This window comes from Opitutaceae bacterium (genome assembly GCA_041395105.1).
In the GTDB taxonomy this organism is placed as follows: Bacteria; Verrucomicrobiota; Verrucomicrobiia; order Opitutales; family Opitutaceae; genus B12-G4.
In genome coordinates, this window is the sequence record JAWLBB010000001.1 from 1,152,947 (window position 1) to 1,210,617 (window position 57,671).

General features: G+C 60.1%; 36 protein-coding genes and 2 tRNA genes (2 of these 38 running past the window's edge). 20 read left to right on the plus strand and 18 right to left on the minus strand.

Annotated features, from left to right (window positions below; genetic code table 11):
• The 5 genes from R3F07_04525 to R3F07_04545 all read left to right on the plus strand — a co-directional run.
• On the plus strand, positions 1-1,507 hold the 3' portion of the coding sequence (locus R3F07_04525) for a polysaccharide biosynthesis tyrosine autokinase (protein ID MEZ5275628.1). The gene continues 635 nt to the left of window position 1, outside the view; only the last 1,507 of its 2,142 coding nucleotides appear in the window; its start codon lies off the left edge, out of view; the stop codon is at positions 1,505-1,507.
• A gap of 298 nt (positions 1,508-1,805) precedes the next feature.
• Entirely contained in the window at positions 1,806-4,475 is a 2,670-nt protein-coding gene (locus tag R3F07_04530) for a hypothetical protein (protein MEZ5275629.1), read from the plus strand.
• Positions 4,476-5,099: 624 nt separating this feature from the next.
• Positions 5,100-19,466, plus strand: coding sequence for an amino acid adenylation domain-containing protein (locus tag R3F07_04535; protein MEZ5275630.1), 14,367 nt, complete (start codon positions 5,100-5,102; stop codon positions 19,464-19,466).
• A gap of 62 nt (positions 19,467-19,528) precedes the next feature.
• The gene (locus R3F07_04540; protein ID MEZ5275631.1) at positions 19,529-22,813 is read left to right on the plus strand and encodes an amino acid adenylation domain-containing protein; all 3,285 of its coding nucleotides are present in this window, start codon (positions 19,529-19,531) and stop codon (positions 22,811-22,813) included.
• Positions 22,814-23,052: 239 nt separating this feature from the next.
• A complete protein-coding gene (locus R3F07_04545) occupies positions 23,053-24,012 on the plus strand; it encodes an SDR family NAD(P)-dependent oxidoreductase (protein ID MEZ5275632.1) in 960 nt (319 codons plus the stop codon).
• Between the two features lie 173 nt (positions 24,013-24,185).
• Here R3F07_04545 and R3F07_04550 read toward each other — a convergent pair.
• Positions 24,186-24,259: transfer RNA gene (locus tag R3F07_04550), tRNA-Gln, on the minus strand.
• A 166-nt stretch (positions 24,260-24,425) separates the two neighbouring features.
• On the opposite strand from R3F07_04550, the gene tdh reads away from it, so the two are divergent.
• Together tdh and R3F07_04560 are read left to right on the plus strand one after the other, a co-directional pair.
• On the plus strand, positions 24,426-25,457 hold the full coding sequence (tdh, locus tag R3F07_04555) for an L-threonine 3-dehydrogenase (GenBank protein MEZ5275633.1): 1,032 nt from the start codon (positions 24,426-24,428) through the stop codon (positions 25,455-25,457).
• A gap of 397 nt (positions 25,458-25,854) precedes the next feature.
• Positions 25,855-27,348: a sulfatase gene (locus R3F07_04560; GenBank protein ID MEZ5275634.1), complete on the plus strand. Its 1,494-nt coding sequence runs from the start codon at positions 25,855-25,857 to the stop codon at positions 27,346-27,348.
• A 623-nt stretch (positions 27,349-27,971) separates the two neighbouring features.
• Here the strand turns inward: R3F07_04560 and R3F07_04565 are convergent.
• The 3 genes from R3F07_04565 to R3F07_04575 form a co-directional block, all read right to left on the minus strand.
• Positions 27,972-28,976, minus strand: coding sequence for a LacI family DNA-binding transcriptional regulator (locus R3F07_04565; GenBank protein MEZ5275635.1), 1,005 nt, complete (start codon positions 28,974-28,976; stop codon positions 27,972-27,974).
• Between the two features lie 88 nt (positions 28,977-29,064).
• A complete protein-coding gene (locus R3F07_04570; GenBank protein MEZ5275636.1) occupies positions 29,065-29,322 on the minus strand; it encodes a hypothetical protein in 258 nt (85 codons plus the stop codon).
• 314 nt (positions 29,323-29,636) lie between these two features.
• Positions 29,637-30,593: a dihydropteroate synthase gene (locus R3F07_04575; protein ID MEZ5275637.1), complete on the minus strand. Its 957-nt coding sequence runs from the start codon at positions 30,591-30,593 to the stop codon at positions 29,637-29,639.
• Positions 30,594-30,770: 177 nt separating this feature from the next.
• Between R3F07_04575 and R3F07_04580 the strand changes: the two genes are divergently transcribed.
• Positions 30,771-31,709: an AraC family transcriptional regulator gene (locus tag R3F07_04580; protein ID MEZ5275638.1), complete on the plus strand. Its 939-nt coding sequence runs from the start codon at positions 30,771-30,773 to the stop codon at positions 31,707-31,709.
• Here R3F07_04580 and R3F07_04585 read toward each other — a convergent pair.
• Positions 31,683-31,757, minus strand: a tRNA-Thr gene (locus tag R3F07_04585). The two genes, R3F07_04580 and R3F07_04585, sit on opposite strands and share 27 nt — an antisense overlap.
• Before the next feature lie 249 nt (positions 31,758-32,006).
• On the opposite strand from R3F07_04585, the gene R3F07_04590 reads away from it, so the two are divergent.
• Complete coding sequence (locus tag R3F07_04590; protein ID MEZ5275639.1) at positions 32,007-32,843, plus strand: glycosyltransferase family 2 protein; 837 nt, start codon at positions 32,007-32,009, stop codon at positions 32,841-32,843.
• Between the two features lie 72 nt (positions 32,844-32,915).
• Here R3F07_04590 and R3F07_04595 read toward each other — a convergent pair whose 3' ends face one another.
• Complete coding sequence (locus tag R3F07_04595; GenBank protein MEZ5275640.1) at positions 32,916-33,743, minus strand: MBL fold metallo-hydrolase; 828 nt, start codon at positions 33,741-33,743, stop codon at positions 32,916-32,918.
• Positions 33,744-33,937: 194 nt separating this feature from the next.
• Between R3F07_04595 and R3F07_04600 the strand changes: the two genes are divergently transcribed.
• Positions 33,938-34,804: a GNAT family N-acetyltransferase gene (locus R3F07_04600; GenBank protein ID MEZ5275641.1), complete on the plus strand. Its 867-nt coding sequence runs from the start codon at positions 33,938-33,940 to the stop codon at positions 34,802-34,804.
• A 283-nt stretch (positions 34,805-35,087) separates the two neighbouring features.
• Here the strand turns inward: R3F07_04600 and R3F07_04605 are convergent, their stop codons facing one another.
• The 6 genes from R3F07_04605 to R3F07_04630 form a co-directional block, all read right to left on the minus strand.
• On the minus strand, positions 35,088-35,651 hold the full coding sequence (locus R3F07_04605) for a hypothetical protein (GenBank protein MEZ5275642.1): 564 nt from the start codon (positions 35,649-35,651) through the stop codon (positions 35,088-35,090).
• Positions 35,651-36,295 (minus strand): dihydroxyacetone kinase subunit DhaL, encoded by a 645-nt coding sequence (dhaL, locus tag R3F07_04610; protein ID MEZ5275643.1) that lies wholly within the window; start codon positions 36,293-36,295, stop codon positions 35,651-35,653. Before dhaL ends, R3F07_04605 begins: the two co-directional genes overlap by 1 nt.
• A gap of 25 nt (positions 36,296-36,320) precedes the next feature.
• Positions 36,321-37,328, minus strand: a complete 1,008-nt coding sequence (locus R3F07_04615) for a dihydroxyacetone kinase subunit DhaK (protein MEZ5275644.1) — start codon at positions 37,326-37,328, stop codon at positions 36,321-36,323.
• A gap of 12 nt (positions 37,329-37,340) precedes the next feature.
• Complete coding sequence (locus R3F07_04620; GenBank protein MEZ5275645.1) at positions 37,341-37,811, minus strand: RpiB/LacA/LacB family sugar-phosphate isomerase; 471 nt, start codon at positions 37,809-37,811, stop codon at positions 37,341-37,343.
• Between the two features lie 11 nt (positions 37,812-37,822).
• A complete protein-coding gene (locus R3F07_04625; GenBank protein ID MEZ5275646.1) occupies positions 37,823-38,791 on the minus strand; it encodes a sugar phosphate isomerase/epimerase in 969 nt (322 codons plus the stop codon).
• 423 nt (positions 38,792-39,214) lie between these two features.
• Positions 39,215-40,006 (minus strand): DUF2071 domain-containing protein, encoded by a 792-nt coding sequence (locus R3F07_04630; protein MEZ5275647.1) that lies wholly within the window; start codon positions 40,004-40,006, stop codon positions 39,215-39,217.
• 168 nt (positions 40,007-40,174) lie between these two features.
• Here R3F07_04630 and rpsT point away from each other — a divergent pair, with 168 nt between their 5' ends.
• The 9 genes from rpsT to R3F07_04675 all read left to right on the plus strand — a co-directional run bounded on the left by rpsT (position 40,175) and on the right by R3F07_04675 (position 52,244).
• The gene (gene rpsT, locus R3F07_04635) at positions 40,175-40,432 is read left to right on the plus strand and encodes a 30S ribosomal protein S20 (GenBank protein MEZ5275648.1); all 258 of its coding nucleotides are present in this window, start codon (positions 40,175-40,177) and stop codon (positions 40,430-40,432) included.
• A 105-nt stretch (positions 40,433-40,537) separates the two neighbouring features.
• Entirely contained in the window at positions 40,538-41,344 is an 807-nt protein-coding gene (locus tag R3F07_04640) for a pseudouridine synthase (protein ID MEZ5275649.1), read from the plus strand.
• A 78-nt stretch (positions 41,345-41,422) separates the two neighbouring features.
• Entirely contained in the window at positions 41,423-44,335 is a 2,913-nt protein-coding gene (locus R3F07_04645) for a PD-(D/E)XK nuclease family protein (protein ID MEZ5275650.1), read from the plus strand.
• Positions 44,332-47,454: a UvrD-helicase domain-containing protein gene (locus R3F07_04650; protein ID MEZ5275651.1), complete on the plus strand. Its 3,123-nt coding sequence runs from the start codon at positions 44,332-44,334 to the stop codon at positions 47,452-47,454. Before R3F07_04645 ends, R3F07_04650 begins: the two co-directional genes overlap by 4 nt.
• A gap of 581 nt (positions 47,455-48,035) precedes the next feature.
• The gene (locus R3F07_04655) at positions 48,036-49,070 is read left to right on the plus strand and encodes a hypothetical protein (GenBank protein MEZ5275652.1); all 1,035 of its coding nucleotides are present in this window, start codon (positions 48,036-48,038) and stop codon (positions 49,068-49,070) included.
• Positions 49,057-49,671 (plus strand): hypothetical protein, encoded by a 615-nt coding sequence (locus R3F07_04660; protein ID MEZ5275653.1) that lies wholly within the window; start codon positions 49,057-49,059, stop codon positions 49,669-49,671. The genes R3F07_04655 and R3F07_04660 overlap by 14 nt, the downstream gene beginning before the upstream one ends.
• The gene (locus R3F07_04665) at positions 49,668-50,222 is read left to right on the plus strand and encodes a hypothetical protein (GenBank protein ID MEZ5275654.1); all 555 of its coding nucleotides are present in this window, start codon (positions 49,668-49,670) and stop codon (positions 50,220-50,222) included. Before R3F07_04660 ends, R3F07_04665 begins: the two co-directional genes overlap by 4 nt.
• On the plus strand, positions 50,219-50,704 hold the full coding sequence (locus tag R3F07_04670; GenBank protein ID MEZ5275655.1) for a hypothetical protein: 486 nt from the start codon (positions 50,219-50,221) through the stop codon (positions 50,702-50,704). Before R3F07_04665 ends, R3F07_04670 begins: the two co-directional genes overlap by 4 nt.
• 220 nt (positions 50,705-50,924) lie before the next feature.
• Positions 50,925-52,244 (plus strand): secretin N-terminal domain-containing protein, encoded by a 1,320-nt coding sequence (locus R3F07_04675; protein ID MEZ5275656.1) that lies wholly within the window; start codon positions 50,925-50,927, stop codon positions 52,242-52,244.
• 109 nt (positions 52,245-52,353) lie between these two features.
• Here the strand turns inward: R3F07_04675 and R3F07_04680 are convergent, their stop codons facing one another.
• The 5 genes from R3F07_04680 to R3F07_04700 all read right to left on the minus strand — a co-directional run bounded on the left by R3F07_04680 (position 52,354) and on the right by R3F07_04700 (position 56,337).
• Positions 52,354-52,773 (minus strand): secondary thiamine-phosphate synthase enzyme YjbQ, encoded by a 420-nt coding sequence (locus R3F07_04680; protein MEZ5275657.1) that lies wholly within the window; start codon positions 52,771-52,773, stop codon positions 52,354-52,356.
• A gap of 126 nt (positions 52,774-52,899) precedes the next feature.
• The gene (locus R3F07_04685; GenBank protein MEZ5275658.1) at positions 52,900-53,976 is read right to left on the minus strand and encodes a PDZ domain-containing protein; all 1,077 of its coding nucleotides are present in this window, start codon (positions 53,974-53,976) and stop codon (positions 52,900-52,902) included.
• A gap of 9 nt (positions 53,977-53,985) precedes the next feature.
• Positions 53,986-54,609: a hypothetical protein gene (locus R3F07_04690; protein ID MEZ5275659.1), complete on the minus strand. Its 624-nt coding sequence runs from the start codon at positions 54,607-54,609 to the stop codon at positions 53,986-53,988.
• A 5-nt stretch (positions 54,610-54,614) separates the two neighbouring features.
• The gene (locus R3F07_04695) at positions 54,615-55,244 is read right to left on the minus strand and encodes a sigma-70 family RNA polymerase sigma factor (protein MEZ5275660.1); all 630 of its coding nucleotides are present in this window, start codon (positions 55,242-55,244) and stop codon (positions 54,615-54,617) included.
• Positions 55,245-55,308: 64 nt separating this feature from the next.
• Positions 55,309-56,337 (minus strand): polyprenyl synthetase family protein, encoded by a 1,029-nt coding sequence (locus tag R3F07_04700; protein MEZ5275661.1) that lies wholly within the window; start codon positions 56,335-56,337, stop codon positions 55,309-55,311.
• Positions 56,338-56,549: 212 nt separating this feature from the next.
• Here R3F07_04700 and R3F07_04705 point away from each other — a divergent pair, with 212 nt between their 5' ends.
• On the plus strand, positions 56,550-57,164 hold the full coding sequence (locus R3F07_04705) for a CPBP family intramembrane glutamic endopeptidase (GenBank protein ID MEZ5275662.1): 615 nt from the start codon (positions 56,550-56,552) through the stop codon (positions 57,162-57,164).
• A 17-nt stretch (positions 57,165-57,181) separates the two neighbouring features.
• Here the strand turns inward: R3F07_04705 and R3F07_04710 are convergent, their stop codons facing one another.
• A protein-coding gene (locus tag R3F07_04710) for a KpsF/GutQ family sugar-phosphate isomerase (GenBank protein MEZ5275663.1) crosses the window boundary here: on the minus strand, positions 57,182-57,671 show its 3' portion. The gene runs 500 nt beyond the window's last position; the window shows 490 of its 990 coding nt (coding positions 501-990); the start codon falls outside the window, past its right edge; the stop codon is at positions 57,182-57,184.

Below are 57,671 nucleotides of genomic sequence, written 5' to 3' on the forward strand. Positions count from 1 at the left end.
GGAGTACCGGGAGCGGCTCAACGTGGTTTCACTTGAGGAAAACCAGAACATCGTGGTCCAGAATTTGAACCAGCTGAATAGCGCCTTGAGCGCAGCACGGATCAATCTTCTTCAGGCCGAAACGGAATTGAGCGGGGTTGAGGCGGCTTTGGCCGCCGGGCGGACCCCTCTGGAGATCCCGGCCATCACCCGGATCAGCAACGCGGAGACCCTCGAGGAGCAGATTCTGCAGCTTCGCGCGGATCGGGAGGTGCTCTCAGTAAAGTATCTGGATCGTCATCCCCAGATGATTCAGAATGAGGCTCAGATCAAAGTTCTGGAGGAGAGACTGCAGGCTTCCGTAAATCAGGCTTTAGAATCCCTGAAGACAACCCGAGACCAGGCCGCGGCGACCGTGGACCAGCTTGAGCAACGGCTTGCTGCGGCCGAGAAGGAATCTCTGGATCTGGACCGCCTGTCGGTGGACTTCAACGCTCTCCAGCGTAACCTCGAGAATGATCGATCCACCTTCAATCAGTTGCTCAACCGATTGAACGAGACTCTGGTCTCCAGCCAGCTAAGCACGACCAATGTGCGGATTGTGGATCGGGCCGGGGTTCCTTTTGTCCCATTCGCTCCGGATCGGAAGAAGATCTACATGATCACCGCAGTTCTGTTCCTGGGTCTGTTCGGCGGGCTTCCCATCGGATTGGGATTGATCAATGACAAGTTGAAGTCCCGACACGAGGTCGAGACCTACCTGAAACAGGATCTGATCGGTGAGATTCCGCGCATCTCGACAATCACACGTGACAAGGTCCCACTAATCGTCCTTGAAGGAACGGAGGATCTGGAGGTCGAGTATTTCAATATCCTCTACAGTCAGGTGGAGCTCGTATCCAAGTTGCCCAAGCCGAAGGTTATGCTGGTGACAAGCAGCATGCCGGAGGAAGGCAAGTCCTTCGTCGCGAGCAATCTGGCTGCGGCCTACAGTGCGCACGGTCTGAAGACCGTCCTGATCGACTGCGATTTCCGGCGCCCCAGTCATCACCGCTACCATGGCCTAGCCAACGATTTTGGAGTCGTTCATTGGTACGAGAATCTCGGGAAGGAACAGATTCCGGTTGAGCCTCTTGATGATCAGGAACTGGGTCTGGTGCGACTTGGTGAGAATCTCAGTCTCCTTCGGTCCGGGGGATCCAGCCGTCGGCCCACATCGATGATTCAGGATGAAGCTTTTGCGAACCTGATCAGGAGTCTGAAGCAGCAGTATGACATGGTGATCATTGATTCTCCTCCGGGGATGGTTTTCCCGGATGCCCTGCTGATGGCTCAATTGGCAGATGAGATACTTCTGGTTTGCCGATTCAACAAGGTCAGCAAACTCAAGGTTAAGGTCTTCCTGGACCGACTCCGCAATACGGAAACCCCACTGCTTGGGGTGGTCTTCAACGGTGCGCCTTCTGCCGGCACCAGTGGCACCAGTTACTACGATTACAAGGCCTACAAGGAATACGAGCACAGGTAGCCTGCGACACTCTCTCGCTTCTTGACTCACGAGCCCAGCCCTGATCCGGCTGGGTTCTTTTGTTTGTCGGATCGTGGGGAGAATACCCAAGGGCCCGCCGGTTTCCCTTCAGCCTAGGGTGGATTTCTGACAGGGGTGCCTTACCCATGGCCGACCGTGTGAAATCGGGCTGATTGATCGGCAGTATTCCGGTCAATCAGGCCGCAGTTCTTCGCGGTCTAGATCATCAGGATCTGATAAGAGAATTCCCGATACGAGGTGTTTTCATTCGTCGGTTTCGGCGACGATGGTGCACCTCGTGAAGAAGGTACCGACTGTTGTCTCGCTCTATGGTGTTTGGCTGGTTGCCAGTGTCGGCATGGTCGGTTGGGTGTCAGCTGTTGCCGAGGCGCAGGACCGCTACATCGAGGTCATCAAGGGCAACATCTTCGTTCACCCGGGAGCGACCGATCAGACTCGGCAATGGGTCCAGCGTTCGTCTCAAGCCGGATTCAATTCCATATCGATTGGCTCTCTTGAGAACCCGCCGAGCGGCACCGAGGCGACTCAGGGTTCTGAGTCAGGGCTGTTCACCTTGGCGGAGACTACCGCTATCGACATGCTGGTCTCCGCGGATCGCAACCCGGAGCGTTTTGCAGGTCTCAATCCGCTTGCGGTCAAGGCTATCCTGTTGACGGGGGCCCGTTTGAGCCAGGATGGTCCGGGCGTGTCTGACCGTATGGACAAATTGGATGGAGATCGGGGAAGCGGGCTGATCAGTCGCCACCGTAGCCTCGAACTCTTTTCCGCGGGTCGCAAAACGCCGGGTTCCAATGCGGAACGACCCATGGGCTGGGATCGGGCGATTGTCTATTCCGGTCACCCCAATCGCTATGGATTCGAAGTGGGTGAGGGCGCCGCCGGCGATTTCTCGGCTGCTCTGGCCCTCAATCCGGAACTGACCCCGTCCGGATCTTTTTCCGTGGCGGGTATTCCCCAGGCCCGACTTCGCCTTCGCCGTCAGACGGAGGATGGTGCGCCAGGTGAGATCATCCTTTCAAGCAAGGGTGGCAATCTGACCGAGTACCTCCATTTGGGATCCCTGTCCACAGGACACTACGTCCTGGAAGTCGAATCATCGGCTGACGGTCTGGTCTACGGGCTGGCTTGGCATTCGCAGGTCCATGGAATGGTGCCTCCGAAGGGAAACCATGACCCGGTGTTCATTTTCCGGAGGGGATCGTCCGATGACGAAATCGAATTGGGGACGCGTGTGGAATTCTCCGGGGTGGCCTACGGAGCCCTGACCGATGCCGTGAAAATCGAGTTCTTTGCGGGATCGACGAAAATCGGGGAGACCAACCGGCCGGAGTTTGATTTCTCGTGGATCGCCAATCAATACGGTGTCTCTTCCATTTATGCGGTGGTTACGGACCGCTACGGGAACCAGGTCTTCTCCTCCGGTGCCAATGTGGGGGTCAGGATCCCGGAATCTCCTCCCGCGGCGGTAAGCGGACCGATCCTGCCGGCGAATCTCAGCGGCATCTATTGGGGCACAGTCAGTTCGGGTGGGGTAAAGGGTTGGATTGCCCTGAGCGTTCTTCCATCGGGTAGTGCGACCTGCCTTGGCTACTTCGGAGGTCAGAAACTCGCTTTTGTTGGCCGTGATGGGGTGGTCGAATCGGATGGCCAGTTGTCTTTTCCCTCAATCGATGAAATCGGAGGTTCCTCGGTGGGCGTTGGAAGTCTGATCCCTGACGGTAGCTTGCGAGGTGCGATCAGCAAGGGAGTGGCCACAGTGTCATCTGCGGATGGCAAACTGGCGATTTCGGTAACACGGTCAACGTCGAGTGGAACCCTGCTCGAATTGCAGGGGCTGGTTGAGCTGGGTGTTCTCAATCGCGATGGTGGGCGGGTCTTTCTGGTCAGTGATCGTTCAGGGAAGACCAAAGGAATCGTCAGCGCGGACGGATCCCTGGTTGAGGTGAATACGATCATCAGGAATACCGGCACTCTCAGCCTGGATCTGGGCGATGGAAAGAGCCTGATGCTTGAACTTGGCGCGGCCTCTGGACAGGTGAGCGGAATCCTGAGCTCTGCAGGTCAACCTGATGAAGAACTGTTGGGGATACGTGACTCAATCGAGAGTCGAAAGAAGATCGCCAATATCTCGACCCGGGGCCTGATCGGGAAGGGCAATGGGATGTTGATCGCGGGATTTGTGGTCGACGGAGACTCACCCAAACAGGTCCTCATTCGTGCGGTCGGACCGTCCATGGCGAGTCTGGGTGTGGAAGGTATGGCGGGGGATCCGAAACTGATTGTTCGGAAAACCCTGGAGGGCGTTAACTCGATCGTCGCGATCAACGAGGACTGGGATGCCTCGTCGAACCTGTTTGGAGACATCGGGGAAAAAGTCGGGGCGTTTCCGCTTCTTCCTGGCAAAACCGACGCCGCCATCATCCTTACCCTGGAACCAGGCGTCTACACCGCTGAAATGTCGGATCCCGGCCGAGGTGGATTGAGTCTGATCGAGGTTTATGACGTCGAGAGCGAAGAGTCTCCGTCAAGTGACAGAATCGTGAATATCTCCACACGCGGCAAAGTCCACGGCGGAAAGGTCGCTCTGGTGGGTGGATTCGTGGTCGAAGGCAATGCGCCGAAATTGATGCTTGTCCGCGGAGTTGGACCTTCTTTGGCGAATCTCGGGATCTCGGGATACCTCTCAGATGCAAACCTTACGATTGATCTCCAGGAAAACGGCCAGAGCATCCCGATCCAGGAGAATGACGACTGGGGCAAAGCGACGAATCCGGCCCTGATCCGGTCGGCTTCCGAGAAGGTCGGAGCATTTCCATTGAATGCCGACGGCAAGGACGCCGCCATCCTGGTTCTTCTCAAACCTGGAGCCTATACCGCCAGATTGGGGGCCGTCGGGACGAAATCCGGAACTGCACTCCTGGAAGTCTACGAAGTCGGCGGTAATTAGCCGATCTGGTCCTTACTGGTGGTGACTTGAACAGATCTTCCCGGAGCCACGGGTTGAGGTGGGGACGCAGAGAGTCAGATGAGGGTGAACAGCTTTCCCATGCGGTAGCGGTCGTGCAGGCTTGTCACGGCGTAGTCGCACGGAGCCGGAAGCACGACAGTTGCTCCCTTCTTCGGCGAAAAACGGCAGCGGCGATGCGAACCTGATGGATGAACCACGGCAGAGCGCGGTTGCTACATTAGCTGTTCTCGAGGTCATACGCCAGTTTTCGCGTTGCTGCTCCTCGGCAGGCTCAAACGCTTCCGGCAGGGGTTACCTCGCCACCGATGCATGAGCGGCCGGCATCGCAGGAAGTCCAGCCCTGGAAATCCGATCTGAGGACAGCTCATGATCGGGAATTTGGCTGGAATTGATCGTGTATTCTGCCGATTGAGTAGAATCCCTTGAGTTGATGTCCAATCCACGTCCCATTATCGAATTCGGGCGCCCCCGCTGGCCATGGGCCAACGCAGGCGGGATATCTCCACTCCGCCATCGACATCGCTTTGAGATTGTCGGTAGAAGAGTTGGCGAATCCCTATTCTGGATTCGGTTCTCCGTAGTTGGAAGGTGGGTCAGCAATTGATGACAAAACTGTCGGCAGATCGTGTCGGAGAACCGTCAGCTGTGACGGAGGTGGCCTTGACACCGACCCCCATGCAGGTGGCCATGGTTTTTGCCTCTGTCCGGGAACCGGCGGCCGGGAATTATATCCAACAGCTACGGATCCGATTTCGCGAGCCTACCAAGAGTGCAGACTGGCGGAATGCCTTTGAGATGGTCGCGGGTCGCCATGGGATCCTTCGGGCGCGATTTGACCTTTTGAAAGAGAACGGGCCACAGGTGCGGATTGAATCCGCTGCGCCGATACCGTTTCGGGAACGCGATCTTTCCGGAGAGTCCCCAGAAGAGCGTGAAGGGATTGTCCGAGATTATCTGACTGAGGATCAGCGCACGGGATTTCAGACCGATCAGGCGCCCTTGATGCGCCTCGCCTGGTTCACCCGTGGTGAGAAAGATCATGAACTGATCTGGACCTCGCACCATGCGCTCTTTGACGGTCGTGGACGCTACCTCATCCTCCGGGAAGTCAATGAGATCCATGATGCCCTGGCCTCGGGGCGGCCGGCGGAATTGCCGGAGCCCGCGGATTATCGTCAATTCCTTGACTGGATGGCGGCCAGTGATCCTGCGGACGACGAAGCTTTCTGGAAGTCAAAGTTGGCTGGCATGGAGGAACCGCCGCCGTTGGGGGTCGCCGGGCCCGGCCCATCGCCGGTTGACAGTCATGACAGGCAGGCACTCAGGCAGAGCCTGGGGCACGGTCTGGGTGAGCAGCTCGAAGCTTTTGCCAAATCCACCGGGGTGACCGTCAATACCCTGGTCCAGGCGGCCTGGGCGCTGGTTCTCTGGCGCCAGACCGGACGTGATGAGGTGGTCTTTGGCGCGCCCAGAGCCTGCCGACACGGCTCGGTTCCCAAGGCAGGAGAGATGGTGGGTGTCATGGTCAACACGGTTCCTGTCCGCGTGCGGATGGACCGAAAGACGGGGGTCCTGACCCTCCTGAAGCAGCTTCGGGACCTCTGGGTCGAGATGCGGCCCCATGAACACGCGCCGGTAACCTTGATGCGTCGGGCGGCCGGACTCGGGCAGGGGGTTCCTCTCTTTGAGAGTCTGGTGGGCTTCGAAGGCTACGAACTGACCGACAGGTTGCGGCAGGATGACCCGCGGTGGATCAATCGTGAGGCCGTCCTGGAGGCGCGGACGGAGTTGCCGCTGACCCTTCAGCTTTACCGCAGCGAAATCTGGGATCTCGTGCTCACCTACGATCCCGAACGCTTTCCCGGGAGAACGGCCGAGTGGTTCGCGGAGCGTTTCCGCACAGCCCTCGGGGCTCTAGTCAGGAGCGCGGATCTGACGATCGACGATATCCCGGTGGTCGGTCCGTCGGAAGCCGAACAGCTCCATTCATGGGGCGTACGTGAGGGACCCTACCCGGACGATGAAACCGTTCATGGCCGGTTTTCCAAAGTTGCCCGTGAGAATCGTGATCGTGAGGCCCTGGTTTTTGGTGAGGATGTCTGGACATACGGTGATCTCGAGGAGCGGTCGAACTGTCTCGCCGATTCTCTGTATCGGGATTTCAAAGTGGACGGTCAATTGGTGGCCGTGATCGGGCCCCGGTGTCCGGAGCAGATCATGGCCATCATCGCCATCCTGAAGGCCGGAGGCGGCTACCTGCCACTGGATCCGGAATTCCCGGATGAGCGTCTGCGGCTGCTCATCGAGGAATCGGGAGCGGTCTGTCTGGTCGCCTGCGGCGGATGGAACGACGCGGGCCGGAATCTGGGTATCCCGGGCTGTGAGGCCCATTCAGGGTTTGCCCGATCGTCCTCTTCCCCATCCTCGTCGGCCGGCCCCGAGTCGCCGGCCTATGTCATGTTCACCTCGGGTTCGACCGGTCGGCCCAAGGGCGTCGAGGTACCGCACCGGGGGATCATGCGCCTGCTCTTCGGAATCGACTATGTGGATCTCGGTCCGGAGCGATCGCTGATCCATCTTTCCCCGGCTGCCTTTGACGCATCGACCTTCGAGATCTGGGGTTCGCTGCTGCACGGTGGACGCTGCATCCTCTATCCCGAGCGTGTGCCGACGCCGGATCAGCTGGCGGAAATCATATGCAGGTATGAAGTAGATACGCTCTGGCTGACCTGCTCCCTCTTCAACTTCATGGTCGATGAGGCACCGGAGGTTCTTCGTCCGATCCGGCAACTCCTGACTGGAGGGGAGGCCTTGTCCCGGGATCATGTTGAAAGGGCCCTCAGGCACCTTCCCGAAACCCGTCTGATCAATTGTTACGGTCCCACCGAGGCCACCACCTTCACCACGACCCACGAGGTTCCCCGTTCCTATCAGGCCTCCCAGGGGCCGGTATCGATCGGAGGGCCGATCAGCAACACGACCGTGCTCGTTGTGGATGAATCGGACCGCCTGGTTCCGATCGGGTGCGAAGGAGAACTGCTCATTGGCGGTCCCGGGGTGGCGCTCGGCTATCGGCGGAGGCCGGATCTGACCGGGGAGCGGTTTGTCCGGGTCTCTGGATTTCCCGATACGGTCTTCTACCGGACTGGGGATCGCGTCCATTGGCAGCTTGATGGCACGCTCGGTTTCGTCGGTCGCGAAGATGACCAGGTCAAGATCCGGGGTTTTCGGATTGAGCTCGGAGAGGTGGAATCGGAATTGAAAAAGATTCCGGGTATCCGCCGGGCCTCCGTGATCCTCTTGAACCAGGCTCCGCGGGGAAAGGTGCTGGCTGCGGCCGTCGTTCTTTCCGGAGGGATCGAAACGACAGTCGACGGGATGCGCCGGCAGTTGGCGTCCCGGGTCCCGGATTTCATGGTCCCGTCAGTGATCCGTATTCTGCGGGAATTGCCTCTCAACGCCAACGGGAAAATCGATCGCAGGAAACTGGAAGAGGTTCTTTCATCTCCGGAGGCCGTCGTCGACTCCTCTCCTCCAGGTTCTCACGGAGATGATGTCCGCAACTCGGTCCTGGTTCTTCTCAGGGAGACATTGGCCCTGGACCGGATCGATGAAGCAAAGAGCTTCTTCGAACTGGGTGGAGATTCGCTTGCGGCGATCCGGTTCCTGACCCGTACGTCATCGGTCCTGGGGACGAAGATCCCGTTCTCCGTGGTATTCGGAGAGAGATCGGTTGCAGAGACGGTCAATCGCATCGCTGGTATCCAATCCCTGGATCACACGTCCGAGTCTGTTTCTCCGGTCCGTATCGAACGGGGTGGCCGGATACCCCTGACTTCAAAACAACGCTCCTACCTCGAAATCAGCCAAAGGAATCCGGATCATCCCACAGGTGTAATCGGCAGGGCGTTCCGAATCAGGGGAACCGTGCGTCGGAGTCTCTTCAGCAAGGCGGTCGAATGGTTGATTCAGCGTCACGAACCCCTGCGGACCATTTTTGAGATGGATCCGTCGGGTGAAGTCGGGCAGCGGATTCTGCCGACACTCCCGGCCGCACTGGAGTTTTCCAGCCTGCCGGCTCCCGTGTTGCATCCCGATGAATGGATTCTCGGAGAACTGGATCGTCAGGTTGCCGAGGGTCTGAATCCGTTTGATGGGCCGCTCATCCGGTTCCGCCTGATCAACTCCAACCGTCGGTCCGGCGCCCTGTTGGTGACATCGCTGCATCTGGTGACCGACGGCAGTTCATTGGCCATTGTGCTGGAGGATCTTTTCCGTGCCTACGGGTGCCTGCTGGCGGGGGTGGAACCGGATCTGCCTCCGCTTCAGCTTCAATACCTGGATTTCCAGGGATGGCATGCGCAGATGCTGGACGGACCGACCATGGATTCACTCAGGGAGTTCTGGAGCCGCCAGGTCGGGAGCCTGCCCATACCCCATTTCAAGGTTCTCCACGGGGACCGGGGAGGGGACCATTGCCACGGTCGGATGCGGTATCTTTCGACGGATTCCGATCTGACGGCTCGCATTCGGGAGTATTCGGATCGACGAGGCGTGACACCTTTTGTCAGCTGCCTGGCGGCCTTCAAGATTGTCCTCAGCCGATACGCCGGAATGACGGATCTCTCGATTGGCACTTCGATCAATCTGAAGGAGCACCCGGATTTTGACGGAGCGATCGGCGACTTTTCCAATCTGCTTCCGATCCGCACCCGTCTGAGTCCCGGTGAGAGTATCGATGGTCTCTGTGGACGGATCATCGAATCTTTTTCCGCCACGATGAGCCATCGATTCTTCCCCAAGATGGAGGTCAGGAAGATGGTTCCGCGCGCTCCATCGATTTTCGATGATGCCTACTGTCCGTTTTCCTTCACCGAGGTTCCCCCGTTCGCACTGAATCTCCCTTCCGGACTGGCGCTCGAACCGCTCAACCGGAAGGAACGGGATTTCTTTTTTGTTTTTCAGGGCAATCTGGAGGAGAGACCTGACAGCCTCGAGTTCCGCTTCACCTACGCCACAAAGATCTTCAGTGAGGCTGTGATGGATGCGTTCGTGGCGGATTTCACCATGGTTCTCGAGCACCTCGTTGCCGATCCAGGCCGGACGATGTCCGAACTTCCCTGGAATGAAGGGAACCCGCCAGAACTGGTCGAGGTTGAGGAACCGATCAAGCAATTCGTTCAAACGGCGGTCCTGGCGAGACTGCGTGAGTTCCTGCGCGTTGATGCGGTGGATACGAAACGCAGTTTTGTCGGTTTGGGCGGAGACTCCATTCTGGCCCTGCGATTGGCAGCGACGTTGGCGGATGATCTGTCGATAGGGGTGCCTCCTTCGCTGTTCCTGACCGGACGACCAATTTCAGAGGTAGTCTCGGAGTTATCAGGCACGGGCCATCATGCTTCCAGCGCGAGCAAGTTCGATCTCGTCGGGGTCGATCGATTTCGCCTCTGGCCTCTGGCTCCGAAGCAGGAGACTTACCTGGCGGCGATCCGTGAGCACCCCGGCGAGCCGATCAATATCCTGGGCCGGGCCTTTCGGGTTAAGGGACGACTCGACGCGAAAGCACTGGAGAAGGCTCTCAACTTTGTGATTGGGCGACACGAACCGTTGCGGACACTGCTGGTGCGGTCAAAGGGCGGATCGCTCGCCCAGAAAATCCTGCCGGAGCTCCCGGCTGAGTTGGAGTGGCAGTCGACGGCAAATGCGGATCTGACGGAGGACAGGGTCCTCGACGACCTCACGTCGTTTGTTCGTGCGGGCCTGGACGCTTTCAGGGGACCGATTCTTCGACTCAAAGTCTTGAGCGATGGTTCGAAACGCCACGTCATCCTTCTCAAGGTTCTCCATATTGCTGTCGACGGTGCCTGGCTGCCTGACCTGGTGGGAGACCTGGCCGAGGCCTACAACGCCTATGTTGAGGATCGGGAGCCACAGATGGTTCCCCCGGTCCTTCAGTATATCGATTTCCAGGTCTGGCACCGAAGAATCCTCGAGGCGGACACTGGAAAGAGGATTGAGTCATTCTGGCGAAAGGAACTGGACGGGGTTCCCACCTTGCGGTTTCCCGGTTTTCCGGAGAATGCGGCGATCGAATTCCCGTTCAAGGGTCGGATACGTTACTTCGAATTCCCGGTCGAATTGGCGGCCCTGGTCCGGGAGCGGTCGATTGCGGCAGGAATCACCCCGTTCAACCTGGCATTTGCGACCCACGTGGGCCTGCTCAGGCTCTATTCGGATCAGACCGATTTCACGGTCGGGACATCGCTCAACCTGAAGGAGGATGCCCGGCTGGACGGCGCGGTCGGGGATTTTTCGAATCCCATCCAGATCCGGTTCCGGCTCGCCAGGAACCTGACGTTGCACGCGCTGCTCGGGAGCGTCACGAGCGCTATTTGCGGGACTCTTGATCATCGACATTTCCCGTCCGCCTCCGTCCGCAAACTGATCCCGGATGGTGGTTCCGTGCTGGGGGATCCGGTCAATGGATTTTCTTTCAGGGAGATGCGCGACCTCTGCGAGCGCATGCGGATCACCGGCGCCGAGATCACGCAGATCGAGGCCACGTCGCGTCTGCTGGAGTTGATCATGTCGACCAACTTCGTCGACAGCGACGATCGGATGCGACTCAGGGTGACCTATTCGCCTGAGGTTCTCCGGGAAGAAGTGGTCGAGTGCTTCTACTCCGATTTCTTCAGACTGATCGGCCAAATCGCCGATGGGTCGGATGAACCGCTCGATTCCTTCAAGCCATCATGGCCGAAGGCTGCGATCTTGAGGCGCGAACGGGCGGCTCCGGATTCCGGGAGTCGCCGGGCGGTGGTTCTCAACGCATTGCGAGAGCTGCTTCGGATCGATGAAGTGGATACAACTCTGGGCTTCCTGAACCTCGGCGGGGATTCCCTCCAGGCACTTCGACTGTCCTCCCGCCTCACCCGTGAACTCGGTATCAACGTGCCCCCGTCGCTTATCCTGTCGGGCCTGTCGGTTGACCGGGTGATCGATGTGCTCGAACGCGGCGAAATCCAGCCTTCGCCTCCGGTCCGGGTTGAATTGGAATTGGTCGATCGATCCAGGCCCTTGCCAATCGGTCCGAAGCAGCAGGATTACCTGGAATGCCGGAAACAGGATCCGGACAAGCCCGTCGGCGTGCTGGCTCGCGCTTTTCTCATTGAAGGCCCGCTGAACGGGGAGGCGCTGCAGACCGCCATCGACTGGGTAGTGAGGCGGCATGAACCCTTGCGAACCATCCTGAAGGAATCCGCTCAGGGTGGTGCGGTTCAAGAGGTACTCCCGGACCTCCCATCCGTCTTGCAGTGGATTGCTGCGACAGCCGGAGAAACCGAGCCGGAAGCAATCGTCCGATCCCTCGAGCTGTTCACCCACGAGCAGGTCGACCCGGGCCGGGGACCCATCCTGCAATTGCGGGTTCTTGAAACCGGGCCGGAGCGTCATGCCCTCCTGATGAGGGTTCTTCACATTGCGGTCGATGGTGCGCTTTTGCCCGAGTTGCTGGGGGATCTGGCGGAGGCCTACAATGCCGCATTGGAAGGTCGCTCCCCCGATCGACCTCCGATCGCTCTCCAGTTCCTCGATTACCAGGTCTGGCTCGGCCGGTTGCTGCAGTCCAATGCGAGGGAATTCCTGGAAAGCTTCTGGCGGCGTTATCTGGATGGGGTTTCTCCCGTCAAATTTCCGGGATTTCCCAAGGCAATGCCGGGATTTCGGGTCAGTCAGGCACGGATCCGTTACGTCGACTTTCCGGTGGAACTCGCGGAGAGGGTGCGTTCTGGTGCGCAGAACCTGGGAACGACCACTTTCAATCTGGCCTTTGCTGCCTATGTGGGACTGCTAAAACTGTATTCGGGTCAGAATGATCTTGTGGTCATCTCCGCAATCAATCTGAGGGAGGATTCGCGGTTTGACGGAGCAATTGGGGACTTTTCCACGTCGACTCTGGTTCGTCTCCGACTTGATGATCCGGTGACGCTGGAAGGTCTCAAAGCGGAGGTCCTGAGATCTTTGGGCTCGGTTCTGGACCATCGTTTTTACCCGATGTCAGCTGTGCGCAAGCTGGTTCCGAAGGGCGGTTCGAGTCTGGATGATCCCCTCTTTGGCTTTGCCTTCATCGAGATGCACGACATCTGCGAGCACTTCGGTCTTTCCGGATCGCGTGTCCGTCTGATCGAAGCGCAACGCAGGGTCCTGCCGGGTGTCATGTCGACGAATTTCCTCGATACCGGAAAGGCCATGCGTTTGCGGATAACCTATGCACCCGAGTTTCTGAGCGAGGAGACGATCGAATTCCTGGTTGCCGATTTCCTCGAGCTGATTGAGAGGATCATCATATCTCCGGAGGATTCGCTCGATTCGTTCAAGCCATCCTGGCCGGATGCGTTTGCGAATCGTACGGATGTGAGTCCGGCGGGAAGGCCCCACGGTCTGGTGAAAGAGGTCACATCGCTCTATGAGGCGATCCTCCGCTCCGACCGTATCCGCGCGACTGAGTCTTTCTTTGATCTGGGAGGCGACTCGGTCAGCGCCCTGCGCGTGATTCAGCACATCCGGCGCGGATACGGAGTCGAGCTGGACTATCTGACGTTCACAAGGAATTCGAGCCCCGTCGAGATCGCCCGGGTGATCTATCGGATGCGGCGGACGGGCCCGGTTTCCGACTACGGACCTATCGAAAAGGTTGAGCCGCGCGGTCCGATCATTCATCCGCGGGAACAGGCGGAAATCCAGCGGGAGGCATTGAGGAAACGCGGCAACCGTGGCGGCGGAATCGCGCGTGCCTTCAGAGTGAAGGGCAGGGTCGACCTGGATGCCTTCGAGCAGGCTTTGCGGTTCGTGGTCGACCGCCATGACAACCTTCGGATGCGAATGGAGATGCTTCCGGACGGCAGGATGGCTCAGCTCTATCCCGCCGAGGTGGAGGTGACTCTCCAGCGCGAGGATCTGAGTTCCATCGAGCCGGCGTCAGTCGATGAAAGGGTTGAGCTCCTTTACCGGGAAGAGTGTCTGACTCCCATGGATTATCCGTTTGGTGCCGGGTATCGGTTTCGCGCAATCCGGCTGCCCTCCGAAGAAACCCTCCTGCTGTTGACCTTCACCCATGCGCATACCGATGGGATCAGCCTGGTCAGGGTGTTCAGCGAGATCAGTCGTGCCTACGAGGCGTTTGCCTCAGGGCGTCAGCCGGATTTGCCGCCGGTCAGACTGCAGGCGCTTGACTTCCAACGATGGTTGGAGGTTTGGCGGAAGGGCAATCGGGAACGGTTGGAGAGGTATTGGCAGGGTGTCTATGCGGAGGGTATCCCCGCCGCCCAACTTCCATTTGAGCATTCGGGAGACTCTGAAACGATCTATCTGGGTCATTATCTCTACCTGAATCTGCCGGACGATCTGATGCAAGCAGTGCGGCGGTTGGCGAGGGAGGTGGGCACGTCCGCCTACTTCATCCTGCTCTCGTCGTTTCTTATCCTGCTCAATCGGTTGACGGGGATGAGGCGTCCGATCGTCGGCTTTGTTTCGGATGCGCGAATCCACCCTGACGCCGATGGAGTGGTCGGAAATTTCGTCAATTCCGTGCCATTGATGCATTCCTTTGACGATGACGATCGACTGATCAACGCGATTTGTGACTGCGTGAAGTCGGCTTCGGATGGGATCGCCCATGCGGGTATTCCGGTGGCAACACTGCTGGATATCGAGGGTGAGGACGCGGCTTCGCTCGGGGGTCGGTTCGCTTCGGCCTCGTTCAATCAGGTTCCGGACACATTGGGAGTCTTGAGACTCGGTTCGCTGCCGATCGAGCCTCTCCGACGGTCCTATATCTGGCGGAAGAACACGATTGTCGCCCTGGTCAGCGACAAGGATGATGGATCGGCGACCGTGCAGTTTTCCTACCCGACCGAGCTGATGTCCGAGAATCGAGCCCGGGTCTTTCTCAATCACTTCAGGATTCTGCTGCAGACTGTGGTCGAGGAGCCCGAGTGTCGTCTGGCCGATATCATCAATCCATTCGGGAAGCCTGCCTCTTCGGATGAGGAGAAGAAAGTCATTGCCCTGTTTGAGGAGGTTCTCGGACGATCGGTTCGTCGCGACGAATCGTTCTTCGAGAGTGGCGGCGATTCGCTGTCCGCCCTTCGTCTGCTTCAGAAGATCAAGGCGGTTTTGCGGGTTCCATTGACCTATGCCGAGATTTTCGAGCATGCGTCGCCCTGTGATCTGGCCGCGCATCTGGAGGAGATGGGACGGCGGCGTTCCGACGAAGGGGAGAATGGTCTCCCCTCCGTTGAACGATTGGATCGGAACCATCGCTGGCCGGCGACAGACAATCAGAAGGTCTATTGGCGGTTGATCACGGAAGGAAAGGGCAAGGTAACGGGAAACATTGTCCGGCCCATGAGGGTTCGCGGCCGGTTGAGGTGTGCGCATCTTCGGAAGGCCCTGAAATTCGTCATTGATCGACACGAAGCTTTGCGCACCGGGCTGGTCACGGATGACAAAGGTGATGTCGTGCAGCGGATCGTCACTCGGTTCCGCGTTCCCTTCGTCTTCGAATCCAAACCGGGACTCTCGGAGAAGCAGCGCTCGGCATTCTGTCTGAAGCGGGCCGAACTTGAGGGGAAGATCCCATTCGATCTCGGTCGCCCGCCTCTGATTCGGGCGACTGTCGTCCGGTTCGCCCCGGAGGAATTCTTCCTGGTGCTCACCCTCAATCATGCGGTCGGGGATGGCACTTCCCTGGGCATTATCTGGAGCGATCTTGCGCTGGCCTATCGCTGCGTCGCGGAGGGCAGGGATTTCCCCCTGAAGCCCCTGCCGTGTCAATACCTCGACATGAGCCGATGGCAGCAGCAGTTTCTCCGGGATCGGAACGAAGCCCGGCTCGAATCCTTCTGGAAGGACAATCTGGCGGGTATGGTTCCCGGAATCCGTTTTCCACTGGACGGGGCTCTGGGACCGAAACGTTCACGCCCGGGGTTCATCCTGCACCACCGCTTTGGCCGGGAACTGACAGAGTCTCTCAGGGGCCTTTGCCTGACGCACGGGCTCTCTCTGTTCTGCCTGTCGCTGGCGAGTTTCAAATTGGCGCTCCGTGCGTTTACCGGTGCCGGCGACATCGCCGTTTCCAGTGCGGTGGATTGTCGGGAGCACCCGGAAGCCGGGCAGATTGTCGGACACTTTGCCAATCGGGTCATCATTCGGACCCGGATTGATCCCGAACGGACCGCCGTGGATTTTCTCAAGACCGTGAAGGCAAACCTCGCCGCCGCCATGGACCACCGCCAGTTCCCATCGGCCAGGGCATTCGCCATGGTCCCGAAGGACGAAGACGGCCGAGCGGAGCCGGATGATTTTGTCTTCAACCAGGGACCGAAGGCGGGTCGTGATCTTGATCTAGTCGGGACCCGGATCTCGCCGGTGATTCGCCAGAAAGCCAGGCCGAACGGAGTTCTCGGGATGACCTGGCGCGATTTCGATGCCGACGGAATGGAGGTGCAGCTTTTTTACGCCAAAGCACTCTTCAAGAAAACATCGATCGAACACTTCTTTTCCGTTTGGACCCGCGTGCTTCAAGAGTTGGTTGCCGACCCCTTGATCCTGATTGGCGACCTACCGTCGGCGGCAGATTTGGGCGGGAGCTCTCCCGAGCCGGCAAAGGCCGGTGTGGCGCTGGACCGGATAACGGTAGAGGGGGAGAGCGGTGCCGGTCTTGCCAACAGAGAGTCGGTCACTCGTGTGGTTGCGGAAATTCTCGGACTGGGCGAGGTCGATTGTCGACGTTCGCTCTTTGATCTGGGCGGCGACTCGGTAACCGTCCTGCGTCTTCTCGCACGTCTCCGCAGGGATTTTGCGATCGAGTTGCATTTCCAGGATGTCGCCCTCAGTTGCGATCTGGATGAATTGGTCTCGCTGATACTTTCCCGGGCGTCTGGCGACATTGTGACGGCACCAGTACCGATTCTGACCGATCGCAGACCGCGGTTGATTACCGGAAACGCAGCCGAAAACTGGAGACGGATCAACGCCGAATCCAACCGGTTTCCCTATACGATCACCCGGGCGTTTGAACTGAATGGACCGTTTGATGTTGCTGCCTTTCGTCGGGCGTGGATCAGCGTGATCGACCGTCATGAAGCGTTGCGGATGATTCATTGCTGCAACGACGATGGGAGCGTGTCCCAGGTCGTTCAGAAGCAATTCGACGCCGCGATGGACGTGGTCAACCTCAGTGACCGGTGTATTGACGACGCGGTAGGGCAGGCCCGACAGATCTTCCACGAGGAATCCGTGAGGCCGTTTGCCCTGACCGAGGAATTGCCTTTGCGATGCCGCATCATCCGGATCACTGACGGGAGGGATGTCGTGATCATGACCTTCTATCACGGTTTGATCGATGGAATCGGTCTGGGCGTTGTCTTTGACGAACTGAGCCACGCTTACCATGCATTCCTGAAAAACCGGGAACCCGTATTGCCTCCTGGAAGGGTCCAGGCACTCGATTACTGGAGTTGGCTTGAGTCATGGGTTGATGCGAACCGGGAACGGCTTGAGACGCATTGGAAAGCGGTGTTTCTGCAGGGGGTTCCCGAGATCAGGCTTCCCTGGAATCGCTCGAGACCACCAGGGAAGGTCCTGCTCGGCCTGATGAGTGAACTTGAACTCCCGGCTGAGCTCATGAGCGGGGTGGCGCTTCGGGCCGGCTATCACGGAATCTCGCGGTTTCGGTATCTTCTGGCAGCCGCGTTTGTGATGTTCGCCCGTAATCGCAGTGCCGACGTCCGGGTGATTTCCACGATTTTCAACGCCCGTCGCCACCCTGACGCCGAAAGAGTCGTCGGGCCGTTTGTTGAGGCCGTTCCAATCATGATCCCATCTCTGCATGGCATGCCGGTGCATGCGGCCGTCGACCGCGTCGTTCAGCAATCGAACGAGTCCCTGAGCCATGCATGGTCGGGTATTATTCCTCTCGGAATGGGGATGCTTAAGGAAAGTGGCCGGACGGATACTCCCTTCAATACAGTCTTCTTCAGCCAACTGCCCGATCTCGAATCCCCGTTCAAGATGGAAGGCTCGAATGTTGAGAGCTGGAAGCGGACAGAGATTCAGATGCTGGGAAGCCTCGGGATGTCTGCCGGCGAGCGGACTGACGGGAGTTTCGTGGTACGGTTGAGCGCGCCGCAGGTCCTCGTGTCCGCTGAGGAGGCTAAGGTATTTCTCGAGGGTTTCCGCGACACGGTTTCCTGGATGGTGCAGAACTCGACGGCAGAGGTTTCTCCGGAGGCCCTGGCTGTCCCGGCGGCGCTTCCTTCGGCGGCAGGGGATGGTGACGACCCGACCCTGCACCGGGTGGTGGGAATCTACGAAGGTGTCCTCGGCCGGAAAATCGATGCGGATACCGCGTTCCTCAGCGCAGGGGGGGATTCGCTGAAAGCGGCCAGCGTCATGCATCGCGTGAATCGGGAGTTTGGGATGAATCTCCCGTTTTCGGTTTTTGAAGAGGCCTCGACCATCCGGCAATTGGCAACCGCCATCCGTTCATCCAAAGCCCGAAGGGGCTCCCGGGAGATCGTTGCTCGCATGGAACGAAATGAGGCTCTCGAGCATCCCCCGTTGGTCATTCTCCCGAGACCGATTCCCAGGGAATTGATGCCGGAACCGCCCCCGGGCACGATCCGGCCGGATTACGGTGCCCGGTACCTCATCTGTCGTGGATTCGAAGTCGGTGCGGGGTTTGATCTGGGCCTGTTCGAAAGAGCGTTCCTGCATGTCGTCGGGAGGCATGAAGCGCTCAGACGGTGCTTTCGAAGAGACAGGAGTGGTCGGGTCTGGGCCGTCGTGCGCCAGGACCCGAAGATGTGTCTGGAGGTTGAGGATCTGGGTGGAGTTCTCGGATCGGAAGCGGACCGACGGATCGCCGAGATCTACGATACCGAGAGCAGACGTCCCCTCAGGCCATTTTCCGGTGTCATGCATCGGGTGAAGGCGGTCAGGGTGGGTTCGGGTCGGACCGCTCTGATCTTTACCTTCACGCACCGCTACCTTGACGGGCTCAGCGTTGTGAAGGTTCTTTCGGAAGTGGCTGAGGCCTATCGGACGATTGCAGGCGGAGGCGTACCGGATCTTCCTGCGGTTCACCTCCATGAACCCGATTATCAGGCCTGGCTTGGCCAATGGGAGGAGGCGAACAGGGTTCGGCTCGAAACCTTTTGGAGGAAGACCTTCGGCGGTGGGTTTCCACCGAGAGCCTTTCCTGCCGCGAAACCCCTCAAGCGGCGGGGAAAGCCGATCCATGGTCGATTCCTCAATTTTACTATTGAGGCCCGGGAGGTGGATCGGATCCGGACATTCGCCTTGGCCAGGAAGTCGACGCCACATTACGTCTTTCTTTCCGCGGCCTATGTCTTCGTCAATCGGTGGTTCGGCATCGAAGACATCCTGGCCACATCGGCTGTCGATATGCGGATGCCTCCTGGAGCGAAGGATGTCGTCGGGAATTTCGTCTCAAATCTTCCCGCCCGGGTGAGATTCTCGGAGGATTTTGATCTGGGGCAGGTCGTTGACGAGGTGACGCGGGTGGGGCGGGAATCCACAGCGAATCGGACATTCAATGCAGGTCTGATCCTCAAGAGCATGCTTGACGAGGCCGGGCAAACGGAGAATCCGCTCGGTTGTTTCTACTTCAATCAGGTGCCCGATACCTATGGCGCTTTCAGGCTGGGCGAGATCCCGGTGAAACCTCTCCTGCGAACCGCGGTAGGCGGCGGCTCTTTCAGTCTGAGCATCCGTTACCAGGAGGATGGAAGCGTGGGCTTCCAGGTTTCGGTTCCGGTCAAGATCGTATCGCCCGATGCGTTTGAACCTCAGCTTGAGGTTTATCGTACGATCCTTAAGACCTTGGTTTCATCGCCGGAAACCCGGGTCGGAGACCTTAAGAAACTCGTATGGGATACGAATCAGTAGTTCTCCGACCTTCCTGCGAGAGAAACAGCCCAAGACAGCCTCCAAGATACCGATAAATCCTTATGAGCCAGCCCGTATTGACCGATCCAGCCTGTGCCGGTTGGCGTGGTGTCTCGCATCAGTTGCCATTGCCTCCGATCCACGGTGCCGGTTGGAGCGAGGATGAGAACCTGAAGCGCCACCTGCTGGCGACACTTGCCCTGTTTGTTTCGCGTTACCGCGGCAGTGAGTCGGTGAAGTTTGCGCTTCTCGAAGATGGGGCGGGTAATCCGGCGGGCGTCGACGCTTCCAGATCCGTTCGGGTGGACGACCGACTCCCCGTGAAGGCTTTTCTCGAGTCGGTTGGGAACCAATTTGGCGATCCGGCCGGGCCTGATGGGGCCGAATCGTCCGTGAGCGACGGAGTGGGGGAACTCGATTGGTTGATCGGCCTTCGGCTGTCAGACGGAGTCCCGGACATGGGATTTGGGCCAACGGAGGAGTTGGGTCGGCAGTGCGCCCTTGTGGTCTCGGTTTATCGGGAAGACAATCGGGTGCACCTCAATGTCCGGATTCGGGATGGCGTGCTCGATGACTGGATGATCCCGGCGATTCCCCATCACCTCGAGCGTCTCTGGAACCAATTGAGCGCCGGTGGGGAAGGGCGGGTGTGCGATTTCAGCATCCTGACGGATGAGGAGTATCGAAGAACGGTCCTTGAGTGGAACGATACCGGGGTTGAGGAACCCATGGGTACGCCAATCCCGGATGTGTTTGAGGACAACATGGCCCGATTTGGCGAGAGTGTCGCGGTCATTGACGGCGACCGGACCCTCAATTACCGGGAATTGCGGTCCCGGGCGAATCGTCTGGCCCGTCACCTCAAGACCCTGGGCGCAGGCCTCGATGTACCCGTGGCCGTTTTCCTGGAAAGGTCCATCGAACTGGTCGTCGGCATGGTCGGGCTTCAGCGGGCGGGATCAGCCTACATGCCTCTAGATCCTTCATATCCGGCGGACCGGATCCGTTACCAGGTCGAGGACTCGGGCGTCCCCATCATCATCACCCGCTCCGGCCTGGTGGACAGACTGCCCAAGGGAACGGCCCGGCTGGTGCTTCTTGACGAAGATGCAGATAGCATCGCCGCCCAATCCGATGAAGCTCTTGCCCCGGGGTTTGCGGTCGGCCATGTGGCCAATGTCTTCTACACCTCGGGGTCGACGGGAAAGCCCAAGGGCGTGCTGATGCGGCATTCTCGGCTGACGCCGGTCGGCGATCCCAAGAAGAGTCCAAAACGGGTCGACCCCGGGCAGGGCATGCTCCTGAAGTCTCCAGTGGGCTTCACCCTCATCCTGCTTGAGGTCAACGGGGCCATCAATGCAGGTGGACGGCTCGTGGTGATCCCCGATGGCAAGGAGAAGGACCCTTCCTACATGATCCGGATGATTCGCGAGCATGAAGTGGCGTCGGCCGGCCTGGTGCCGTCGATGCTTGATCTTCTCCTCGATGATCCCGAGATCAGCCAGTGCGTGTCGCTCAAGACGATACACACGGTGGGCGAGAGCCTTCCGATCGAGGTCCAGGAACGCTTTTTCAGGAAATTGCCGGAGGCGAAACTGATCGTTTATTATGGTTGCACGGAGGCGCCGGCCGCGACGACCCGCGTGGTCACGGCCCAGGACGACTTTGGACGGCGGATCGTCATCGGAAAGCCCGCCGGTGGAAAGCGAATCTATATCCTCGACAGGAACCGCGTGCCTCTACCGATCGGAGTCTCCGGAGAAATCTATATCGGTGGCACCCTTTCCAAGGGCTATCTGAATCGGGATGAGCTGACCTCGGAGCGTTTCCAGGACGATCCCTTTTCCCCGCACCCGAACTCCCGGGTCTATCGGACAGGAGACCTTGGACGGTGGCTTCCGGATGGGAACCTTGAGATCCTCGGTCGGACCGATTTCCAGGTGCAGGTCCGGGGCGTCAGAATCGAGCTTGGCGAGATTGAGGATGTTCTCCGCAGTCACGAATCCGTTCGCGATGCAATTGTTCACCCGGATCAGAAGGGTGGTCAGGTTCGGCTCTTTGCCTACGTCACTCCGAAGAACGCGAGCCCGGTTCCAATCGGTGAACTGAGAGAATGGATACGGGAAAGACTGCCGGAATACATGATGCCGGCTGCGATCATAGAGATGCCGGCATTCCCGCTCAACGCCGCCGGAAAGATCGATCGACTGGCATTACCCAAACCGGAAAAGGTGGAGCGAAGTGCCGACGCGGTTTATCTGGGCCCGCGGACTCCAACCGAAGCGAAGCTCTGCCGGATGTGGGCGGAGCTGCTCGATATCGATCGGGTCGGCATTGAGGACGATTTCCTCGATCTGGGGGGCGATTCCTTCCTGGCCGTTCGACTGTTGAGCCAGGTTCATGAAGAGTTTGGACGTCGACTCGAATTGCCCGCTCTATTCAGCGATCCGAGAATTCTTTCCTTGGCTGCGATCCTTGACGGGAAGCAGAAGGCGACGGACCTAAAATGGCTTGTTCCCACCCGGTTCTTCGATGACTCCCCGCCCACTCATACCTTTGAGGGTTCCTTTGTCTTCGCCTATGTGACAACTCGGATGATGGAAGGGCTTAAGCTCAAATTTCCGGTTTATTCGATCTCCATTGACTGGAAGTATTCGAATATGGACTACTCTGAAGGAGTTGAGGAATTGGCGGCTCACCATGTCGAGGAATTGAGAAAGATTGATCCCGTCGGGCCTTATCGCTTTGCAGGGTATTCGTTTGGTGGTCTGGTGGCCTTCGAAATGGCCAGGCAGGTCGTGGCACTTGGTGGAGAGGTCAAGTTCGTGGTCCTTCTTGATCCCACGCCACCGTATGGGTCGGAAGGGACAAGCGACGCGGCGTTCCTGGAGGGGGAACGTGTTCAAACGCGTAAATCGGGAGATGCCGGGGTCAGCACTAAGCTGAAAGCGGTTCCACCTCATGCACGATTGGCGTGGCTTTGGGCCAGACGAAGAGGCGTTTTGCGTAGAATCCAAAGGGTCTCGACAGCGCTTGTTCAGTCTCTCGTTGTTCGCGGACTCTGGCCGGGCAAACGGATCCCGAAGGCTCTTCAGAAAGACTGGGCAACCCTCTACAAACTGGCAATCTGGCATCGGTATAAACCCGGTCCCTATCAGGGGGACGTGACCGTTTTCACTACTGAAGGCCGGGATCAAGCAGCGAGAAGGTCATGGAGCAGAGTCGTGACCGGCAAGTTGACCTGTGAGAGCCTGCAAGCCCGGACCCATGGAGATGTCCTAAAACAACCCGCTTCTCTTGCCAGACTCTCAGAGGTCTTTTCTGGGAAAATCGAAGAGGGGAGTTGAACCTGAATGAGAATCGACTTGAGGTGGCGTGTTGGGTCGTGTGCCCGGTGCTTGTTGTCAATGAAAGAGTGGATATCTGGAGGGACCTGCGTGGCAAGCGCTGCTGAATTCGGCATCGCAGTTCTGCGATTCGACCTTAAGGCCAGGTTATCGATAAGCTGTCGATCCTGGTTCGATCTTCTTTTCCAACGGTGGGAGGCAGGGGTTGCTCTTCCAAAAAGGAGGCAACACGGTTTGTCATGAGGAAGTTCCTAGTTACGGGGGGAGCCGGATTCATTGGTTTTCATGTGTGCGAGCGTCTGCTGCGGGCAGGGCATGCGGTTGTTGCCTATGACGATCTCAATGATTTCTATGACCCGAAGCTGAAGGAGCAGAACGTTTCCGATCTCAAGGCCCTCGGGGTGGAATTCGGCTTTGTCCGAGGCTGCATTACCGATCGTTCATCGCTGGATCGTCTCTTTGGCGAGCAGCGATTCGATCAGGTCATCCACCTTGCGGCTCGAGCGGGAGTGCGGCCAAGTCTGGAGGAGCCGGCGTTGTATCAGCGGGTCAACGCCGAAGGTACGGCAAGTGTCTTTGAGGCTGCTCGTTGTGCCGGGGTGCGAAAGATTGTAGCCGCTTCTTCCTCGTCCGTCTACGGAGTGAACTCGAAGATTCCCTTTTGTGAGAGTGATCCCATATTTTCCGTAATTTCCCCCTATGCGGCCAGCAAGTTGGCCTGCGAAGCACTTGGGCACGTCTATCACCACGTTTACGGCATGGATGTAGCAATGCTGCGATTCTTCACGGTCTATGGCCCGAGGCAGCGCCCGGATCTGGCCATTCACAAGTTCGCTCGCCTGATCAGTTCAGGCGAGTCTATTCCGGTTTTCGGCGATGGAACGACAGCCCGTGATTACACCTATGTCTCGGATACCGTCGATGGCGTTGTGGCCTGCACCGAACAGGAGATTGGATACGACATTTTCAATCTCGGTGAATCTCAAACCGTTCGGTTGGATTACTTGATTGAGGTTCTATCCAATGCTCTCGGACAGGAGGCGGTCATCGACCGCCGGCCGCTACAAGCGGGTGACGTCCCAATCACCTATGCGGACATCACTAAGGCAAAGACCAGGTTGGGTTATGACCCGAAAGTGAAAATCGAAGAGGGTATCTCGCGATTCGTGGAGTGGCTCAAGACGTCGCACCTTAGGTGAATTCTCCCGTGTGCTTGGAGTGGTAACCCGACTAGGGTTGGCTGACCAAAGGTCAGGTGCGTTGCACTTCCCGATGCGCTGATGGCGATCGGGACCCCATCTCCGTCCGCTTTGCGGACTCCGTCGAACCTGGTTCTTCGCCCGACTCTGCCAACCACTCCGCTTTTGCGGAGTGGTTGCCCGACTAGGGCTCGAACCTAGACTGAATGAGTCAGAGTCATTTGTGCTACCATTACACCATCGGGCAATCTGAAGCCGGAGAACCTACCAGTCTCCGAGTTTGCCGGACAAGCAAAAAGGATGGTGGGGTTTGGGCCGGGTCGCTCCGGGCCGGCGAACGGTTCCGGTGATTGCCGCCCGCCCGTGCGGAGGCGGGCTTGCTCCCCGTGGGGTTCCGGGCTAAGCGTGGATTCATGACTATGCGTGCGATTGCCAAGGTGCGTCCGGGCAAGGGGCTCGAAATGATCGATGCCCCGATTCCCTCCCCGGGACCGAACGAGGTCCTGATCAAGGTCCTGGCGACTTCGATCTGCGGGACGGACCTCCATATCTACAAGTGGGACTCCTGGGCCCAGCGGACGATCAAGCCGCCGATGATCATCGGGCACGAATTTGTCGGGGAAATCGCGGAAATCGGCTCCTCGGTCGTCGGCCTCAAGGTGGGCGAACTCGTCGATGGCGAGGGTCATATCGTCTGTGGGGTCTGCCGGAACTGCCGGGCCGGCCGACGGCATCTCTGCAAGGATACCCTGGGTGTGGGGGTCAACCGGGATGGGGCATTCGCCGAATTCCTCTGCATCCCCGCGGCCAACGTGGTGCCGGTTCCGCGATCGATTCCCCTGGACGTGCTTTCCTGCTTTGATCCGCTGGGGAACGCCACCCACACCGCCCTCCAGTGGGACATGATCGGAGAGGATGTGCTCATCACCGGCGCGGGGCCGATCGGCTGCATGGCCGCCGGAATCGCGGTGCGGACCGGAGCCCGTCGCGTCGTGGTGACCGACCTCAATGAGGATCGCCTGAAGCTCGCCCAGCGCATGGGGGCGACCCGGGTGGTCAATCCGTCCCGGGAGAATCTCAGGGATGTGCAGAAGGAGATCGGGATGAAGGAGGGCTTTGACATCGGCCTCGAAATGTCGGGCAGCCCGGCGGCTCTCCAGGACATGATCGCCAATATGGCCCATGGAGGCCGGATCGCCATGCTGGGCATCCTTTCCGAACCCTGTGCCATCGATTGGGACAAGGTCGTCTTCAACATGCTGACCATCCGCGGGGTTTACGGTCGGGAGATGTACGAAACCTGGTACAAAATGACCGGCCTGATCGAAGCGGGACTGGATATCACCCCACTGATCACCCACCGGTTTCCCCACACCGAGTTCCAGACGGCATTTGACCTGATGGCCGCCGGCCAGACCGGCAAGGTCGTCTTGAGGTGGGATTGAAGGATGGGAAAACAGGCAGAAAGGCAGAATCGAAAGGTAATACCGGGATAGAGACGTGAGGCCTCTCCGGCGGACCACTTCGCTTCAGCTTCCTCCGTTCTCTCGTCTCAAGGCTGACCGTGACCAGAGCAGCCTCTGGGGAAACGACCTTGGATTTCCCAGCTTTCTTGCAGGAGGCAACAGGGGGAGCAGAGTTTCCGGAATCGAGAGGATGCGATCAACCGGATCTTAGAGGAATGGCAACTATCGCGACTACACGGATGACGGTGGCCCCCTGATTCCGGACTTCCGTTCTTTGGTTCTTTGCAGTTTTCTATCGGTCACGATGTCGTTGAAGCGAAGCCTCTTTCGGATTTCTCTTGTTGTCTCCACAGTGTGTCCTGTCCTGGAAGCGGTCGTGCCCGTGCCTGATGAGATCGTGGTTGAGAGACGGGAGTCGGGGGCACCACGCAACGTGGTCTTCATCCTCTCAGACGATCATCGTTTCGATGCGATGAGCTTCATGGGGCATCCACTGGCTGAGACGCCCAATCTTGACCGGTTGGCGGCGGAAGGGGTGCATCTTCGCAATGCCCTCGTGACGACTTCCCTTTGCTCGCCGAGCCGGGCCTCGATCCTGACCGGGCTCTACACCTTCCGGCATCGGGTGATTGACAATAACCGCCGCGTGCCCGACGGGACGCTTTTTTTCCCCCAGTATCTGCAGAAGGCCGGCTACGCGACTGCCTTCATCGGAAAGTGGCATATGGGAGGTGAGTCGGATGAACCGCGGCCCGGATTCGATCATTGGGTGAGTTTCCGGGGACAGGGCAACTACCTGCCCCCATCACCCGACCACACCCTCAATGTGGATGGGGAGCGGGTTCCCCAGAAGGGCTATATCACTGATGAACTGACCGATTACGCTGTCGACTGGCTTCAGGAGCGGAACGGCTCGGAACAACCCTTCTTTCTTTACCTCTCCCATAAGGCGGTCCATGCCGGCTTTGTCCCGGCCGAACGCCACGCCGGCCAGTTCGCCGACCGGGCGTGGTCCCGGCCCGCGACGGAGAGGTTGACAGCGGAGTCTTCTCGTCTGCAGCCGCGTTGGCTGCGCGACCAGCGGAACAGCTGGCATGGAGTGGATTTCCCCTATCACAGTGAACTGGATATTGAAGCCTACGCCAGGGCTTACGGGGAGACCCTCTGCGCTGTCGACGACAGTGTGGGCCGGGTAATGGCTCAGCTCGAATCGATGGGTGTCGCCGACCAGACCCTCGTCATCTACATGGGAGACAATGGCTTTATGTTCGGCGAGCATGGCCTTATCGACAAACGGGTGGCCTACGAAACCTCGATCCGGGTGCCGATGCTCATGCGCTGTCCCGAGATCATCCGGGCCGGGACGGTCGTTGAGGAAGTGGTGGCCAATATCGACGTGGCGCCGACCGTGATGGAGGCGATGGCGCTGGAGCCGCCGCCTCATTTTGATGGAAGCAGCCTGCTTCCCCTAGTGCGGAGCGAGCGGATCAACTGGAGGGATTCCTTCCTCTATGTTTACTACTGGGAACGCAATTTTCCGCAATCGCCGACTGTCTTTGCCCTGCGGGAGGAACGCTTCAAGTACATCTCCTATTACGGGCTCTGGGATGTGGACGAACTCTTCGATCTGCTGGAGGATCCCGATGAGGCCCACAACCTGATCGCCGACCCGGATCATCAGGATAGGGTCGCGGACATGCAGGAGCGCCTCTTTGCCATGATGGAAGAAAAGGGCGGATTGGAGATTCCGCTCAATGCACCCCGCGGCGGTTCCCAGAACAAACGCTACCGGAGCCGGGGCGGGCAGGAGGCGGCCGACTTCCCTCAGGCGCTCATTGTTGACGAGCCGATGCCGTCCGGCGATCGTTGACTGCGGGTTGGATCGTTCGCCATCGTCTCGAGCCCTTGCACCTCATATTGACATCGATGTAAATACGGATTTGCCACGCAACCCACTCCCACCATGAAAGCCGTCCGCCAGTTTCCCAAATCTTCGACGAGGGCAAGCCGGTATCAAGCGGCCTGGTCGACCCGAACGGCGGTCCCTCCCTGATTCCGGCCTGGGCCCGTCCATTGCCCGGCGGAGATTGGATTTTGCGACTCCATGAGACCCTGGGGCGGCGCGGCGAAGCGAAGATCGTCCTCGAACCCGGATATATACCTTGGGCGCGGTCGGGCCAATGGATGTCCCGGGTCATCCGGCAGCCAATCGAATCAGCTTTGGTCCGTATCAGGTTCTTTCCTACGTGATTCGCCGGGCGCCCTGAGCGGCCGGCGGCGTTGGAATGAGGTCGGGAGGGGAGAGGCACACCCGCTTCGCTCAAGGAACAAAAGAAGCGAAAGGGGGAGAGGTGTCGGCAGACCCATTTGCGGGGGGCCGAATGATCCCCCAGCTTTCCTGCGGGGCGGGTTCTTGGCCCGGGTCGTTTGACCGGGCAACCGGACCTGCCAATGATCGCAGGGCTTGAACCCGGGTGGTGGAAGGGTTTCTGCTCAGGCGCTTTCGCGGATGATCAGCTCAAGCTCGTAGGCAAGGCGCCTGGGATTGGATAGGTCCCGACTCTGGATGCGGTCCATGAGAAGGGCGACGACTTCCCTGGCGATCTGGCGTTGCGGCTGACGCACGGTGGTCAGGGCAGGTGTCACCAGTTGGGCGACGGCAATATCGTCGAATCCGATGATGGCGACATCCTCGGGCACCCTGAGCTTGAGTTCGTGGCACGCCCGGATCGCTCCGAGGGCGATCAGATCATTGGCCGCGACAATGGCCGTCGGTCGATTGGTTGAGGTGAGGATCTGATGGGCGTACTGGCGGCCACTCTCAGCCGTGAAATCGCCATAAAGCATCCATCGTTTCTTGATATCGATGGAGGCTGCCTTGAGAGCCCGTTCGAAACCGCTTCGACGCTCGCTGGAGGCCAGAGTCGATGCGGAACCCGTGATGAACGCGATTTTCCGGTGACCGATCTTCAGTAGGTAGTTGGTCGCGCGCTCGGTCGCGGATGTGTTCTGAATGACGATCTCATCGACCGGCAGGTTCCGGGCGGGGCGGCCGGCCAGCACAACGGGAACCCCCCGGTTGATGAACCGCTCGATGATGCTGTTGCATTCATCGTCGGCTTCACCCTCGGCGGCATTCAAGATGATTCCTTCCACCCGGTTGACTTCGAAGGTCCGCAGGGCATGCACTTCCTCGCTGATCTTCCCGAAGGTGCTGCTCAGGAGAATCTGGTAGTTGTAACCGGCCGCGCTCTCGTGAATCGACTGGAAAAAGACGGGGTAAAAGGGATTCGAGATATCCGGTACGATGACACCGAGGAGTCCGGACTTCCCGGAGCGGAGGTTGGCGGCCTGCTGGTTGCGGACGTAACCGAGTTTCCGCGCCGCCGCCAGGACACGTTCCCGGTTCCTGGGCCGTCCCTGCTCGCCGGCGAGAATACGGGCAACCGTTTTCGGGGAAACACCCGCTTGTCTGGCGACTTCGTAGATCGTGGCCATAAACCGACTGTGGCGGGTCCAGGCCGAACTGTCTATTGCGATGTCGACGAAACGACATCGACGTCAGTGCCTGCGGCGAAGGTCCGATTCAGGTCGAGGCGCGTTCGGGGATTCCGGTTGCGACATCGGTCAACCAGAGATGGTTGCCGTGGTCGGCCAAACCAATCACCAGGTCGGCGGGCATGCCGTTGGTCGGCTTTTCGAATCCGACAAGAAGCTCGTGAGGCCCCGGGCCCTTCAGTTTGAGGGCCGTGACCGCGGGTCCGGCCCGGTGGGCGGGCGGAGCGATCGACGGGTCGGCATTGATCTGATCGCCGTTCACGGACAGGACACGGCGGCCGTTCACCCAGGCGGTGGCTTTGGTTGCAGAATAAACGACCAGTTCAGCCTGGATTTCCGGATCGACGGTGAAGGTGGTCTTCAGGAGAATGATCGAGCTCTTGAAATCCTCCCTGCGCTACTGACTCCATCCCCCTCCCAGCTTCCGGGGAACGGGACGCGTTTGGGACGGAGGAGATTCGGAGTCGAGCAGGTCGGCCCAAGCTTCGTGCGACATCAAGGTCTCGATCGCGTGTGGCGAAACCAGGTTCGATTCGGGCGCCCTGATGCCGGGTGTTCCGAGGACCGGTTGGTCCGGACCCTGCAGATCGGGTCACAGAATTACATCGATGGCAAAATTATTCCGCGTTGTCTACAGGCCTCAACCGCGGTTGCGGGATCGGATGACGGGTTGGCGGACAATTCAAGCAGGCGTCGCTCCATCCGGGTTTCCTTGATGAACTTCATCCCGAGCCGGTCCGTGCCGGTCACCGTGTCGGCGGCGAGGATGGCCCATTTCAGCGCAGGGTGGGTTATGTCGGTGATGGGGGCGTTCAATCCGCACATGATAGCGATCGCCAGGTAGTTCGAATCGAGGGTCTTTCGTCTCGGCATGCCGAAGCTGACATTGGAAGCGCCGAGGGTGATATTGGCACCGAGTTCCTTCCGGATCAGGCGCATGGTCTCCATCGTGCATCGTCCCGCTCCGACATCGGTGGCGACACCGATGGCGATGCAGTCGAAGATGAAATCGTCAACCGTGAAACCGTAGCGTGCTCCGGCTTCCAGTATTTTGATCGCGCACTTCAAACGACCCTCCGGGGTCGAGGGGATCCCGTCATCGTCGGAGGTCATGGCGATCATGGCGGCTCCGTGTTTCCTGGCGATCTCCATGACGGGGTGCAGCTTTTCCTTCTCCCCGGAGATGGAATTGATCAGGCAGCGGCCCTCGACCTTGCCGAGAGCGGCATCAAGGGCGGCGGGGTCGCCGTAATCCAGCGACAGCGGGCAATCGACCCTCGACCGGATCGCGGTCACGGCGATGGGCAGGAGCACTTTCTCCGGGATATCCAGCCCGACCATATTGACGTTGATGATTCCGGCACCGGCCTCGAATTGGGTGACCGCCCGATTGACGACTTCCTCCCAATGCCCCCGGGCGACCGTGTCCCGGACCCGCCGGTAGCCGAGCGCATTGCAGCGCTCGCCGATGACGACCGTCTTGCGGTCCGGGCCGATGCGCACCCGATGGGACTTTGACGAGACGATCGTCATGGCGTTCTTTGTCGATGGGCTCATGGGGGCGAATGGGTGGTCAATTCTCGGGGAAAGTCGGGTCGCTGGCGGGCGACCGGCACTCCGTCGTCAATCCTAACCGGATTCCCGAGCAAAGGTCTTGGTTGAATCGGAAGGAAGATATTGTATTATCGGGAAATGTCCGATCCCATGACTGCTTCCCGACTCCATTGACCACCGATGAATCCCGCCGACAGGAATCCGGGGACGGGCGATCCGGTTCGTTCAGCCCCGGGAGTGGGAAAGTCCCGATCGGATCTGCGAAGCAGTCCGCTGGATGTGCGTCTTCCGCCCCACGGTGTCTTTGTCTTTGAGAGTCATCACTCGGAGACCTTTCACATGGAGATGACGAGGTGGCCCTTTCACAAGATCGGGTTGGTGGCGGTGGGAAAGGGATGGCTGGAAACCCCGGGCAACAAGGTGAAGATCGGTGCGGACGTCCTGGTCCACCTGCCGTCGGACCAACCACACCGTTTCTTGGATGATCCGGCAGCACCCATGACCCTGGTCATGGTCTGCTGGGGTCGGGCGGCCGAAGCGCAGAATGCCCTCATCGGGCAGGCCATCCGATCCTTGTCGATCCCGCCGATGCAGCCTCACCGGCTGAACGGCGCCTACCAGCGTGGCCTGATTCGCGAGAACCTCCGGCGGATGCTCCGGGAGCAGGAGGGTGGAGGGCTCGGGTCCGGGGCCCTCATCCACGCCGGTCTGCTGCAACTCATTGTGCAGATGCAGCGGCTGGCGGTCCGTGGGGAGGCCGGTCTGCGGAAGGAGGGACCGGACCTGGACGGGGTCATCCAGTACATCGAAGAGAATTTCGACAAGCCGCTCCAACTGGAAGACCTCGCCGAACTGTGCGGACTCTCCACCCGTCGCATGACGACCCTGTTCAAGGAGCGGACAGGGAGGACGGTGGTCGGTTATCTGACCGAAAAGCGGATTCAGTTCGCGATGGCCCGTCTGCGCCAGACCGGTCGGATTCTCTACGCCGCCTATGAGGCGGGTTTCACCGATCTGGCCTATTTCTACCGTGTGTTCAAGAAGGCGACGGGCATCACCCCGCGCCAGTTTCTCGACGCACCGGAGGAAGACTGGAGCCGGCGGTCAGAATCGAACTGACAACCTACGGTTTACAAAACCGTTGCTCTACCATTGAGCTACGCCGGCGGCGGGAAATCGCTGCGGATGCTTCGGTTGCTAGGTGGACCGGATGCAAATTGCAAGTCGAAGCTTCGGGCACCCATCGGGCACTGTCAGGCTTGCCTTCGATCCCTGAGCTGTGAACAACTGACACTGTCCCATATGAAGGAACGCCCAAGCCTGTCCATCGTCATCCCGTTCCTGAATGAGGAGGCGGTCCTCCCGTTGTTGCGGGAATAGCTCGAGAACACGACGGGTCTGCCGGAAGGCTGGACCCTGATTCTCGTCAGTGACGGGTCGACCGACGGGAGTGTGGCCTGGGTGGAGTCCTGGATACGGGACGATTCCCGGATCCGGCTGGTGGAGTTGTCACGGAATTTCGGCCACCAGGCGGCGGTCACGGCCGGACTGGCTTTTGCCGACGGCGACTTTGTGGCGGTCATGGACGCCGATCTCCAGGATTCCCCGGACACCCTTGTGGCGATGTATGAAAAGGCCCGGAGCGGGTTCGATGTGGTCTATGCGGTCCGGGAAACCCGCGAAGGATCGCTTTTCAAGCGGTTCTGTTACTCGGTCTTTTACCGGATTTATGGCATGATGGCGGAGACGCCGGTCCATCTCGACAGCGGTGATTTCTGCGTGATGAGCCGGAACGCAGCCGAGGGCCTCAAGAGTCTGCCGGAAACCGTCAGGTTTGTCCGCGGGCTGCGCTCATGGATCGGCCTGAAGACCGCATCCGTCGCGGTCAGCCGACCCGACCGGGCGGCCGGCGAATCCAAGTACCCTTTCTGGAAGCTGGTCCGACTGGCCGTGGCGGGCCTGACTTCGTTTTCCACCCGTCCGCTCAGGATAGCGATGGCCCTGGGTTTCGGACTCTGTCTTTCAGCGATTGCCCTGGGTCTTTTCTACCTGGTCAAGGCCCTGATCTTCGACCTCCATACGACCGCACCAGGATTCGCCACCCTGGCCATCCTGCTGCTCTTCCTCAATGGGACCGTCATGCTCCTGCTCGGGATCATCGGCGAGTATCTCGCGCAGATCTTTCTCGAGGTAAAGCGGCGACCGACCTACCTGGTCGATCGTGTTGTCGATCGGGAGTCCCTCGGGAAGTAAAGGCGGTCAGGGCCGAAGGCCCGGCTCTTCAAAAAGCTCAGGGTGCTGAGCCGGTCGAACCGGAGGACCACCCTAGAGGCGGAGTCCGTCGCGCGCGACGTCCACCCGGGCGTCGGTCAGCTGTCTGACGGTGGCCGCCATCTCTTCCCCGATCCCGGGATCATCGACGAAGCTCTCGATCGCCAGATGTTTGAGGACCACCTTCCGGACGCCTGCCGCATTGGCGAGGTGGGCGATTCGTTCGGGCGTCATATGCCACCCGCCCCAGGGGACGGTCTTGAGGAATTCCTCGGTTCCCGAGCATTCGATCAGAAGCACCTCGGCGCCCCGGCAGAAATCGACCAGCCCTTCGTGCCATTCGGTGTCGCTCGTCACGACCACGGTCCGATCACCCGCTTCGATCCGGAAATTGAAAGCCTCCATCCCGGTATGGGGCGTCCGGCCGGCGATGATCCGGTAGCCGTCGCCTGTCATCACCGGTCCATCGGACTCGATCTCGGTCACATCCCATTCCAGATGGTCGGGGTCTTTCCGGTTCTTGCCGAGGCGGGTGGCGAGATCGGCGGCGTAGGCCCGGCGGACGCCATATTCGAGGAAATCGCGGGTTCCTTTCGGACCGATGACCGGCATACGCCAGGTGCGACCGTTGTTCCAGGATAGGATGAGGAGCTGGGCCAGATCGCAAACATGGTCGAAGTGAAGGTGGGTCAGAAGGACCGCGGTGACCGACTCGACGGGATGGCCGAAGCGGACAAGATTTTGCACCGCACAACGGCCGCAGTCGATCAGGATGGTCTCGGTCCCGATCCGCAGGCAGGCGGCGGTGCCGCCCCGGTCTGGCCGGACGCGGACGGCGCCGCTTCCGATGATCGTCAGTTCGATTTCCGGTGAAGGTTTCATGGGTTGGTGATCTCAGGGGGTTCTTCGTCGGACAGACTGGGGCCAGAAAAACACAGTGTGGCTTTCAATGGGTTTGCGGCCAACGAATTCCTGTGTTTTGTTGAGGTTGCTTTCTTCAATCCTTGATCGGTCTCTCGAAGACTTCCGTCATGATCGACGAGCCTTCGGCCGCGGCCGAATGAACCTCTGAAACCATGAGACAAACCATCGCTGAGCTTCCGGCGGAATTGACCGTCCGCAGCCTTGAACCCGCCGATGCAACCGCCTGTTTGCGCCTGTCATCCTTGGCCGAATGGAATCAATCGGAAAGTCACTGGAGATTCCTACTTGAAAAGGGGTGGGGCCGGGGAGTCACCTTTGATGACATGATCGTCGGGACGGTCGTTGTCCTCGCCTACCCGAACGGAATCGGGTGGGTCGGCATGATCCTTGTCGACCCGGTCTGGAGGGGACGCGGCCTGGCGACCTGCCTGCTCCAGGAAGCGGTGGAATATTGCGAAAGTGTCGGCCTGGTGCCGGCTCTCGATGCGACCCCGGAGGGCCAGCCGATCTACAAGCGCCTTGGTTTCCTTGATGGCGGCGAACTGGTTCGGATGCGGCGCCCGGAGCGGAGGGGCGATCTGGCGAAATCGGGTGGTCTGGATCGCGGAATCGAATTGGGCGAGGTGGCCATCCGCTGGGATCAGGAGCTTGCCGGCCATGACCGCAGCCTCACCTTGAAGTGGATGGAAGAGAATTGGCGGGATCTTTGCGTGGGTCGAACGGCACCGGATGGTCGTCTCGAGGCGGCTGCTTGGGGGCGCCGGGGGCGGACCGCGGTTCAGGTCGGACCCTTCCTGGCCCGGACGCCGGAGGCGGCCCGTTCCTTTCTCTCGGACTATTTCGGATGCGAGGAGACGACCTGGATACTCGACGTTCCGGTCCGGCGCTCCAAGTTCATCGGCTGGCTGCACAGCCAGGGTTTCGAGATCGAGCGCTCATTTACCCGCATGATGCGGGGCCGCTTCGGGCCGGACTTCCGGAACGAACTGTTTGCAGTCGCCGGACCCGAGCTGGGTTGATCGACTGGGCACGTGGGCCCGCAAGGGACGGATCATGAGGTGTAGCTGCGGCAGTCTCTTGCCGCAAACTCACGCGGACACGCCCCAAGAGACTGGATTCGGCAGGCTCACCACAGGTGGGGCGACTTCGCTCTGTCGAAGTGTTCCCTTGCCTCGAGAACGCCGACACAGCGGCGTGGCTACAGTTCTTCGCACCTGACGCCTTGGCGGGCTGTTCGTACAGGGTCATCCAGGCTGAAAGTGCATTACAGCCTCTAGAGCCATTCGGCCGCCCTCTCTTGGCTCAGTAGTTGGTCATCGGGATCGGGCAACCGGTGCTCCCGGGATCGGTGAAGATGTTGTGGTCCTCGTTGACCCGGTTCTGAAAGGTCAGGAAGACGGTGCCTTCGGGGCCGCCCTGAAACCAGTGAGGCACGTCCGGAAGAACTGAATACTGTTCACCCGGCCGCAGGATGACCTCGTGGCGGGAGGTGTAGAAGGCGTCTTTCCCTCTCGGCACGAGGATTTCCGGATTATTGGGTTCGCCGGGCAGGTAGAGCCGGGTTTCACCCCAGAGGCAGCGGAGCGTTTCTTCCTTTCCCGATTCGCCGGGATAGGGCGGGTGGCGGTGTTCGGGGAGGGTCTGTCGGGGCAGGAGGATGAGGATGACGACCCGGACCCGGTCGGTCCGCAGGAGGTCGGCGAAGACGAAGCCTTCATGCCGAAGATCGCCGAGACCGAAGTCGTTCACCTTGAGCTCGGCCCGATCGGCGGCGGTCAGGGGGAATTCGACATGGCGGAGGAGGTCGAGGGCCCGGTCGAAGACTTCCCGGGCGACGGCGGGATCGGGTGCAGCCGGAGTATCCATCAATGGAGCAGGTCCTTGATCGTGGCGGCCATGGTCTGGAGGATGAGGCAGCAGGAAGCGGCACCGGCATCGATGACCCCGCGGGAGCGTTCGCCCAGCCGGCTGGATCGTCCCAGCCTGGACACCATGTCGCGGGTCGAATCGCGGCCTCTCTCCGCGGCTTCCGACATCGAGTCGAGGCAGTCCGGGAATGACCTGCCCTGATCGAGGGCGGCTTGATAAGCGTCAACCGCCGGAACCAGGGTGTCTATCAGGGTCTTGTCACCCGGCCGGGCCGGGCTGATCTTTTCGATGCTCTCGCGGGACGCCCAAAGCATCCGGGCGACGACGGCGGCATCAATCGGGTCGACGCCGTTGGTGGCCGTGGCCATCGCCTTGAAAAACATCCCGTAGAGCGGACCCATCGAGCCGCCGATCTTCAGCATGAGAACCCTGGAAAGGGTATTCAGGGCGTGGGTGAGGTCGCCGGGCGCCGCGACGAGCTGTTCACCGGCCAGGGTGAAACCCTTGTTCATGTTGATGCCGTGATCCCCGTCGCCGATGGCGCCGTCGATATCGCTGAGGTATTGTTTCTGGGATTGAATGGCCTTGATCAGGTCGGGAACGATCCGTGCGCCGGCCGCATTGGTGAAGGTGGACGCCATAATTCAGTGATCTCCAGACAACCTCTCAGGCGGTGCCGAATTGACGGAGGCCCATCGAATCCGCCTCGAGATCGATGCACGCCTTGAGGTTGTCGTCGAGCTTCATCAGGGTCAGGGTGATACCGGCCATTTCCAGTGAGGTGAAGTAGTTGCCGACGTAGGACCGGTGGACCCGGATCTTCTCTGCATCAAGGATCCCGGCGACCTCCCTGAAAAAGATGTACTGTTCGAGCAGGGGGGTGCTGCCGAGTCCGCTGACGAGGACGACGGCTTCGTCTCCGGCCCTGAAGGGAAGATCCGGCAGGATGATCGCGCACATGCGGCGGGCCATCTGGGCGGCGGTCTCGATCGGGGCCACCTCCAGTCCGGGTTCTCCGTGGTGTCCGATGCCGACCTCCATGGTGCCGTCCTCGATCGTGAAATTCGGGTGCCCGACCTCGGGAATGGCACAGGGGCTCAGGCCGATGCCCATGCTGCGGGTGTTGTTGATCGCTTTCCGGGCCTCGGCGATGACCTCGTCGAGGGTGCCGCCCATCGCGGCGCGGGCCGCACCGACCTTCCACATGAAAATCTCTCCAGCCACTCCACGTCGACGGTCGGCCTGGTCCGCCGGCGCGGAAGGCACATCGTCGTTGGCCACGACTGTCCTGACCTCGATGCCCTCCTCCCGGGCCAATTCGATGGCCATCTTCACGTTCATGTTGTCGCCGGCGTAGTTGCCGTAGAGACAGGCAATGCCCTTGCCGCCGTCGGCCGCCTTGAAGGCGTCGTAGAACATCTGGGCGGGAGGCGACGAGAAGATCTCTCCCATCGCGACCGCATCGACCATGTTCCGGCCCACATAGCCGACAAAGGCCGGCTTATGGCCTGAGCCGCCTCCGGTCACGATGCCGACCCGGCCGGGTTGACCGGCGCAGGTCGACTTGAGGACCCGGGGATTCTCCGTTTCGAGGACGAGATCCGGGTGTGCGCGAAGATAGCCCAGGATCATCTCGTCGACGACATCTGCGGGGTTGTTGATGATTTTCTGCATGGTCTCTTGCTTTCAGGATTTCTGGAACGAAGCGGCCTCGAGCTTGCGCAGCTTGGCCACCTTGGGGGCGGAACCTCCACCGGCGAAGGTCGAGGCGAGCCAGTGATCGACGATCATCTTGGCGAGTTCGGGCCCGATGACCCGTTCGCCGAATGTGATGACGTTGGCATCGTTGCTCTTGATCAGTCGCTCGGCGGAAAAGGTGTCGTGGCAGGTTCCGGCCCAGACCCCGGGTACCTTGTTGGCGATCATGGCCATGCCCAGACCCGTGCCGCAGATCAGGATGCCCCGATCGAAATGTCCGGCGGCCACCTCGCGGGCCAGATTGTATCCGATTTCCGGATAATCACAGGCCTGCCGGGTATGCAGGTCGAGATCGGTGATGTCGACACCCTTGGACTTGAGATGATCGAAGATGATCTTTTTCAATCCGAAGGCGGCGTCGTCGGCATCGATGGCGATGCGGGGAGGGGGCTTGGTCATGGGGGCGGGGATCAGAGTTTCAGGATGTTCCTTTCAATGAAGCGCCAGGTCTTGAGGAAATCGCCGCCCCGGATGAGCCGGCGGAATTCCTTCCGGTCGATTGTCTCGAGGAGCCTCCAGATTTTCCGGGTCATCCGGGTGTTGGCCTCAAAGAATCCGACGATGTCCCAACGGGTGGGGGAGGCATCGGTGGTCAGGAAATCGTTGTAACCGACCTCCTGGAGGTAGTAGAGGAACTCCACGTATTCAACGTAGTTGTGGGACGCCACCATGTAGTCCCAGTCCCACTTTCCGTTGTTGTCGTTGATGTGGATGTAGAAGGGGAATCGCGAATGGGAGAGCAGGGAGACGATCTCCGCGGGATTTTCGTGTCCGTACTTGGAGTGCCCGAAATCCAGGGTGATGCCCATCTGATCGATCCCGATGTCGTTGAGCAGGCAGAGGGTTTTCGTGGCGGTGTCGAGGAAGCAGCGGCCCCGGGTCTCGCTCGGCTTGTATTCGATGAAGAGCGGGATTTCCCTTCGGTAGTCGGCAGCCTCGCCGAGGGTCTCGATGAGGAATTTCCACATCCGGGCGTAATCGCCTTGAAAGGCGAACTCGTAGCCATCCCCCAGCGGGCAGCAGGTGACCTTGTCGGCGCCGACCTCGGCGGCGAAGTCCTTGGAATCCCTGATGAACTGGACGGCCCGTTTGCGGGTGGCCGCCTTCAGCGAGGTTAGCCCTCCGGCCTTGAACTCCGGCTCGGCCTTGACGTTGACGTTGATGGCGGCCGGTTTGAGCCGGTACTTCTTCAACAGGCCCTTGAACGCAGTGGCCTCGTTGATTTCGTAGGGGAAGATGCACTCGACGCCGGTCATTCCCTTCATTCGGGAGACCATCTGAAATTTCTCCTCGAGGGTCCTGTCCTCATTGTATTCGTGAAACCGATCCTTGGTCTTGCCGACAAAGGCGGTGATGAGGGCGCACTTGGGTTGGGTCATAATCAGATCTGGAAGATGGCCTTGAGGTGGGTGAGGCTGCCGGGAAAATGAATCTCATAGTCTCAGGAATCTGTATCCATCGCGCGATGATATATCATCAAGGATGCCAGATGATTGTCTCGTTCTGCCCACGAATCTGCACGAATCGACACGAATCCACGACTGCTGCATTCATTTGTGATGATTCGTGCAGATTCGTGGGCAAATTTCCATGAATAATGAAATGTCAGGGTGAATCATACGGATGGATAATCCTCAGTTTCCCGATTCAGTCGGCCTGAAGTCGGCAGGCAAGGCGGAACTGCGGCCCGTTGTGGTGGCATAAGACCGGCGTGGATCCTGCAGGCGTTCGACGGGCGCGATCGGGTGGTGTCGTTTCACTTCCAGGGATGGCCTGTCGTGCGGTCAGGCCCGATCCGCCGTTCAGACTGGTTTGGGGGCTCCCTCGGGCTCGATCAACACGGAGCGGCGGGCGGATTGGGCGGGATTGCGGAGCGGCCAGACTTCCACCGCCAACTCGTCGGAATGGTGAAGGACCGGGGGGGCGGACGGAGCGGGAAGACCGGCAGCTTCAAAGAGCGTGGATTCGAAACGGTCGAGGGTCGCTTCTCGGAGGGGCCAGGGATCGTGGCGGATCTCGGCGGTCCGGATCTCCTGGTTGACCGAGGTGAAAAGGCGGTAGCGCTCGGTGAGGAACCAGGGAAGAGAACCGGGTTTGATCCGGCCGAGGGGGGCGCCCGGTCTCCATTGGGCATCGAAGGTGGCGGGCACGCCCGACCGGCCGGAGCGCCGGCTGGAAAACTGATTCCGGGTCTCATCGTTGGACGTCCGGATCGAAGCGCGGAAATAGGGGAGGTGGAAGGCCACCCGGGCGAACCAGACGGCCAGCGGATTGGATGCATCGAGGGAGAGGAACCAGACCCCGGGCTCGCCGCGAAACGTGACGTAGGTGCGGAGATTGACCTCGCCGAAGGAACTGAGACCGGGGATCGATGGACCAAAGCCTGGCCGGACATGGCGCATCGAAAATGGAATCAACCCGATCCAGGCGGCCCCATCATGAAGATCGAGCTCCAACTTCCGGGGCAGCAGCGGAGCCAGAAGCGCTTCATCGATCCTCCAGTGCATGAACAGCAGGTGGGACCAGGTCTGGCGCATCAGTCTCGAACCCGATGGACGGGAATTCAGCTTTCGGTCCCGTTGGGGTCCGCTCATGAAACCAGCCAATCAGATGCGGGGAGGAATTGGAATGCGGAATATGCGATGGCCGTTGCCGGGTGGGGAACGAACCCCGGGCCCATCGCCCCGTTCCCGGGACTCTCACCACACAAAATCCCTTGACTTCCGGTCGGGGTGGTCAATGTTCGCCGTTTTTCCCGAGTCATGGCCAATACGAAGTCAGCAATTAAGAACATCCGGAAGAACGACACCAATCGTTTGCGTAACAAGGCGCGCAAGAGCCGGATCAAGACGCTTTCACGGCGGGTCAGCGCGTCGATCGCCCAGGGCGATGCCGAAGCCACCAAGGCAGTCGTGCGCGAATACATCTCCGCCCTGGACACAGCGGCGAAAGTGGGCGTGATCCACAAGAACGCCGCCGGTCGACTCAAGTCGAAGTATTCGCAAATCCTCTTTTCCTGACCCCAGAACAGTGTCGGATTTTCGTTGCCCCCGGATCGCGGCCTGCGGTTTCGGGGGTTTTTTGTCGAATCGACCTCGGGTTGGCCAGGCCGCATTTTGATTGGAATGGCTGGTTCTGGATCATTCATCTCATTCGCTGAAGGGCGTTTCGGGGAGGGCCGGATCAAGTTTGACCTGGTCGCCGACGAACCGGAATGGTGCGCCATCGCCAAGCCGGCGGGAGTGATCGCGGTGGCCGACCCCTGGTATCCGGGAGAGGCGGATCTGGTCTCGGCCCTGCGCAGGGAGGTCAGGGACGACAAACCGCAGCTCTTGGCGTTGGGCATGCTTTCGCCCATGGCGGTCAATCGGCTCGACCGCGATGAATCGGGAATTGTTCTTCTGGCCAAGACGGAGGAAGCCGGGGCGCAGTTGCGCAATCTCTCGGGGTCCGGGGGACTGAAGCTGACCTATCAGTTGCTGGCCGAAGCGCCTTCGGGCGAGACCGCCCTGACCTGTGATCTGCCCCTGGCCCGGCACAAGCAGGCCAATCGAATGCTGGTCTCGAGTCAGACCGGCAAGAAGACAGTGACCCACTTTCGCCAGGTGGAGGATTTTGGCCGACTGCAGCTCTGGGAGGCGCAGACGGATTATGCCCGCATGCACCAGGTGCGGGTCCACGCCGCGGAATGCGGTCTGGGGATTGTCGGGGAGTCGGTCTACAATGCCGTTCCCCATATATTCCTCTCCCAACTGAAGCGGGGATTCCGGAGATCGGAAAGACCGGAACGTCCGATCTATGCCCACCTGGCCCTGCATCTGTCGCGGATCGACGTTTGTCTGGCCGAGGACATGACGGTCCGGGTGGAGGCACCCTTGCCCAAAGGGTTCGAGGTATTGATCAGACGCATTCGCGAATTCGGCGGGCGGTAGGGACGGCCGGCTTTGCCGGCTCACCTGACGATTTTCATTCTTAAGTCGGCGATCTTCATCCATGATCCCCGCCGGCCCATGTATGACCCGACGGCAAAACGGCAGCTCTGGTTGACCCAGGATTGGGAGGCCGCGTGGGCGGATGTGGTCAGGCCGTGGCTGAGCCGTGCCGGCGGCGTTTTCCCGGGGTATGTGGTTGTTCCAACCCGGGGACAGGCCCGAGCCCTCCGGCTCCGGATGGCTGGTGATGGAATTGTTTCCGTGGGGATCCGTTTTGTGACTCCGGGTTTGATCGGGCGATTGCCGGTCGCGGCTGGGAAGGCACAGGCGGTCGTCCCCGGGCGGGTGGTTCTGGAATTCGGCCTCAAGGCCTCGGTGGAAGCCTGTCTTGAGCGCAGCCCGGGAGATACGGAAGAGGAGGGATTGTCCCAAAGCCTCCTGAGCCGCCCTTCCGGCGGAATCGACGACTGGGAGGATCTTCTTCGGGCCGGCCTGACTGAAGACGTCTTTCCACACCCCTTTGTCAGGAAGGTATTCCGGGAACTCCGACGATGGCTGGGACGGCAGGGGCTTACTCCGCCCTGCAGTGATCCGGTTATTGGTGACGGCGCTGAAGACGAGGGGGCGGGTATTCGAGCCTCCCGCGCCCTGATCTACGGTTTTTCCGCCGAGAATTGGAAGGACTGGCCCGATCTGGCCCGTCTGTCGGCGGGGATCGCCGAATTGACTGCGGTTGTCCCATTTCCGTCCTTCGAGGGAAAACCGCTCGAGGAAGACTGGGTGGCGCTGATGGAACGGATCGTGGGATCGGAAGGTTTGAGCCTTCCTGAACAGGAGGATCGACCAGCTGGTGATCTGGCCCGGGCGTGGGCATTGAATCGGTCCGGAGAGGAGGATTCCGCGGTCTTTGAGCGGACGACCGTCCTGATAGGGACGGATCCGCTGGCGGAGGTGGGCTTGATCTTCAATCAGTTGGTCAGCTGGCTGGCGGTGCCGGGGGCGCGCATCGCGGTGGTTTTCCCTTCGGTTTCACCGCTGGTGATGGACCTGGCCGAGAAGCTGGCCGGCGCCGGGATCCGCTTCTGCGATGAGATCGGGACGACGGGTTCCCCGTCTGGGGATACGGGCCTGCTTCGGGCGGTTCTCGCTTATCAGCGGGGCGGATGCCGTCTGGAGGATCTGTGGGTAGTGGCCCGGCGGCTACACAGTCACGGTCACCTGGAACTCCGGGCGAGCGAGAGCCGGAACTGGATTGAGCGGGTCTTTGACGGGGCCCAATCCCATCGGGTTGAGGACGCCATCCGCGTGCCTGAGGCAATGGAGACGAGGGGCGGCGAGGAAATGGTGAACCTGGCCGGATCGCTGGGCATCTGGCCCGAACGTTTGTCGGTTGCCCGGGCGGTGCAGCTTCTCGACGAACTGGCGGCGCGATGGGGGATGGACGGACCCGAGAAAGTGAGCGGGGTGCGCGAGTTGATCGCCAAAGGGGATCTCCTTTATCCACGCGATGCGGTCATCGACCTGTTGAGTGGTTCCCTGCCGGAACGGGCGCCGCGCGAAGGGTTTGTCCGGGACGACTTTGCCCCGGTGGTGCTGACGACCCGGAAGCGGGCCATGGCGCAAGTCTGGACGCACGTGATTTTCGCGGCAAGCAACGCTGAGGCCTGGCCTGCCCCTTTGGAGGAGACGTTCTGGCTTTCCGACAGCGCCCGGCGCGAGATCAACCGGCGAGGATTGACGCCGGTGTTGCTGCCTCTGGTGGAGGATGCGTCCATTCTTGAACGTCTGGGCTGTCTCGATATCTGCAACAACGCAGGAGAAGCGGTGGCGTTTTCCGCCTGCCTCCGGGTCAATGACGGGAGCGAGGCCGATCGGTCTCCCCATCCGTGGCTGGAGCGGATCCTCCTGAGAAGGAGCCGGATGAATGGAGGGCCTGAGGTCGGTCGGAAGAGCTGGACCGGATTGGCGCGAAGGCCGCGGGCGGATCCCTTCACCCCGGATGAAACGATTGAGCGGTGGGCGGAGATCTGGAGCGGGCGACGGAATCCGGCCCGGGCCTTTGATTCCTGGTCCTATTGCCCGGGTCCCGGCCTGATCGGGCAGCGGCGATGGGCCGCGCGTCTCCTGGAGCGAGGTATTCAGGACCCGACCCTCCTTTGGTACGAGGGCGTGTTGCGTTTGCAACCGATCGATGAAGAGGCACTGGAACGTTCGCGCGCGAAGGAGCTTGGATTGCTTGCCCACCGCCTGATTGCACAGGCCCTGCGGGGTGACATCCCGGTCGGCTCGTTCTTCCCCAATCCGGGGGCCGAGGCCGTTTCGCGGAGGCTGGAGGAGGCATTGGCGACGTGGCGTCATTCGCGTCCCGACAATGCCTATTGGCAATCCTTCCAACTGGAGTTGGCCTCCCTTGCCCGTCGCCTTTTCGGCCGTGTGTCCGAGGGACTCGAGGGGTCTTGGCTGGGGGTTGAATATTCCCTGCCGCGCGGGACGGCAATACCGACCCGGTCGGGTCCACTGGAGGTGAGCGGGCGGCTTGATCTGGTGATTCTCGATCGGCCGGGGTGGGAGGATGCGACGGTCAAGATCGTTGATTTCAAGACGGGTGCGGATGAATCCCTCAGTGCGGACAAGATGGGACGGCGCGGCGCTGGGCTGCAATTGGGGGTCTATCTGAAGGCGGCGATGGAACTGGGCGCCGTTCATGCGGTGGTGCGGATGATCCATTCGGTCGAAGGGAAGGATTCGGAAATGACCGACACCTCCCTGGACGCCGTTCAACCGGCTTTCGATCGATTGGGCGGAATGATCCTGAGCGGGCGTTTTGGCCCCCTGACGCCGGACCGAAGCCCGTATGGCCGGGCAGTAGCCCTCCCCATGGCCTGCGTGCCGGTTGAACACGCCATCCTGCAGGAAAAGTTCAATCTGACCTTTGCCGGACTGCTCGGTGAAATCTGCGGAGAAGGAGATGATGATGCATCGACCGGTTGATCAGGCTGCCCGGCAACGGTTTGCCGAGTGAGCTGGACCGCAATTTCGCGATTAACGCCAACGCGGGTTCGGGCAAGACGACCGCCATAGCCGAGCGACTGGCCGGTTTGACGCTGGTCGAGGGGGCCGGTGAGATTCTTTCGAAGACCGTGGTGGTGACATTCACCCGGAAGGCGGCACTGGAGATCCGGCAGAAGGCTCGCCTTTCATTGATGGAGAAGCTGACCAAGGAAGGCGGTCATCATGAAGGGGCTCTCGAGGATCTGGGTCGGGCCTTCTTCGGCACGATCCACAGTTTCTGCCTCTTGCTGGCCCGGCGTTACGGGCAACCGCTGGGCGTGGACCTGGATCCGGAGGTGGTCGAGGATGCGACCGACGCGACTCTCTGGGAGGGATTCCTCGAGAGTGATCCCATGCATTTCCAGTCGGTCGGGGAGGAGGCCCTCCGGACCTTTCTTCGGTTCCGGCCGCTCAACACGATCTTCGATCTGGCCCAGATCCTTTCCGTCCGATCGTCACGCCGATTGATGCAATGTGGCATGGTGCCGGAGAGGCCGGAGCCGGATTGGACGGAGCTGGCTTCATTGCTCGAGCGGAAGCCGTCGCGCAAGGGAGTCTCCGCCCGAAATCTCGAGGCCAGCCAGAGGGCTCTTGGGCAGTGGGCAAAGGCCTTCCGCGAAGAAAGGGAATTCCTCCCGCTGATCAAGCCGTTCGGCACGGCCAACGGAGTGGTGGAGTCCTACGATGGCTTCTTCAAGCCGATCAAGGACTGGTGCGCCCGGGTTGCCGGGTTGCTGGCCGCCGAACTGGCTGACCGATACCGCCTCCATCGGGTGGAGCGACGGGTCCAGAGCTACGACGACCAAATCGAACTCGCCCTGCGCCTGATTGAACACCCGGAAATGCTCGATCGGATCCGTCGGGACGGCTATCGGATTCTCCTGGACGAAGCGCAGGACACCGATCCCGCCCAGTTCAGTGTCCTCGTGGAGATCACCCGGGCTCCGGGCGCGCTGCCGGGCTCCTGGCCGGGAGAAGGCGCTCCGCCTGAGGCCGGACGCTTCTGCATGGTGGGAGATGCCCAGCAATCGATATACGGGGGCCGGGCCGACATCCGCAACTACCGGCGGCACCTCGAGGCGATGCGGACGGGGCAGGGCAATGAAGTCCTGGATTTCGGCGTGACCTTCCGACTTCCCGAGAGGCTGATTGACTTCATGAACGGGGTGGTCGCCCCCGGATTTGCACCGACCATTCCCCACAACCAGTCCCTCGATGGCGATTGCCTGCAGGTGGCCTATCTGGGGCTTTCGCCCCGACCCGCGGTGGCTCCCGGTGCGGTCAGCCGCTTTTCGTATCCAGTTATCAGTGACGGAAGGGTGGGGGACCGGCTGAAGAAGGAGGTGGACGCGCTGGCCGATCTGCTGATCCGGCTCGGACCCGAAGGCGTCGGGGTGGACGACTGGTCGCAGGTCTGCCTGCTCGCACCGCGTCGCCAATGGCTGGAGACAGCGAGGGAGTCGTTGACCCGGGCGGGCCTCCCGGTTTCGTTGCAGACCCGGGCCAGCCGAAACGGCGATCGTCCGGCCTATGCCTGGGTGGCGGGATTGCTGGCAATCGTGGTCGACCCGGAGAACGGTTTTGAGTGGGCGGGGGTTCTCCGTGAGATCTTTGGCATCGGGGATGGGGAAATCGCGGGTGTGATGTCGGGGGCGGCCGTGGATTTCAGCCCGCCGGAAGAGTATCCGGAAGGGATCCGGGATGCGATCGGCCGGATCCGGCCTTTTATCCTGAAGTGCGATGAACCGGGGATTGAACCGGTCCGGTTTCTCGACGGGCTGATCGAGGCCTGCCGTTTGAAGGAACGCCTTGCGGTGATCGGAGAGAGTGTTGGGGGGATGGAGGATCTGGAGGCGATCCGGCTGATCGCGGGCGGGATCTCCGAGGACGGGGGCGGAGTGCGGGATCTGCAGACGCGCCTGGTGTCTGAGGTGAAGAACGAGACGCCGTCCGGGCAGTCGGGCCGCGGCATGCTCAACCTGGTGACCTGCCACTCGGGAAAGGGTCTCGAGTGGCCGGTGGTCATACCGATCGGTCTCTGGCGGGAGTTGAGGCGGCCGGTCGAGTCGGGGTTTGCCCTGATCGAGGACGCGGGAGGATCCCGGGTCTATTTCGACCCCGCCGGTGTGCCGGGAGAAACGACGGATTCGCGAACGAGGGAGCTGACGCGCGAATACATGAGGCTCCTTTACGTGACGCTGACCCGAGCCAGTCGGCACTTGCTTCTGCCATTGCCCGAAGACATGGCCGGAGAGGAAGGCAGCTTTCTCTCCATCTGGGCGGGTGGGGAGCCGGATCGGTTGGTTTCGGACCTGAAGCGTCTTCCGGAGGTCGAGGATGTGACCTGGGAGGACCGCCGCGACCGGAAGCCATCGGACCTTGTCGAGGTCGGCATTCCCTTTGAACCGATTGCGGTTGAGGCCGTCGTCCGGGCGAGGGAAGTGGCCGGGGCTGCTCCCCGGAGGTTGCTGCCGCATGAGCTGGCGGTGGCTCACGATGAGGTCCGCCGCCTGCTTCATGAATCGGGTCCGACCGAAACGATGGAACCAGGCGAGGGAGGGGATCCGGTCGACTACGGGCTCTGGTGGCATGAGACCATGGAATTTCTGCCTTGGGGCGGCGATTGTGCGACCATCGATCATTATCTCGAGGAACGGCTGCAGGCGGTTTCCGGGGAGTCCTTCGGGGTGCGTGCCCGCCGGGAGGTCGACCTGCTCCTGGCCAGCGAGCTGTGGACCATCCTGCAGAGGCCCGGTGTGACCATTCACACGGAGGTGGCTGTCTTTGTCCCCGGGGAAGACCGGGGTTGGATCGACGGGATCCTTGATTTTCTGGCTCTTCAGGACGGGGCGGAGGCTGATCTGGTCATCGATTGGAAGACCAATCGAAGACGACGGGGCGAAGATGACCAGGCCCTGCTCGATCGATTGGGTGCCACCTATGCGCCGCAGCTGGCCGCCTATTCGCGGGCAATTGGTCGGGGGTTGCGCCGCGGTTCTCCAAGGGCCCTGGTCTATTCAACGGTGCTGGGCAGGGCGGTGGAGACGACGCCGGATTGAACTCCGCCGACGGCGTGACAGGCCGGTGGCGGCTCACTGTCAGATTATCCTTTACAGCGTCGGCGCTGTGACCCAGCTTGCCTGTTTTTCTCAAAATTCCGGACCTCAATCTATGGGCAATCTGAAGAAAAAGCGCCGCCTCAAGATGTCGAAGCACAAACGCCGCAAGCGTTTGAAGTCGAATCGACACAAGAAGCGGACTTGGCAGAGGTAAGCGTTCCTCAGGAACGATGGTCCGTCGTGGACGGATCGCTGCTGGAATTTCATTGAGAGCGGGCCGCCCCGGCTTCTCAGCCGGGTGGGTCGCGCCTGCCTGACAGCTTTCTGTCTGGGGGTGCCTGTCATCGGACGGGCCTGTCGGCGGGCCTTCATCTGCCTGGCCACTTGGCTGCGGGGATGAGGGACTCTCCCCATGTCTGCGTGACGGTGGAGGAAACTACTCAGGGCATTGCGGATGTCCTGAAAAAGACACAGCACCCTTCCCGAAAACCCGTTCAACCTTTCGAACACGGAGCCGATAGACACTTCGAAACGCCAAATAGCTCGGGATAACCCTGAGTCCGGCATCGGGTTTATTGCGGATGATATCGTCGAAAGGCAAAGGCATCTTTTTGGAACTGAACGAACAGTCGCTGTTCGTTGCCCGAACCAGTGGCTTCAACCCGCCTCTGACCATCGAAAGCGTGAGGGAATTCTCCCTGGATGATCGTGCGGTGCTGGCGGATGAGTTCCGGCAGTTCGCGGGAACCCGTCAGGGGGCCTATGTGGCTTCGCGCTGCGGGGTGTTTCCGAAGGGCCGGGTTGTCTCGAGGACAAGCCTCGATCCGAAGAAAGCCCGGGAGTCCACCTACCTGCAGGATCTGCTTGCTTCGCAGCTGAAGATCGATCTCAAGGAATTCCTTCTCTATCTCCTGGCTGCGGCCGACGGATCGGATTCCGGAGGTGATCGGGGCCTTCCAAGGGAAGCGATCGTCTGCGGAGCGCCTCAGACGGAGATTCAGTCGATCCAGGACAGTCTCCTGGAAGTCGGAGTGTTTCCCGACCGGCTGGAACTGGGAACCGTGGCCAGCCTGGGCGGCATCATCCATTATTTGAAGTGCCAGAGCGAAGCGCCGCCGACCCTTGTGCTGGAGATCAGCGCGGACACCACAAATGTCTTCGTGGTCAACAAGGACGGCGTCGATATTTCGCGGCCGGTCGCCTACGGCATCTCGTCCATGATCCCGGTCATTCAGAAGGAGCTCGGATTGAAGGACGAGGAATCCGCCCGCCGACTCTTCTACTCCAACAGTTTCGACTTCACCGGCCTTGGCCCACAGCTCATCAAGAAGCTGGTGCGTGAACTCCAGGCCTCGGTCGGCTTCTATGAAGTCCAGACCGGCCAAACAATCGGGCAGCTCTATTGTGCCCACCTGCCGGCCAAGCTGGCCTGGCTCCAGAAGACCGTCTCCGACATGCTTGGAGTCAGGGTCCTGACCATGGACTTCAGGAGCTGGCTCAAAGAACTGGGAATAACCCTGGCCAGCACGGTGGAAGAGGAAAACGTCGACTCAACCTGGCTCGGATTGATCAGCCTGATGGGCGACTTCACCCCGGAAGTGGATGAAAAGAACTAAGAAAGAAGCCGTCACCGCCCAGCCCAACTGGCATCCCAATTTCCGGATCGCGGACTCGCTGCCCGACCTGAAGGTGGTCCGTACGGATTTCTTCATCAATGCGATCAGTCTCTCGCTCGCGGCGATTGCCGTATTCTTTCTGGCGATACGCGAGTACAAGCTGATGAATCTGAGAAACGAAATTGCGCTCTGGGAGGAAAAGATCGAAGCCGGCCGGGCGGAGAACCTCGCCTTCATCAAGCTCAGCGCCGAGTTCAAGAAAGAGGCGGCCAAGTTTCAGGAGGTCCGCGATTTTGCCGCGACCGACCTTGTGGTCACGGAATTCCTTGAGAGCCTCGGGCCGACCATCCCGGAAGGGCTCGATCTGGATTCGATGGCCTTCGGAGACGAGCGGGTGGTCATCCGCGGCACCATCCTCGGCAACTCCGAGACGGCCAGTATAGCCCTCTCCGATTACCTGGACATCCTGCGGGAGCACCCGGGAATCGGACCGAAGTTCTCCGACATCTCGCTGACGACACTCGTCCGGGACGCGCGGAGCGAAGCCCTCAGCTTTGAGATCGTTCTCCAGCGCAACGTCAGAAAGGGAGCTGCGTCATGAAGACCCAAGACCTCGTCGCTTTTCTCAAGAATTACCCGATTCCCTGCGTGTCGGGGGTGATCGTGATTCTCGTCCTGTTGACGTCCTATTTCCGCATGAACGTGGCCCCGGAGCTGGAAGGCCGCTACCAGACTGTGTCGGCCGAAGGCGAGATTCTGATGAAGAATCTGGTGAATGGGTCCGGCCTGGAGGAACACGTCGCGACGATCAAGGAGAAGTCGGCCGAACTCGAGTCGCGCCTGGTCCGGCCGGCCGAGTTGGCAAAGAATCTCCAGTATTTCTACCGCCTGGAAGGGGAGACCGGGGCCAAGCTCGGCGAACTGCGCCAGGTGCCTCCGACGAATATCGGCAGCGCGAAAGGATCATTCCAGCCGGTTGAGTACTCGCTGGTGGTGACCGCGGATTTCCCGGTCCTCCTCGATTACATGCACCGGTTGGAAAACGGGTCGTGTTATTACCGGATGAAGAATTTCTCCCTGCAGCACAGTCGGGAAAGCACCCGGCGCCTGCTGGTCATGGCGATGAACATTGAACTGCTCGGAACGAAATGAAGTCACCCATCAAATCGATCGTTGCGGCGGCCGGCCTGCTCCTGGTCCATGGGGCGCCGGCACAGACGACGGGCACGGTCATCTCGGTGAAGGACCGGACCGATACCCTTGAACTGGCCGATCAGCTGCTTTCAACCAAGCCGAACACCTTCGCGGAGGCCATCGCGGTGGCCCGTGATCCTTTCGAGGTGATGATGGCGCAGGCTGTGGTTTCGGATATGCCGGTCGAGACGGTGGCCGCAGCGCCCCGCTACAATGACCGTCAGATCCTTGAGGCGATCGGCCCTCGGGTGGATCCGACCGGGTCAGTCCGGATAGGCGACACCGATTATCTCCTTTTTGGACAAAAGAGGCTCAAGGTGGGAGAGAAGCTTACGATTACCTATGAAGGTTCAGTCTACGCCGTCGAGATCACCTCGATCGAACGGAACAATTTCAGGATACGCCTGAACAGCGAAGAGCTAGTCAGACCAATCAAATAAAGGGATTGCTATGAAAAACAGGATGATGGTTACGTGCTTGGGTCTCGCCCTTTTGGGAACGGGACTGCTTGCTCAAACGCCGGAACCGGATACCTCGGCCTCCTCGCCTCAGGCGAAGGTTGCTGAAGCTCCGGCTGCCGTTCAAACGGGCTCCGAGGCAGGATCGGCCTCCAAGAGCGTAAAGGTCGCCTTCCCCGGCGCCGCCACACAACAGGCAATCGTGACTCAGAAGAGCCAGGAAACGCTCTCGGTGGATTTCCCCGATGAGGAAATCCGGGTGATCCTGCGCAATATCGCGGATCTCTTCGAACTCAATCTGGTCGTCCCGGACACCCTGCAGGGCCGTTCGTCGCTCAAGCTGCGCGAGGTGACCTGGAAGCAGATCTTCGATGTCATCCTCTCCCCGGTAGGGTTCACCTACGTGGAGGACGGGAACATCATCCAGATCGTTTCCCAGGAGTCGCTCCAGGTGGAGCCGCCGGTCACGGAAATTTTCATTCTGAGCTATGCCCGTGCCTCCGAGGTCGGCCCGACCGTCACCTCGATGATCGACCCGGCTTCCGGTGGTCGCATCCAGATTGACAATCGCAGCAATGCCCTCGTCATCACGGAGCGCCCCTCCCAGATGAGCCGGATCCGTCCGGTCATTGACACGCTCGACAAGGCGACCGACCAGGTCATGATCGAGACCAAGTTCGTCGAGGTCTCCGACAAGGACCTGAAGAACCTCGGTGTCAACTGGGCGTCGCTCGATGCCTACCAGGTCGGGGTCGAGGGTGGTCTCGGCGATGACGGATTCCATTCCTTCGACCGCCAGAACGTCAACGATGTGGTCACCAAGACCAGCCTCTTTTCGTCGGTCTTCTCGGCGGACAAGTTCTCGGTCATCCTGAGCGCCCTGGAAAACAATCAGAATGCCACCCTCGTCTCCAACCCGACGGTGGTGACGATGAACAACACGGAGGCCTTCATATCGATCGGCGAACAGTATCCGATCCCCAATTACACCTATAATCAGGAGCGCGGAACCTTTGAGGTCAGCGGTTTTGAATACAAGGACATCGGCATCCTCATGCGGGTGACGCCGCAGGTGAACAACGAGGGCCTGATCAATCTGAAGATCGATCCGGAAGTCAGCAGCACGAACGGCAGCACCAGCTTCGGCGGCGCCGGTGGTGCGGAAATCCCGATCATCGCGGTCCGCAAGACGACGACCAATGTCGCCCTCAAGGACGGCTACACCATGGGTCTGGGCGGCCTGATTGAGAGCCTGTCCCAGGACAAGGAATCCAAGGTGCCCGTCCTCGGGGACATCCCCGGCCTCGGTCGCCTCTTCCGCTCGGACACCAAGGACAATTCGTCCCGCAACCTGGTCATCTTCATCACGGCGCGGATTCTGCCGCCCGAAGGCTCGACCTATAAGGATGTCTTTGATCCCCGTCAGATCCGTGACATGGGGCTCACTCCGGAAGATATCCCCGGCTACAAGAGCAACGTTGATCCCTTCGCCCAGGCTTCGGTCACGAGCGGAGGAAAGTAGGCGACCGGGTCTGCCAGGTTTTTTCTGGTGATCCTTCAATATCGGCCATGGCTTGCGCCCGGGAGGGCGGGGCCATGGCCTCTTTGTTTCTGGACGGTTTTCCGGTCGGTCACTCGCCCTGCAGCGAGATGATCAGACTGCGTTGGTGGGGACTCCTGCGGTGTTCCCAGAGAAAAACGCCCTGCCAGGTTCCCAGGAGAAGCCGGCCGGCGGAGAAAGGGATGATTTCCGCGGTCCGGGTCAGCGCCATCCGGATATGGGAGGGCATGTCATCGGGCCCTTCGGCGGTGTGGGTGTAGGCCGGATCGTTTTCCGGGACGAGCCGTTCGAGAAAGGCCTCCAGGTCGCGCCGGGCCGATGGGTCGGCGTTCTCCATGATGACCAGACTGCAGCTGGTGTGGCGGCAGAAGACGGTGGCGATGCCCTCCTTGAGACCGGATTGGCGGAGGATTGAGACGATGTCGCCGGTGATTTCCCGGGTTCCACATCCGCGGGTGGCGATGGTGATTTCGTGGGTCTGGACGGGCATTTCGGATGGCTGCGATGCAAGGCGGAGTCTCCGACGGTCAGGGGCTGTCTTCGGTCCGATGACACACCTGGAGGGAGGTCCCCGGGGAAACCGTAGGAGTGACGAGCGGATTCTTTCCCCGCGGGTTCAGTCGCGCGGGGAGGAGGCGGCGGCGTCCGGAGTCGCCGGATTGGTGGTTGTCGAGGGGCGGGAGATCTCGGACAGCGGTTCGATCGGCAGGGCGAACCCGAGCGTCTTGTCCTCCCGATTGATCTCGAGTCGGAGGAACGATCCGATTTCGGAGAAGAAGATGGCATCGCGCAGCATGCTGAGCGATGTGAGCGGCTCTTCGTTGATGGAGCGCAGGACATCACCTTCCTTGAGCCCGGCCTTACCGGCCGAACTCTCCGGGTTCACCTGGGAAACGTAGATCTCCTTGGCCACATTGAGACGGTCCGGTCTTTCGGAGAACTCAATGGGAAGGGCCCCGTAACGCACTGTCCCCGCGGTCTTGAGTTGCTCGTGGAGTCGGACCAGGGCGCGGGTTGGAACGACGTAGGAGGACCGCACCTCCGGGACGGAAGCGACGGAAATTCCCACGAGTTGCCCTTCAAGGTTGAGAATGGGAGAGCCGCCCTCGGCCGGCCCCCCGGGAATGCCCACCCGCAAATAGGTGAATGGGAAGACGAAGTTGGAGAAGGAACTCTCGGAGCCGGTGACCAGGCCGATCGAAGGGGTTGGGTTGAAGTCCAGGGGGCTGGTGATGGCCATGACGAGTGAGCCGATCTCCGGAGACTCAGTTGTGGTCTCGAGAGGGATATGGGAGAAGGATCTCGGCAGTTTGAGAACCTGGAGGAGCCCCACATTGGTCCTGGGATCATTGCCGATGGACTCCGCCAGGTAGGAGAGCCCGTTCTTCTCAACCCAGATCCGGTTTGCCTGGGTGGTCGCGGTTGAATTGGTCAGAACCAGACCTTCGGGGCTGACGAAGAAACCGGAAAAGACCAGAAGCGAGATACGTGGTTTGCCGTTCTCATCGAGATCCTCGGTCGCGACTTTGACCCTGACGATAGCATTGGAATGCTCCTGATAGAGCTCGGTCAGGCGGACCTGAAGGTCAAGGACGTCGCCGGATGGGGCGGCCTCAAGCAGTCCGGCGGCACACGCGGCACTGGCCGCTGCCGTCAAAATCGTCCACCGGCGCCATGCCGATCTCTCCGCCATTCGGAGATCCTAGAACTGGACCACACCCCCGGTCCCGGAGGAGTGGAATGCGTTCCGGGTGGTGGAGAGGGCGTTGACCACGTAGGTTCCCTCCGGAGCGTCGGCTGCGAACAATGTCTTGGGACTGGAAAGCGTCACATATCGTGCGGGCTGGTCGTTCTTGGCCATCACATCCATCGCGTATCGAGCTTCGGCACGGATGGGCGCGGGCTGGATCTCCGGCTCTGTGGTCCGGTAGGATGCGAGCTGGACGACCAGTTCCGGCAGGCTGGCGACAGCGGCGGTCTCGGCTTCCGCTGCGACCGGGCGCACGCGCACGGTCTCGTAGCGCCCGTTGGTGGTGTCGGCAAGCGGGGCCTGAGCCACGAAGCCGGGGCCACCGACGACGAAGTAGCCGGCGGCAACGGCGGCGGCGGCGGCGGTCAGCGGAGCGGACCGCCGGGCCAGTCGAACCAACAAACGACTTGCCCTCAGGTACCAGGGTTGGGCCTGGACGAGGGCGGAAAGCTGCTTCTGATGAAGCTCTCGCTCGAAGCGGTCCCAAAATTCACGCTCGGGACGCTCGTCCCGCTTCACATGAAGGAGCTTCTCGAGGGTTATCTGCTGAGATTTTGAATCTTTGCCTTCAACCATAACCGCTATTTCAGATAATCCTGCAGTTGGGACTGTAATTCCTGTTTGGCATAGTGCAGCCGGGACCGGACCGTCCCCTCGGAACAGCCCATGACCTCGGCGATTTCCTTGTGGCTGAGTTGATCGATTTCAAACAAAGTAACGACGGTCCTATGCTTGAAAGACAAACGCTGCAGTGCTTCGTTCAATTTTTCCTGCAGTTCCCTGCGCAAAGTATCGCGATCGGAGTGACTTTTTGACACTAATGCGTCGATGACTTCGGCGCTTTCGCCGTCTTCCTGAATCTTCTCGAAGCTGAGAAAACGGCGTAACTTGTTCTTCCTGAGGAAAGTAAGTGTGGTGTTGACCGCGATCCGGTAAAGCCAGGTGAAAAAGCTGGAGTTGGCTTTAAACCGGTTGATCGACTGGAAAGCCTTGATGAAGGTATCCTGGGTCAGATCGGAGGAATCCTCACGATTTCCGGTGAGATTGTAGATGACGGAAAAGATGCGTTCCCGATATTTCAGAATGAGGGAATCAAACGCGGCGACATCGCCACCCTGCACCCGGAGAACGATGGAAAGATCGCTGCTCGCCTCCTGCGCCCGCTCCGGGGAGACGTTGATCGTGCGATCGAGTGTTTTCGCGATGCTCATCGTTCGGGGGTTCAGATTATTCTACTGATCGGCTCAAGCAATAGCAAATGCAGCAACCCCCGGCCTATTCGGAGCGCAATGAGTCCAGTTGAACCCGGAGAATACCCGAAAAGCGAAGGAGCTCTCTTGCGGCGGGAAGGCGTTTGAACGGCTGGAGGAGGACTTCGGCCGCATGAATTTCGTTGCGGATGGTATGGCTCACCTCCTCAAAGACACCGAGTTCATCCATTTGTGCGACGCGTCTTCCAAAATGGCTGTTCTCGTTTCCCCTCAATTCCTTGAGCAGTGTTTGGGCATCCGATTGATCGAGCCGATCGAGAAGAACCAGGAGGGGAAGAGTACATTTGCCCTGGGCGAAATCAGTTCCGAGAGTCTTCCCGATGCGGGTTTCCGTCCCGAAGAAGTCAGCGAGGTCGTCATAAACCTGGTAGGCGACGCCCAGATGACGTCCGAAGCATCCGGCGGCCTCGGCAAAGCCGGGGGAGGAGTGGGCAAGGGTGGCGCCGAGGTGACAGGACAGGTGGAATAGCTCCGCGGTCTTGAGGTCAATGACGCGGTGATAGGCCTCGAGCGTCGGGCGGCCGTGCCGCTGTTCGAGCGTCTGCATGATCTCGCCCGCACAAACCTTCCGGGTCGAAAGAGAGACCTGGCGGCAGACCATCGTGGTCGGAAAGCCGGTTGCCATCTGGACGGCATGCGCGAAGAGGGCGTCTCCCAGCAGGACGGAGGTATGGGGGCCGAAACGCTTGGCTGCGGTTGAGCGGTTGCGGCGCAGGCTTGCTTCGTCCATGATATCGTCGTGGACGAGTGTGGCGAGGTGGACCATCTCGATGACGGCCGCCAGCTGGATCAAATCGGGGAAGGCCTCATCCGGGCACTGCCATCCGGCGAGGAACACAAGGGCCGGCCGGATCCGCTTGCCGCCGCTTTGCAGGCAGTAACTGACCAGTTCACGGATCTCCGGCTCAAATTGGGACACTTGTCCGGCCATGAAACGGTCAAGCCCGGAGAAATGAGGCTCAAGATTGGCGAAGAGAGCACTCAGGTCTTCGGGTCGGACTGTCGTTTGACTTGCCTTGTCACTGGCGAGCATGATGGTGGACGGATTTATACGCGTCTCGGAGGATTTTGCGACACATTAGGAGATCTTCATTGATGGAAGCATGGCAACCCTAAGTAGAAAAGCCCGGTCGGCAAGGCGGTTATATCGGCGGTCGACCCCATCGCCGATTCCGGCGGCGCACCCGGTCGACGGGTTCGGATCGGTCATCCGACGGGTCCTGTGTTCGAGCGGTCCTTTCACCGATGGCTCCTGAGAATCCATTGCTTCTTGTCGGGTTGTGCCTGCTGGTGCTCTGGCTGGGGCGCCTCTGGGTGGAGGATTGGCGACTTGCCTGTGCCGGTCGGCCCAATCCGAAACCTTTCCCCGGGGCGACGCCGGTTGCCTGGCCGGTGGTGGCGGTGGCGGTGCTGGGTGCCTTCATTCTCCTCGCGGTGGAGACCTGGGGCGAAGTGGCTCTCGGGGTGGCGGGTGAGCAGTCGACGGTCACCTGGCTCTTCGGGCTCTACACCCTGGCGGCCGCATTCGGTGAGGAATTGGTCTTTCGGGGATATCTGGTGGTGACCCGTCGGGGTCGGGTGGCGCTTTGGGCGAGTATCGTCGGTTTCTCACTGGTCTTCGCCCTGCTTCATCCCTTCCTCTGGACATGGTCGGAGGATGGACTGGCGTTGCATCTGGATCGGAAGGGTTTCTTCAGTAGCGGGGTGGTTTTTGCGGGCTCGCTCTGGTTTTACGCGGTGCGCTTCCTCGGGTCGAACCCCGAGCGTTCGCTCATCCCCTCGATTGCGGCGCATCTGGCCAAGAACCTCGGGGTGCTTGTCATCAAGTTCCAGCAGGGTTTTGTGGACGGCTGGTGGTAGGACTGGAGATCCGGGCGTCAGATCAGACGCATCCGGGGAAGGTCCTGTCCGTCGATGAGACCAACCGGACGGTTTTCGCCGTCAACGACGATGAGGTCGTCGATCGTCCTGACCTCAAAAACGCGGAGCGCATCGACCACGAGGCTGTCGTCGCGTACCGTAACCGGACTGCGGGTCATGTAATCCGAGACCTTCCTGTTCAGGAAATCGCCCCCTTGGACGGCGCATCGCCGGAAATCACCGTCGGTGAAAACCCCGTTCAGGGTTCCGTCCACTTCCGAGGTGAGCGCGATGCAGCCGGCTTTGGCTTTGGTCATGCTGAGGATGGCATCCTGGACCGTCCGGTCATCGGGAAGGCGCGGAAAGCGGTCTCCAGTCAGCATGACATCGGTCACCCGGAGAATGAGATTGCGTCCGATATTGCCGGCGGGATGAAAACGGGCGAAATCATCCCGGGTCAACCCCCGGTCTTCGAGCAGGACCATGGCCAGGGCGTCTCCGATCGCC

What these genes read in the sequence shown, in the direction of transcription:
- R3F07_04615 (MEZ5275644.1), bottom strand. Translation starts at nt 37,328, where the DNA reads ATGCAGAAAATCATCAACAACCCCGCAGATGTCGTCGACGAGATGATC.
- R3F07_04645 (MEZ5275650.1), top strand. Translation starts at nt 41,423, where the DNA reads ATGTATGACCCGACGGCAAAACGGCAGCTCTGGTTGACCCAGGATTGG.
- R3F07_04670 (MEZ5275655.1), top strand. Translation starts at nt 50,219, where the DNA reads ATGAAGTCACCCATCAAATCGATCGTTGCGGCGGCCGGCCTGCTCCTG.
- dhaL (MEZ5275643.1), bottom strand. Translation starts at nt 36,295, where the DNA reads ATGGCGTCCACCTTCACCAATGCGGCCGGCGCACGGATCGTTCCCGAC.
- R3F07_04580 (MEZ5275638.1), top strand. Translation starts at nt 30,771, where the DNA reads ATGAATCCCGCCGACAGGAATCCGGGGACGGGCGATCCGGTTCGTTCA.
- R3F07_04630 (MEZ5275647.1), bottom strand. Translation starts at nt 40,006, where the DNA reads ATGAGCGGACCCCAACGGGACCGAAAGCTGAATTCCCGTCCATCGGGT.
- R3F07_04600 (MEZ5275641.1), top strand. Translation starts at nt 33,938, where the DNA reads ATGAGACAAACCATCGCTGAGCTTCCGGCGGAATTGACCGTCCGCAGC.
- R3F07_04680 (MEZ5275657.1), bottom strand. Translation starts at nt 52,773, where the DNA reads ATGCCCGTCCAGACCCACGAAATCACCATCGCCACCCGCGGATGTGGA.
- tdh (MEZ5275633.1), top strand. Translation starts at nt 24,426, where the DNA reads ATGACTATGCGTGCGATTGCCAAGGTGCGTCCGGGCAAGGGGCTCGAA.
- R3F07_04620 (MEZ5275645.1), bottom strand. Translation starts at nt 37,811, where the DNA reads ATGACCAAGCCCCCTCCCCGCATCGCCATCGATGCCGACGACGCCGCC.
- R3F07_04625 (MEZ5275646.1), bottom strand. Translation starts at nt 38,791, where the DNA reads ATGACCCAACCCAAGTGCGCCCTCATCACCGCCTTTGTCGGCAAGACC.
- R3F07_04605 (MEZ5275642.1), bottom strand. Translation starts at nt 35,651, where the DNA reads ATGGATACTCCGGCTGCACCCGATCCCGCCGTCGCCCGGGAAGTCTTC.
- R3F07_04540 (MEZ5275631.1), top strand. Translation starts at nt 19,529, where the DNA reads ATGAGCCAGCCCGTATTGACCGATCCAGCCTGTGCCGGTTGGCGTGGT.
- R3F07_04700 (MEZ5275661.1), bottom strand. Translation starts at nt 56,337, where the DNA reads ATGCTCGCCAGTGACAAGGCAAGTCAAACGACAGTCCGACCCGAAGAC.
- R3F07_04655 (MEZ5275652.1), top strand. Translation starts at nt 48,036, where the DNA reads ATGATATCGTCGAAAGGCAAAGGCATCTTTTTGGAACTGAACGAACAG.
- R3F07_04665 (MEZ5275654.1), top strand. Translation starts at nt 49,668, where the DNA reads ATGAAGACCCAAGACCTCGTCGCTTTTCTCAAGAATTACCCGATTCCC.
- R3F07_04545 (MEZ5275632.1), top strand. Translation starts at nt 23,053, where the DNA reads ATGAGGAAGTTCCTAGTTACGGGGGGAGCCGGATTCATTGGTTTTCAT.
- R3F07_04595 (MEZ5275640.1), bottom strand. Translation starts at nt 33,743, where the DNA reads ATGAAACCTTCACCGGAAATCGAACTGACGATCATCGGAAGCGGCGCC.
- R3F07_04575 (MEZ5275637.1), bottom strand. Translation starts at nt 30,593, where the DNA reads ATGAGCCCATCGACAAAGAACGCCATGACGATCGTCTCGTCAAAGTCC.
- R3F07_04690 (MEZ5275659.1), bottom strand. Translation starts at nt 54,609, where the DNA reads ATGGTTGAAGGCAAAGATTCAAAATCTCAGCAGATAACCCTCGAGAAG.
- R3F07_04640 (MEZ5275649.1), top strand. Translation starts at nt 40,538, where the DNA reads ATGGCTGGTTCTGGATCATTCATCTCATTCGCTGAAGGGCGTTTCGGG.
- rpsT (MEZ5275648.1), top strand. Translation starts at nt 40,175, where the DNA reads ATGGCCAATACGAAGTCAGCAATTAAGAACATCCGGAAGAACGACACC.
- R3F07_04565 (MEZ5275635.1), bottom strand. Translation starts at nt 28,976, where the DNA reads ATGGCCACGATCTACGAAGTCGCCAGACAAGCGGGTGTTTCCCCGAAA.
- R3F07_04535 (MEZ5275630.1), top strand. Translation starts at nt 5,100, where the DNA reads ATGACAAAACTGTCGGCAGATCGTGTCGGAGAACCGTCAGCTGTGACG.
- R3F07_04685 (MEZ5275658.1), bottom strand. Translation starts at nt 53,976, where the DNA reads ATGGCGGAGAGATCGGCATGGCGCCGGTGGACGATTTTGACGGCAGCG.
- R3F07_04695 (MEZ5275660.1), bottom strand. Translation starts at nt 55,244, where the DNA reads ATGAGCATCGCGAAAACACTCGATCGCACGATCAACGTCTCCCCGGAG.
- R3F07_04660 (MEZ5275653.1), top strand. Translation starts at nt 49,057, where the DNA reads ATGAAAAGAACTAAGAAAGAAGCCGTCACCGCCCAGCCCAACTGGCAT.
- R3F07_04705 (MEZ5275662.1), top strand. Translation starts at nt 56,550, where the DNA reads ATGGCTCCTGAGAATCCATTGCTTCTTGTCGGGTTGTGCCTGCTGGTG.